Below are 45,270 nucleotides of genomic sequence, written 5' to 3' on the forward strand. Positions count from 1 at the left end.
CCTCAATGCAAAAGCACGCGATGCGCGCAACGAGTTCGCGAGTGCAACTTGACACCCCAGATAGTCGCTCTCCCCCCCTCCGGAGGGAAAGGAAAGGAGCCAAGGCAGGGCGATGAGGGGCAACGCTGAAGTTGCAAGTTGATTGAGCTTCTAGCCCGCCAGCGCCTGCTCCAGATCCGCAATCAGATCATCGCCATCCTCGATCCCCGCCGACAACCTGACCAGCGAATCCGAAATGCCGATCTCCGCCCGCTTCTCCGCCGGAATCGAGCCATGCGTCATCAGCGCCGGGTGCTCGATCAGGCTCTCCACACCGCCGAGGCTTTCGGCGAGCGTGAACAATTGCGTGCGTTCGAGGAACTTTTTGGTGCCGGCTAGGTCGCGGTCGAGCACGGCTGTGATCATGCCGCCGAAGGCATGCATCTGCTGGACGGCGACGGCGTGCTGCGGGTGGCTGGCGAGGCCGGGATAGATGACGCGGCGGACGTCGCGGCGCGCTTCCAGCCATTGCGCGATCTTCAGGCCGTTGGCGGAATGGCGCTCCATCCTGAGCGCCAAGGTCTTGAGGCCGCGCAGCGCCAGAAAACTGTCGAACGGGCCCGAAATGGCGCCGATGGCGTTCTGCAGGAATTTCAGCTGGGCGGCCAGATCCTTGTTGTCGCCGACCACGGCGACGCCGCCGACCATGTCGGAATGGCCGTTGAGATATTTGGTCGTCGAATGCACGACGATATCGATGCCAAGCTCCAGCGGCCGCTGGATATAGGGGCTGCAGAAGGTGTTGTCGGCGACCGTGAGAATCCCCTTGCGCCTGGCAAGTGCGGCGACGCCTTCGAGGTCGACGATGCGCAGCAGCGGGTTGGTGGGGGTTTCGACCCACAGCATTTTCGTCTCGGGCCGGATCGCGGCCTCGACGGCGGCGAGGTCGGTGAAGTCGACGAACGAGACCTGCAGATCGGCCGAGCGCTTGCGCACCCGCTCCATCAGCCGGAAGGAACCGCCATAGATGTCGTCGGTGGCGACGATATGCGCACCGGAATCGAGCAGCTCCAGCACGGTGGCGATCGCCGCCAGCCCGGACGCGAAGGCGAACGCAGCCGAGCCGCTTTCGAGATCGGCCACGGCGCGCTCGAAGGCAAAGCGCGTCGGGTTCTGGCTGCGGGCATATTCAAAGCCCTTGTGCACGCCGGGCGATTGCTGGCCATAGGTCGAGGTGGCGTAGATCGGCACCATCACCGCGCCGGTCAGCGGGTCGTGGCTCTGGCCGCCATGGATGGTGCGCGTCGAAAAAGCCAGTCGGTTCTTGCCGGCTGGCGGGGTGCTGCTGGTCATCGTGCGCGCCTCAGATGGTTGATCAGATCGATGCGGGTAATCAGGCCGACGAATTCGTCGCCGTCGAAGATGATGGCGACCTCGTTGCGGTCGAACACCGGCAGCAGCGCGTCCAGCGTCTGGCTGGCCTGCAGCGTGTGCAGGTTGGAGGTCATGGCCGTGCGCACTGGGCCGTTGAAGCGCTCCCAGCGGCCGTCATAAGGGCCGTCGACCTTGGCCAGTATGTCGCTTTCGTCAACGATGCCGACGAGCTTGCCATTGTCGAGCACCGGCAGCTGCGAGACATCGGAGCGGCGCATGCGGCCATAGGCATTGAGCAGGCTTTCGTCCGGGCCGACATAGACGGTGTCGCCGGTGCGGTGCGAGCGCATCACCAGGTCACGCAGATCGCCATGCTGCTCGTGCTCGGCCAGCCCCTGCTCGGCCAGCCAGAAATCGTCGAACACCTTCGACAGGTACTTGTTGCCGCTGTCGCAGACTAAGGTGACGACGCGTTTGGGCACCGTCTGCTCGCGGCAATAGCGCAGCGCCGCCGACAGCAGCGTGCCCGAGGATGAGCCGGCAAGGATACCTTCCTTGGACAAGAGGTCGCGCACCGCCAGCATGCTCTGCTTGTCGGGGATCGAATAGGCCTTCTTGACCAGCGACAGATCGGCATTGGGCGGCACGAAATCCTCGCCGATGCCTTCCACGGTCCAGCTGCCGGCCTCTTCCATCTTGCCAGTCTTGATCAGCGGCGCCAGCACCGAGCCGACCGGATCGGCCAGCACCATTTCGGTCTTCGGCGACACTTTTGCGAAGTAGCGGCCAAGCCCGGTCAGCGTGCCGCCCGAGCCGACGCCGACCACCACGGCATCCACGTTACCGTCGAGCTGCGAAAAGATCTCCGGGCCGGTGGTGGTTTCATGCGCCAGCGGATTGGCCGGGTTGGCGAACTGGTTGGCATAGAAGGCGCCGGGCGTTTCCGCCGCGATCTTCTCGGCCATGTCCTGGTAATATTCGGCATGGCCCTTGCCGACATCGGAGCGCGTCATGCGCACTTCGGCGCCGAGCGCGCGCAGGTGCTGGATCTTTTCGCGCGACATCTTGTCGGGCACCACCAGCACGATGCGATAGCCCTTGGGGATGCCGACCTGGGCAAGGCCGAGGCCAGTGTTGCCGGCGGTCGCTTCGACGATGGTGCCGCCGCGCTTGAGCTTGCCCTGCTTTTCAGCTGCGGCGATCATCGACAGCGCGATGCGGTCCTTGATCGAGCCGCCGGGGTTCTGGCTTTCGAGCTTGATGAACAACCGGCATTTGCCGGTGTCGAATTTGGTCAGCTCGACCACCGGCGTCTGGCCGATCAGGTCGAGCACCGACTTGTAGGGCGGACGCAGGCGGGACAATTCGGCTTCCGAGGGGGCACTGTCCAGTGCGGCGATCTCATGCTCGCTCATATCGATGCTCCATGACCAAGCGACCGCCTCTGGGCAGGGCGGCAGCGTAGCCTCTTTTCCAGCCCTTTGCAGTCGGAAAGAAGATAGATCGTGCCAATCAACCGGCCAGATGCGGAATGAAATTCCGGTTTGTGCCTCAAGGGCTTGGAGGGTGTGTTGGGATTCAGGTCAGGCCGCGCCGAAAATGGCAGATTCCGAGAACCGGAGCGGAGCGTACTTTTGGGTACGTGAGCACCGGAAGCACAGGAAGCCGCCATTTGCAGGCCGGCATCACCTGAATATCGACACAGCCTACCCCAGCAGCTGCTTGCTCAGCCTCGCACACTGCACGCGGATATCGGGGATGGCGTCGATCTCGAAGAAGGTGCCGCGCGTCAGCGGGCCGACGGCGAGGATCTTGGCCGAAACGGTTCCGTCGCCGGCGATGATCTCGCATTGGGTCGATACGTCGAGGCCGATGCGCAGCGGATCCGGCCTTGCCAGGCCGCGGTCGACCAGCGAGCGCACGACGCTGTTCGACGAGGTCGAGATGTCCCTGACGATGCCAGAGCAATCGTAGATGCGGGCGACCTCGAAGGTCTCGAGACGCTGCGTGTGACGCGACTGGACCTGGACGGTGAATTCGCCGTTGCGCGCAATGTCGACGACGCGGCCGGCGACCAGGCGGATGCGGCCGGATTGCACGGCCTCGGTGACACGGGCGTAGACCTCGGGCGCCATGCGATGGCGGTGGATGTCCCACCAGGCCTTGGTGTGCTCGACGAAGCGGCGCTTGGCGGAAGCCGGCCAGTTCTGCCAGATCTTCTGGTTGAACGGCCGCAGCCCGTCGACGACGTCACGCCAGTCGATGCCGGCCTTCTGGTTTTCCTTGATCAGGTCGCGGAACCAGCCGACGAAATAGGAGAGCTGCGTGCCGAGCGGAATGTCGGCGACGTCGAGCTTGATCGGATTGCCCTTGCGATGCGGCGAGGGCAGCAGGCCGCGCCTGGACACAGCTATGATGTCGCCGCGATGGCCGCGTTGCTCCAGCGCCAGGAAAGCATCGACCATGCTGAGGCCGGTGCCCAGCACCATGACGCCGGCGCCGGGCGGAAGTGCTGTGTCGGCTTCCGATCCCATCCTGATGGCATGGCCTTGCGCCGGCTCCTCGTCGTGGCCGGTGGCCAGCACGGCGAGATGCGCAACGACGCTGGTGCCGTTGGCCAGCGCCACTTCGACGCCGGAGGCGGTGGGCGTGATCGAGAGGCTTTCCTCGCGGATCAGCCGAAGCCGACCGCTCTGCTTTTCCCGCGCTTCCAGATCGACCAGCAACTCGCCGAGATAGCGGGCATAGATGCTGCGTGGCGCATAGAAGGGCGCCTCCTCAGCCGTTGCCAGGCCGCGTTCCTGAAGCCAGCGCCAGAAATTGCCGGGATCGTCGGCATAGGCGCTCATGCCGGCGGCGCTGACATTCAGTACATGCGCCGACAGCAGCGTCGAATAGGCGATGCCCTGACCGAAATGCGGGCGCCTTTCGATCAGCGTGACGCGCAGGTCGGGATTGGGCGACTTCAGGAGATGCGCGGCCAGCACGACGCCGCTGGCGCCGCCACCGACAATGATGATGGAGTTGGCGCGCCCGGTCATAGGCATGCCTTCGCTCTGCGCAGCGCCAGTGTCAGGCCTGGACCTTCACCGCGACCGGCAGATCGCCGATGCCGACCGACAGGTCGTCGAGAGAGATATCGCGCATTTCGGCGAGGCTGCGCTGATCGAGCACCTCGGCGATCGCCTGCCGGACCTCGAGCATCAGATGTCGGACTTGGCATGTCGCCTCGTTGCAATCTTCACAGCGCTGGTACTGGGTGCGGCTGGCGCAGGGGATCGGCGCCAGCGGACCGTCGAGGACGCGCACGACATGGCCGACCTTGATCTCGTCGGCGGGCCGCGCCAGGCGATAGCCGCCATCCTTGCCCTTGCGGCTCTGGACGAAGCCGGCATTGCGCAACTCGCCCAGGATGGCGTCGAGAAATTTCTTCGGGATGTTGTTGCCGGTGGCGACGTCGTTGACGAAGGCGAGCTGCCCGGCCGGCAATCGCGCGAGGTGGACAAGCGCCTTGAGGCCGTACTTACCTTTTTTGGTGAGCATGAGATCAAATTTTCTCTGGCATGCGACGGCATGGAACCATCGGTTGCAAAACGCCTGGCGTGCGTTGCCGCCGCGTCCAAGCCCGCATGACACATAAATTCTAGTGACATGATGTACAAGCCGAGAACTGCTGATTTTGCTTCGTTTTCAAGCCGCGCGGGCCATTTTGACCAGCCTTTGTGCCCACAGGGACACAAAAGCGCACGAGTTTGGGGGCGCGATCATCGCGATATGGTGACTGCTCATCGTCGCCTCCAGTCTCAATGTCGATAAGATTACTATACTTACCCTCGAACACGCGGAATGGGTTGTCAAATCGGCGGTTGTTTGAGGCATGAATTTGCCTGGAAGAGGCCGGAAGCGGGAATTCTAGTTCGCGGTGGGCGTAGGCGGAGCCATCACCGCAGTTCAGGAGGTTAAAGGTCGATGGGACAGAGGGGGGCGCTGGCCCGCCGGCGTCGAAAGGCCTGCCCTGTGGCGACACTCTGCCCCACCGCAACCACCCTATCCGCCTCACCACCTCACATCGACAGCTTTTTTCTAACAAGCCCGCTTTGGATGGAAGGATTTAACTCTACAAGAACCATAGAATTAGCTGACTATTATGAAGCATTCCGGTTTTTCTCTTTTCAGGAGCCCTTCATGTCCACCATTTCGCGACGCATTCTTCTGCTCTCGTCGGCGGCACTTGCCGGTGCGGCCTTCCTCGGCCCGGCTCTTGCCAACGACCTCAAGATCACCATCGGCTACCAGACGGTGGTCGAACCCTCGAAAGTGCCGCAGGCCGACGGCGCCTATGAAAAGGCGACGAAGGCCACCATTGATTGGCGCAAATTCGATTCCGGCGCCGATGTCATCGCCGCGGTCGCTTCCGGTTCGGTCGATATCGGCTATGTCGGCTCGAGTCCGCTGGCGGCGGCGGCGAGCCGCGAATTGCCGATCCAGACCATCTTCATCGTCGGCCTGATCGGCGAATCCGAGGCGCTGGTGGCACGCAACGGCGCCGGCATCGAGAAAATCGCCGACCTCGCCGGCAAGAAGGTCGCCGTGCCCTTCGTCTCGACGACGCATTACAGCCTGCTCGCGGCACTGAAGCATGAGGGCGTCGATCCGAAGTCGGTCGAGATCCTCAATCTCCGGCCTCCGGAAATCGCCGCCGCCTTCTCGCGCGGCGACATCGACGCCGCTTATGTCTGGGATCCGGCGCTCGGCCAGATCAAGACGACGGGCAAGGTGGTGGTGGATTCCTCGCAGGTCGCCGCCTGGGGCGCGCCGACCTTCGACGCCTGGATCGTGCGCACCGACTTCGCCGAAAAGAACCCGGAAGCGGTGCGCGACTTCGTCAAGGTGACGGGCGCGGCATATGCCGAGTTCCTCGCCAAGCCCGAAGCCTGGTCGGTATCGTCGCCGCAGGCGGCCGCGATCGCCAAACTCACCGGCGCCAAGCTGGAAGAAGTGCCGCAACTGCTCAAGGGCTATGTCTTCCCGACGCTGGAAGAGCAGGCCTCCGACAAATTCCTCGGCGGCGGCACGGTCAAGGCGGTCGAAGCGACATCCACCTTCCTCAAGGAGCAAGGCAAGATCGACGCCGTGCTTCCCGACTATTCGAAATACGTTTCGTCGAAATACGTCACCGAGGCGCTCGCCTCGAACTAGTACTCGCTTAACGCAATTCCGGACGGAAAACCGCTTCACACTTTTCCTGGAATTGCTCTGAACGCGCGCGGATCTTTTTCCCTAACGCCGCGTGCTGACTGCCCCGGAACCGCTGACGAGGGCCGGGGCAGTCGGATTTCAACGAACCGCGAGGCATCCATGCCGCATCTCGTGCTCGACCCCCATCTCGTACTGGACAAGGTCTCGATCCACTATGACGGCCAGGCAGCGCCTGCCGTCGAGCGGGTGTCGATCGATGTCGCCAAGGGCGATTTCGTCGTGCTGGTCGGCCGTTCCGGCTGCGGCAAGACCTCGCTGCTCAACGTCGCCGCCGGCCTTGTCGCGCCGGCGCGCGGTACGGCTTCAATCAACGGCAAGCCGATCACAGCACCTGGCTCGGACCGGGCGGTGGTGTTCCAGAACGATGCTTTGTTCCCATGGCTGACGGCGCGCGAAAACGTTGCCTTCGCGCTCAGGCTGCGCGGTGTCGCTCCGGCCGAGCGGGCGCGGCGCGCCGATGAGCTGCTGGCGCTGGTGAAGCTCGCCGACGCCGGCGACAAGTGCATCTGGGAGCTTTCCGGCGGTATGCGCCAGCGTGTCGGCCTGGCCCGGGCGCTCGCCGCCGAACCCGAATTCCTGCTGCTCGACGAACCGCTCGGCGCGCTCGATGCGCTGACGCGCGAGCGCATGCAGACGACGCTGCTCGATCTGTGGACGGCAAGCGATGTCGGCGTGCTGATGGTGACGCATGGCATCGAGGAGGCGCTGGTGCTGGCCACCCGCATCGTCGTGCTGGCGCCTGGCCCGGGCCGCGTGGTGCAAACTTTCGAACCGGGCTTCTCCAGGCGCTACGCATCGGGCGAGGCCATCCGCACCATCAAGGCCGACCCGGCCTTCGCCGCGGCGCGCGGCGAACTAACCGACGCGATCTTCGAAGGAGAGGCGGCATGACCGTTACCTCCTACACCGAGCGGCCGGGACACAAGGTCGACGAGGCCGACGGCCTGTCGGTGCCGTGGTCGCGGTCCAGCCCGAAACGCAAAGGCGTTTCCGCGCGCGCGGTCAGCGTGGTGACCATCCTGGTGGTGCTGGCGCTGTGGGCGCTGTCGGCCCGCCTGCAACTGGTGTCGCCAGTGTTCCTGCCCTCGCCGGTTGCGGTGTGGAACAAGTTCATCACCGTCGCCCGCGACGGCTTCGTCGATGCGACGCTGCTGCAGCATGCCGTCGCCAGCCTGGGCCGGGTTTTCGCCGCGCTGATCGCCGCCATCCTCGTCGGCGTGCCGGTTGGGCTCGCCATCGGCATCAGCACGATTGGGCGCGGCATCTTCGATCCGCTGCTGGAGTTCCTGCGGCCGATCCCGCCGCTCGCCTACCTGCCGCTGGTCATCATCTGGTTCGGCATCGGCGAACCGTCGAAGATCCTGGTGATCACTATTTCCATGCTGGCGCCGGTGGCATTGTCGACCGCGTCCGGCGTTCGCGGCGTTTCGCAGGAACGCATCAATGCGGCGCGCTCACTGGGCGCTACTCAGCGCCAAGTGGTCCGCCATGTGATCCTGCCCAGCGCGCTGCCGGCGATCCTGACCGGCCTGCGCATCGCGCTCGGCGCCGGCTGGTCGACGCTGGTCGCCGCCGAACTGGTGGCGGCGACGCGCGGGCTTGGTTTCATGATCCAGTCGGCCGCCCAGTTCCTCGTCACCGACGTGGTGGTGATGGGCATATTGGTGATCGCGGCCATTGCCTTCGTGCTGGAATTCACCCTCCGCAGGATCGAGCGCGTGCTCGTCCCGTGGGCGGGACGCGAATGATTGGGAACCAGAAGAGCAGGAGAGAATGCCGATGACCCATTCCACCGCCGTGCTGTTCGCCCAAGCCGGCAATTGGCTTCTCGCCTGGACCAGGGAAAGCCAGCCGCTTGAACAGCAACCGAAATCGCCAACGCCGGTCCGCTGGGACGCCGAGCGCGACCGCCTGCCGCCACGCGACGAGAGTTTTTACTGGGCCTGGCAGTACTGGTCGCAGTGAGGGGATTGGCGATTGGCACTAGCCCCCGCGTCTTCGTCATTCCTAGGGCGGGGCAAGGAGCGAAGCGACGCAGCGCAGACCCCAGGATGGCGAATTCCAGGTAGCCAAAGAAGATAATTCCCATTCTCCCCTCTAACTCGCAAAATCATTCCTCTACTAAATTTATAGAATTACCTAGCCTCATCCATCTTCCAACCGGCGAGGCCATTTCCGGCGCCGATCCGCAGCGAAGGAGAGGGATCAATGTTCAATCTAACGAGACGTGTTTTCGGCATCGGCCTGCTGGCGGCGACGGTTGCCGTGTCGTCCGGCGCCACGGCGCAGGAGCTGAAGCAGTTCAGCATCGGCTATCAGAAGACCGGCCTGCCGGTGATCGCCAGGCAGCAGCAGGTGATCGAGAAGGCACTTGAAGACAAGGGCGTGACGGTCAAATGGGTCGAGTTCACCGCCGGTCCGCCGCTGGTCGAGGCGCTCAATGTCGGCGCCATCGATGTCGGCTGGACCGGCGACGCGCCGCCGATCTTCGGCCAGTCGGCCGGTGCCAACATCGTCTATGCCGCAGCGCTGCCGTCGAATGGCGAGGGCGAGGCGATCTTCGTCAAGCCGGCGTCGCCGATCCAGTCGGTCGCCGATCTCAAGGGCAAGCGCGTCGGTGTCGGCAAGGGCACCAGCGCGCACAATCTGCTCGTCGCCGCGCTGGAGAAGGCCGGCATCCCGTTCGACCAGATCACGCCGGTCTATCTCAGCCCGGCGGATGCGGCCGCAGCCTTTGCCAGCGACCAGATCGATGCCTGGACCGTCTGGGATCCGTTCTTCGCCATCGCCGAAACCCGCTACCAGCCGCGTGTGCTGGCCCGCTCCAGCGAGGTGCTGAAGGTCAACACCTATTTCCTCGCCAACAAGGATTTCGCCAAGGCGCATCCCGAAACCGTCACCACGACGATATCAGCCTTGGGCGAGGCGGCGAAATGGGCCGACCAGAACCGCGACAAGGTGGCCGCGGCGCTGCATGAGGTGACCGGCGTGCCGCTCGACGCGCAGATCATCGCCGCCAACCGCACCAAATTCGGCATCTTCCCGATCACCGACGAGATCATCGCCGGCCAGCAGGCGACCGCAGACCGCTTCTTCAAGCTCGGGCTGATCCCGAACGCGGTCCGTATCTCCGACGCGGTGTGGACGGCACCCGGCAACTGACTTGTCCCCTGACGGCGCCGGGTGAGAACGCCCGGCGCCATTTGCGTTCGCACCCATATCTCCAGGAGATCCGCCCGTGACTGTGCCAGACATGACCGCGCCTGCCAGCACCGCACCGCTCGATTTCTTCTGGTTCATCCCGACGCATGGCGACGGCTCCTATCTCGGTTCCGAGGAGCAGCAGCGGCCGCCCGAATTCGGCTACTTCAAGGAGATCGCGCAGGCGGTCGACCGGCTCGGCTTTCCCGGCGTGCTGTTGCCGACCGGCCAGAATTGCGAGGATTCCTGGATCACCGCGACGGGCCTTGCGACACTCACCGAAAAACTGAAGTTCCTGGTCGCGCTGCGGCCGGGCGTGACGCTGCCGACTTTCGCCGCACGCCAGACCGCCGCCCTCGATCGCTTGAGCAATGGCCGCCTGCTGCTCAATGTCGTGGTCGGCGGCAACCCGACCGAGCTCGCCGGCGACGGCGTCTTCCTGCCGCATGACGAGCGCTATGCCCAGGCGCATGAATTCCTGACCATCTGGCGCGGCCTGGTGTCCGGCGAGCGGGTCAATTTCAACGGCAAATATTACCGCGTCGAAAATGGCCGCCTCGACCTTCTGCCGCACCAGGAACGGCCGCCGCTCTATTTCGGCGGATCGTCGGATGCCGGCCAGGATCTCGCCGCGGACCTCGTCGACATGTATCTGACCTGGGGCGAACCGCCGGCACAGGTGGCCGAGAAGCTGGCCGCGGCGCGCGCAAAGGCGGCGCGGCGCGGCAGAAAACTGCGCTTCGGCATCCGGCTGCATTTCATCGTGCGCGAGACCGAGGACGAAGCCTGGCGCGCCGCCGACCGGCTGATCAGCCATGTCACCGACGCCCAGATCGAGAACGCGCAGGCGCGCTTCCTCAACCAGATGGATTCGGTCGGCCAGCGCCGCATGGCGGAGCTGCATGGCGGCCGCCGTGACAGGCTGGTGGTGTCGCCCAATCTGTGGGCCGGCGTCGGGCTGGTGCGCGGCGGCGCCGGCACGGCGCTGGTCGGCACGCCGGAACAGATCGCCGGGCGCATCCGCGAATACCAGGCGATCGGCATCGATACCATCATCGGCTCGGGCTATCCGCATCTCGAGGAGGCCTACCGCGTCGCCGAGCTTCTGTTTCCGAAACTCGGGCTCGGCACCAGGCGGCAGCGGGCGCATGAGAACATCGCCAACGAATTCTCGGTCGGCTTCCATGGCGCCAACCGCCTGCAGGCTTCGTCATGAGCTTTTCCACGCGCCTGCATAGCAACGCCACCGGCTGGCTGCTGCCGGCGCTGGTGATTGCCGGCTGGGAGATTGCCAGCCGCGCCGGCGTCATGCCGGCCAACGTGCTGCCGGCGCCCAGCGCGGTCGCCGAGGCCTTCTGGCGGCTGACGCTGTCGGGCGAACTGATCCGCAACATCGGCGTCTCGACCGCGCGCGCCCTTGCCGGCTTTGCCGTCGGTGGCTCGATCGGTTTTGCGCTCGGCCTTGCCAACGGGCTATCGACGCTCAGCCGCGGCCTGACCGACACGACGCTGCAGATGATCCGCAACATTCCGCATCTGGCGCTGATCCCGCTGGTCATCCTGTGGTTCGGCATCGACGAGGAAGCCAAGCTGTTCCTGGTGGCGCTCGGCGTGTTCTTTCCGATCTACGTCAACACGCTGCTCGGCATCCAGAGCGTCGACCCACAGCTGGTCGAGATGGGCCGCGTCTACGGCATGGACCGTCGCACGCTATTCTTCCGCGTCATCCTGCCCGGCGCGCTGCCGGCGATCTTCGTCGGCCTGCGCTATGCCCTGGGCATCATGTGGCTGACGCTGATCGTCGCCGAAACCATCTCGGCCAGTTCGGGCCTCGGCTACATGGCCATGCAGGCGCGCGAATTCCTGCTGATCGATGTCGTCGTGCTGTCGATCCTGATCTATGCGCTGCTCGGCAAGCTCGCCGACAGCCTCGCCCGCCTGCTCGAGCGGCTGTCGCTCGGCTGGCATCCGGCCTTCCAGAACGGATGAGAGATTGCCCATGACCGCCGCCAGCCTGACCGCAGCCCGTTCCTTCGTCGCCACGCCGGTGCGGCCGATCGGCTCCGTCGAAGGACAGCGGGCCTTTGCCTTCAGGCATGCCGGCAAGCGCTTCGGCGACAAGACCGTGCTCGACGGCATCGACCTGGACGTGCCGGCCGGGCAGTTCCTTGCCGTCATCGGCAAGAGCGGCTGCGGCAAGAGCACGCTGTTGCGGCTTCTGGCCGGGCTCGACCGGCCGACATCGGGATCGCTGTCCTTCGGCGTCGAAGAGGAAGGACACAGCCGCACGCGCTTCATGTTCCAGGAGCCACGGCTCCTGCCCTGGGCCAGCGTGGTGGAAAACGTCGAGGTCGGGCTGACCGGCATCGCCACCGGTAGCGAAGCGAGGCACCGCGCGCTCGACATCCTCGGCGAGGTCGGGCTTGCCGACCGGGCCGACGAATGGCCTTCGGTGCTGTCCGGAGGTCAGAAGCAGCGCGTGGCGCTGGCCCGCGCGCTGGTCGGCCACCCGCAGATCCTGGCCCTCGACGAGCCGCTCGGCGCACTCGACGCCCTGACCCGCATCGAGATGCAGCAGCTTCTGGAACGCATCTGGATCGCGCAGAAGTTCACGGCCGTGCTGGTCACGCATGATGTCGCCGAAGCGGTCGCGCTCGCCGACCGGGTCGTGGTGATCAGCGAAGGCCGGATCGCGCTCGATCTGGATGTGCCCGTGGAACGGCCGCGCCGGCGCGGTTCGGTGGAGCTGGCCCGGCTGGAGGGCAAGATTCTGGATCGGCTGTTCGGGTAGGGCTGTCGGGGGCAGGGCCCTGGAGGACCGCCTTCCCCCACTCCGTCGCTGCTTCGCAGCGCCACCTCTCCCCCCGGAGGGAGAGGAAAGGAGCCAAGGTCGGCGAGCTCGCGCTTTTCCTCTCCCCCGTCGATCGGGGGAGAGGTGGCCCGAAGGGCCGGAGTGGGGGTCGACCTTTCATCAAGCTCACCCGCTTGACCGGTTCGCCCACACCAACCCGATCAGCCCGACCAGCATGGTGACGACGCCGATATAGAGCCATTGCGACTGGCCGGTCATGAAGCTGCCGCCGACAACGCCGATGCCTTGCAGCGACCACAGCGCGCCGACGGCAAGCACAATCAACGCCAGCAGATTTTTGGTCAGCCTCATTGCCGGATCTCCCTTTTGAAGTCGATTGGTTGCAGCATCGGGACCGCGATAAAAGAGCCAAAGGAAGTGGCCCGGCCGCGCCGAGCTCTACTTGGATATTAATGTTCGATCTTGTCAAACGGATGCCCGATAGCAACACAAAGATCATCGTTGATTGATCATCGCGTGCCGGAAAATCCCTGACAGACTGTTACCCAGCGACTCCAAACGTGTGCCATTGCCACGGAACCGCCAGATCACTGCCGCATTTCCCGCCTTATTTGGCACCTAACGGCTGGGGTCTGTCAAAAACGGAGCCATCCCCCAAATATGAAGAACCCAAAACAGACCGCGATTGTCGCGGTAACGATCGCTGCTGGCCTGATGGTCGGTGCTTCTTCGGCGACCGCCGCCGCCCAGTGCGGCCGCGCCTCGTGGTACGCCCTGCACTCCAGAACCGCCTCGGGCGAGCGCATGAACCCGTCGGCGATGACCGCCGCGCATCGCACCTTGCCTTTCGGCACCAAGCTCAGGGTTACCAACAAGAACAACGGCCGCAGCGTCGTCGTGCGCATCAACGATCGCGGTCCGTTCATCAAGGGACGCGTGCTCGACCTGTCGAAGGGCGCGGCCGGCCAACTCGGCTTCATCGGCTCCGGCCACACTTCCGTGTGCATGGCGCGCGTCTAGAGCTTCCTGTGTCCGGCAAGGGCCGGACACACTACCTACACATTTCGCAGCCGCACACTGAGCCGGCTGGCACCGTTCGGCCCCGATTTCCATGGCCTTGAACCAAAGAAGCATTGGTCACGCAGCGTGACGTATTGCATCGCAGCAATTAGTTGTTAACTTCCCCGCGAGACATTTAGGCTCGGCGCTGCTCGTCGTCCCTTCGGTCGCAGGCAGTAGCGGGGTTTCTCGATGTTCTACCAGCTCTATGAGATGAACCACGCCGCCCTGCAGCCGGCGCGCCTCTATGCCGACGCGGTGCGGATGTTCTACTCCAATCCGCTCAATCCGTTTTCCCACACGCAATGGGGCCGTTCGATCGCGGCGACGGCCGAACTGTTCGAGCGCACCACGCGCCGCTACGGCAAGCCGGCCTTCGGCCTGAGCAAGACCGTGGTCGACTGGAAGAGCGTCGAGGTCGCCGAGAAGACCGTCTGGTCGAAGCCGTTCTGCAATCTCGTGCGCTTCGAGCGCGCTGTCCCCGCCGGGCGTAAGCCCGATCCGAAGCTTCTGATCGTGGCGCCGATGTCTGGCCATTATGCGACGCTGCTGCGCGGCACGGTGGAAGCGATGCTGCCCTATGCCGACGTGCACATCACCGACTGGGTCGATGCCCGCATGGTGCCGCTTGCCGACGGCCAATTCGATCTCGACGACTACATCGACTATGTCATCGACATGCTGCACACGCTGGGGCCGGACACGCATGTGATGGCGGTGTGCCAGCCTTCCGTGCCGGTGCTGGCCGCCGTGGCGCTGATGGAATCCAAGGGCGACCCGTTCGTGCCCTCGACGATGACCTTGATGGGCGGGCCTATCGACACGCGCAGCAACCCGACCGCGGTCAATCTGCTGGCGCAGGAAAAGGGCATCGACTGGTTCCGCGACAATGTCGTGATGCATGCGCCGTGGCCGGTGCCAGGCTTCGGCCGCGAGGTCTATCCAGGCTTCCTGCAGCTGTCCGGCTTCATGAGCATGAACCTCGATCGCCATATCATCGCCCACAAAGACTTCTTCATGCATCTGGTGAAGCATGATGGCGACAATGCCGAGAAGCACCGCGATTTCTACGACGAGTATCTGGCGGTCATGGACCTGACGGCCGAATTCTACCTGCAGACCGTCGACACCGTGTTCGTGCGGCAGGCCTTGCCAAAGGGCGAGATGACGCATCGCGGCACCAGGATCGATCCGTCGGCGATCCGTAACGTCGCGCTGTTCACGGTCGAAGGCGAGAACGACGACATATCAGGCCTTGGCCAGACCAAGGCGGCGCATGATCTTTGCCCCAATATCCCGGCTGAGCGGCACGCCCACTACATGCAGCCGGCGGTCGGCCATTACGGCGTGTTCAACGGTTCTCGCTTCCGCTCCGAAATCGTCCCGCGCATCGTCGACTTCATCACCAGCTATGGCCGCCAGGAGCGTGTCGCGGCGAAGCCGAAGCTGGTCCGCGCCGCCAAGAGATAATGCACGTCGTCCAAAATTGCGGGTTTTGGGACGATGATTTGCATAAAACCAAGCTTAACGGCGACAAGCCATGCGATTGACCGGTAAAAGCCGGCCGGCTGGCTGATTCTGTTGCACAAGTGCCGCTGTCCAGCCCCTCGGGTAACCATGCCGACAATCCGACCGTCGTCGTAATTGACACGGACTGTAAATCCCCCTTAACCTTTCGTTAATAACAAAGGGTGAGCGGGGACAATGATTTCCTCATCGATGGCGCGACGGCTGCGCGTGTATGTGGCGGCCGGGCTGGCAATGACGGCGGGCTGGGTGGCACCGGCCTTGGCGGGTGGAGCGATGGCGACCGGGGGGCTCACCTCGCAGCCGATCGGCCACTATGATTTCTGCAAGCTGCATCCGGGCGAGTGCTCGATCCGCCCGGCCAATCTGGCGCCGGCTCCGATGACCGACGCGCTGATGCGCAAGCTTCTCAATGTCACCGCCAGGGTCAACGCCGCCGTCAAGCCGATGAGCGACATGGACATCTACGGCAAGGACGAGGTCTGGGCTTATCCCGACAAGGGCGTCGGCGATTGCGAGGACTATGTGCTGGAAAAGCGGCGCCAGCTTTCGCGCATGAGCATATCGCTTGCCGATCTTCTGATCACCGTCGTGCGCAAGCCCGACGGCGAGGGCCACGCCGTGCTGACGGTGCGCACCGACGAGGGCGACTATGTGCTCGACAATCTGACCGACAAGGTCAAGCCATGGGACGCGACCGGCTACCGCTTCCTCAAGCGGCAGGCGATCGACAACACCGGCCGCTGGGTCTCGATCCGCGGTGGCCAGCAAGTTCTGGTCGGCGCGGTTCAGTAGGCACCAGCAACGGCGGCTTCCCTAGGGGCGGCATCCAACGCTTCGTCATCCCAGGGCGGAGCAGGAGCGAAGCTCCGTCGCGAAGACCCGGGATCCATGCCGTGATGCCGATGAAGAACGCTGCGGCGCAGGAACAGGCGCCTGCAATCGTCATACCGTCATCACCAGATCTTTTGCCCCGTCGCGACGTTCGCAACTCGCGGCATGGATCCTCGGGTCTGCGCGCCCGCTCCGCCCGTGGATGACGAAATCGATGGGCCCTCCGCCAGAATTCGCATTTCTCCGTGAACCATTTCGCTCCGGCCAGCGACACACAGCCGTGAACCGAAACCAACCATGGAGACTTCAGATGACTGCTTTTCTGCGAAACACCCTTCTTGCCGCTATCGCGGTGTCGAGCATGGCCGGATCCGCCATGGCCGATCAGACGACCAGCTGTGCCAAAACCAACCTCAACGACCTCTGGGCCGGCCGCTGTTGCGGTGATGCCGGGGCGTCGGACTGCCTGGGCGGCGGAAACAATGGCCACGACCACGGCGATCATGGCCGGGGTGGAAATGGCGGCACCGCCGGCAAGAAATGATCTCACCACTTTGCCCGCCGGCGGGCCGCCGGCGGGCAGTGTCCTCGTGAGGCAGGCGAACTTGTACCGGCGCGGACCGTCAGGCTACGGCCGCTGGTTCAACGCCGCGCGGATCGATGCGGTGATGCGGCGAAGCTCGGTTTCGTCGAGTTTCTCGATGTTTTCCGCCAGCAGATTGGCGAGCTCGGTGGCGGCGGGGGAAAGACCCGACGTGTCGAGTTTTACACGCGGGTGCGAGGCCTCGGCCAGCCGCGCCAGTTCCTCGGCATCGTCCCAGATGATGTTGAAATAGCCGATGATCTTCTGGATCAGCGTCCAGGTCGGGGCGCCTCGCCTGCCATGTTCGAGCGCCGACAGATAGGCGGCGCTGACGCCGATCGCCGCCGCCATGTCCTTCTGGCGGACACCGCGTTCGCTTCTCAGCGTCCGCAGCTTCTCGCCGAACGGGGTCATGCGCCCGTCCTCATGAACGGACCCGCCGCAGGCGGATATAGAGCGCACCCGAACCGCCATGATTGCGGGCGGCATGGTCGTGGCTGGAGACGAGCGGCCGGAAGGCAGGCGTCGACAGCCAGGCCGGCACGGCGCGCCGCAACACGCCATCGCCGCCGGAGGACGAGCCCTTGCCGGTGATGACCAGGACATAGCGGACGCCGCCGGCATGCGCCCGGTGCAGGAACGAGAACAGCAGCGAGTAGGCCTCGTCCTGCGTCATGCCGTGCAGATCGACGCGGCCCTCGATCGGCAGCCGGCCCTTCGACAATTTGTCCAGCGTCGGTTCGTCGAGGCGGTGCGTGACATGCTGCGCCTTCGGCTTGGCGGTCCCTGCGACATTGGCGACGGGCTGGGCGGGCTGCGACTGGCTTGGCTTGGCCTCGGCAGGAATTTCGGGGTTGTCGACGGCAAATTTCCCCTTCAGCGGCTTGGCCGTGCGCGCCACCAGGTTCCACAGAACCCGGTCGTCCTCGCTGAGCTTGTCCGGGCGTCGGGTCATCGGACCGCACCCGCAATGAGCGCGCGCGGCACCAGCGCATAAAAATCCGCGGCATTGCGGACCACGCCGGCGATCTCGCCCGCGGCCCCGCCCGAACCGGCGAACAGGTCGCCCCGCGCCGGCCCGGTGATGGCGGAGCCAGTGTCCTGCGCGATCATCAGGCGGCGGAATGGTTTTGCGTCGAAGGCGGCGAGCGTCGGCGCGTCGATGTAAAAGGGCGTGCCGAATGTGTGCAGCAGGCGGTCGACGGCGATCGAGCGGCCCGGCGTCAGCGGCACCTTGGCGGCGGCGATCGGACCAAGGGCAACGTCCTCGACATCGGCCGGGCGGAAGAAAATGTAGGAGCGGTTCTGCCACAGGATCTCGTCGACGCGGTCCGGATGCGCCTTGAACCATGCGCGGATCGATTGCATCGTCACTTCCGCCAGCGGGATCTCGCCAATCTCGCTCAGGACCTTGCCTGGTCCGGTGAAGCGCTGGCCGGATTTGGCGGCATAGGTGACGCGGGCAAGCCGGCCGTCGGTCATGGCGAGGCGTGCGGCACCTTGCACGTGAATGAAGAAGGCATCGACCTTGTCGGCCAACCAGGCGATTTCCAGGCCCTTGCCATCAAGCGCGCCGCGCTCGATCTCGCCACGGTCATGATATTCGACCGGCCCGTTCGGCGTCTGGCGCGCGAAAGCGAGATAGGGGTCCAGGCCCGGCGGCCGGTTTGCGTCATCGATATCGACGAGATCGGCCGGGCGCGACAGCAGCGGCACCGAAAACCGGTCCGTGCGCACCGGTGACGCCTCGACCTGCGGTTCATAGAAACCGGTGACGAGCCCATTTTCGGCAGGGATAAGCGCCGGCACAAAATGGCGCTCGAAGAAGGCGCGGGCCTCCCCGCGGGTCAAAACCGGCGACCGATTCGCCGGCGAAACGGTCCGGGCCTCGGCGTAGGCATCCGCAAAGGCGTCGAAGTCGACGCCGAGCACGCCGCTGCGATAGGGTTTGGTCAGGACATGGAAGGCCGAGCGGCGAAAGGCGGCGAAGGCCGCCGAATGGTCGTCATCGTTCCAGCCGGGCAGATCGCCGAAGGCTTTCTCGACAAAAAGAGGCGATAGCGACACCGGAGCCTCGCCGCGTATTCCCTAGTCTTCTTCCTCGGTGGCGACGAGCTTCCAGTTCGGATCGCGCGAGCGCGTGTCGCGGGCGAAGGTCCAGACATCCTTGACCTCGGCGACGGTTTCCGGGTCGCCGTCGATGACGGCGCCGGCCTTATCGCGGGTCGCCGAAATCAGCTCGCTGATGATGCGCAGCGTGACATGCGCCTCGCCGCCCTTCATCTCGGCCGAGACGATATCGGCCTTGTCGATGCCGACGAAGGAGGACTGGATCTTTTCCGCCTTGGCCTCGCGCTCGCCGATGGCGGCGACAAAACCGTCATAGACCTCGCGCGACAACAGGTTCTTCAGCGTTTTGCGATCGCCGTCGGCATAGGCCATGACGATCATCTCGTAAGCCATCTTGGCGCCGTCGACGAAACCCTTCGGCTCGAAGGACGGATCATTGTCCTTGATCGTGCGCAGGCCCTTGTTGAGGTCGGTATCGGGCTTGGCGAAAGCGTCGATCGCGGCATAGGCGTCGGGAGCCGGCTCGCCTGGCGGACGCTTGCGCGGCAGCGAGACGACGTTTTCGGATTTCTGGGCGGCATCCTTGTCGCCGGTGCGAGCCGCCGAATAGGGATCGAAGGGCGGCCGTTCGCTGCCGGTGCGGCGGCCCAGCACATTGCGCAGCTGGAAAAAGATGACCACCGCCGCAATCAGGAAGAAAATCGTGCCGAAGTCGAAGAATCCCATATCTTCCGCCAATCAATCCCTGCCCTGTGGCCGGACCGTCAGGCCCAACGGCCGCGGTCGCATAGCGTTCAACATTCAAAGCATATAGAACGCAAGGCGCAATCATTCAAATCAAAGGCAGGCATACCTATCTAACAGCCTCAGTGCCAGCGGCGATTGCCAGCTGGCGGCCAAAACAATCAAAACGGTCATAACGATCGAAAAAGGTTGGCAAGACTTGCGCATTTCGCTGCTTCCCTTCTTTCTCCTTGCACTGCCGCTGCTGGAAATTGCCGGTTTCGTCATCGTCGGCCGCGAGGTCGGCGCGTTGGCGACGGTCGGCCTCGTGCTGGCCTCGAGCATCGCCGGCGTGCTTTTGCTCCGATACCAGGGTTTTGGTGTCATGGCCCGCATCCGCACCGAGATGGCCGCCGGCCAGAACCCCAGCCGCCACCTTGCGCACGGCGCCATGATCGTGGTTGCGGCGATCCTCCTGATCATCCCCGGCTTCATCACCGACATCATCGGCCTGCTGCTGTTCCTGCCGCCGTTGCGCGACTTTGCCTGGAGCCGGTTCAAGGGCCGCATTGTCGTCGCCACCGATTTCTCGACCGGCGGTTTTCGTGGCCGCCAGCGCGACAGGGTCATCGACCTCGAAGACGGCGACTATTCGCGCGAGGACGATCTGAAGCGCGGCCCGGATCACAACTCGCCGTGGCGCCGCCTGAAGGACGATTAACGCGCCGTCCCATCTCCATGCCGCAGCCGGGAAGCAAGGCGGCAAACCTTGTCTTGTCATCCCCGCCATGGTAGCGAACGCCCGATTTCAATTCGGTCAGCGACGCTGCCCAGGCAAGAGGACAAGGCTTATGGCCAGCAAAGATGACGCGCCGGTCGGCGCAGCCAACGGAAACGGCAATGCGGCGCAGCCGTCGCTCAACGTTCTGGCGCAATATGTGAAGGACCTGTCCTTCGAAAGCCCCGGCGCGCCGAATTCGCTGCGCGGCCGCGACAAGGCGCCGGGCATCGCCATCAATGTCAACGTCAACGCCAACCCGCTCTCCGACAAGCAGTTCGACGTCAATCTGACGCTCAACGCCAAGGCGTCCTTCGACCAGGAAGTGCTGTTCAATGTCGAGCTGGTCTATGGCGGCGTGTTCGCCATCGCAGGCTTTCCGCAGGAACACATGCTGCCGATCCTGTTCATCGAATGCCCGCGTCTTTTGTTCCCGTTCGCCCGCCAGATCATCGCCGAGGCAACCCGCAATGGCGGCTTCCCGCCGCTGATGCTCGACCCGATCGACTTCGCGCAGATGTTCCAGCAGAAGCTGGCGGAGGACCAGGCGTCATCGAAGGTCCAGGTGAGCTGAGGGCTGCCTGCCACGGATTGTGAAAAGCCCGGCCTTGCGCCGGGTTTTTTGTTTTGGGCGGGACGATTGAGGCGCCGGCAGGGCAGAGGGGGGCGCCAAGGATCGCCAACGGGACGATTTTAGTTCCCGAGAACCTTCAGCCACAGTGCCTTTTCACCCAATGTCCCGACCATGCCGGCGTGCGCGGCGCGTTCGGCTTCTGTCACGCGCGGCGGCAGTGGCGCCGGGCGCGGGGCGACGACGATTTCGATCTGGCGGACATTCTCGCCCTGGGCCGGCGCGGTGGCGCTGTCGAGGATGAGGGCCGCCTGCTTGCCGCCGATCAGCTCGATATAGACCTCGGCCAGCAATTCGGAATCGAGCAGGGCGCCGTGCTTGGTGCGCTTGGTGTTGTCGATGCCGTAGCGCCGGCAGAGTGCATCGAGCGAATTAGGACCCATCGGGTGCTTGCGGCGCGCCAGCGCCAGCGTGTCGACGACGACGCCGTTGTCGATGACAGGGTGACCCAGCCGGCCGAATTCGACGTTGAGGAAGCCGACATCGAAAGTGGCGTTGTGGGCGACCAGCTTGGCGCCGTCGGTAAAGTCCAGCCACTCCTGCACGATCTCGGCAAAGGTCGGCTTGCCCGCGAGGTCCGCCGCGCTGATGCCGTGCACCGCCTGTGCCTCGACATGGATCGCTCGGCCTTGCGGGTTGATGTAGTGGTGGAAGGTCCTGCCGGTCGGGAAACGGTTGACCAGTTCGACGCCGCCCAGCTCGATCACGCGGTCGTCGCGCGAATCGAGGCCGGTGGTTTCCGTGTCGAAGATGATCTCACGCATCGAATCAGTCGCTCCAAAGGAGCAGAATCGTGAGAGCGGAACAAAATGGCAATGAGAAACTATGATGGCCAGGGCAATCGCACAGGTTTGCGCCGCCCCTCATCGCCCTGCACCTTTCCTCTCCCCCGTCGATCGGGGGAGAGGTGTCGAGCGAAGCCGGCAGGCAGATAAGCGGCCCTCACATCGACAGCTGGCGGTCGAGCGGTGGGCTCAACCACCTGGCTTGCCAACCCCTATCAGCTGGCTGATGATTGCAGCGACCTCCGCCCGCGCGGCGTCCATCCCCTGGCCGGTGTCGACGATGAAATCGGCCTGACGGCGCTTTTCCGCGTCCGGCACCTGCTTGGCCAGGATCGACGCCAGCTTTTCCTCCGTCATGCCGGGCCGTGCCAGCACGCGTTCGCGCTGGGTCTCGGCCGGGGCGGTGACGACGACGACCTTGTCGACGCGGTTGCGGCCGCCGGTTTCGAACAGCAGGGGGATATCGAGGACGGCGATCGGCGCGCCTGATCCACGATGCCTGGCCAGAAAGGCATCGGCATCGGCGCGCACCAGCGGGTGGATGATGGTCTCCAGCCGCTTCAGCGCCGCGGCATCGCCGAGCACGCGCGCGCCAAGTTTGGCACGATCGACCACGCCGGCGGATGTGGTGCCGGGAAAGGCGGCCTCGACCAGGGGGGCTGCCTTGCCGGCATAGAGGCGATGCACCGTCTCGTCGGAATCATGGACCGGCACGCCGGCCTCGGCAAACATTTTTGCCGTGGTCGACTTGCCCATGCCGATCGAGCCGGTGAGGCCGAGCACGATCATGGCTTCGGCACCAGATCGGCGACGATCAGGGCCCGGAGTTCGGCCGTCACCCGCGGCCTGATGCCGAACCAGCGCTCGAAGCCAGGCACGGCCTGATGCAGCAGCATGCCAAGACCGTCGACCGTCTTCAGATTTCGCGCGCGGGCGGCCGCGAGCAGCGGCGTCTCCAGCGGCACATAGACGATGTCGGTGACGATGGCATGGTCGGGCAGCCGGGCGGGATCCGCCGACAGGCCTTCATTGCCATGCATGCCGAGCGCGGTGGTGTTGACCAGCAGGCCGGCATCGCCGAGCAGTTCGTTGGTCGCCGCCATGCCATGCGCCGAGACACCGGCGCCGAAACGATCGCGCAATTCCTGCGCTCGGGCCAGAGTGCGGTTGACGATGCGGATGTCGGCAACGCCGCGCTCCTTCAGCGCATGGATGACGGCGCGCGACGCGCCGCCGGCGCCGAGTACCACCGCCGGACCCTTGCTTGCCCAGCCCGGTGCATGATCGTCGAGGTTGGCGGCAAAGCCGTGACCGTCAGTGTTGCCGCCCCACAGGACGCGGTCCTCGAACCACAGCGTGTTGACGGCGCCGATTTCTTGCGCCGCCTGGTCGCGGCGTTCGGCCAATGCGAAGGCCGCTTCCTTGTGCGGGATGGTGATGTTGCCACCGCGGTAATTGTTTGCCTGCAATGTTTCCACGAACACGGCAAAGTCTTGCGGCGCGACATCGATGGCCTGGTAGCTTCCGTCGATGCCATGTTTGGCCAGCCAGTGACCATGGATCTTCGGCGAGCGCGAATGCTTGACCGGATGGCCCGACACGAAGGCTTTTTTCGACGCCTCAGCCATCGATCGCCCCCAGGTCTCGCAGTTCGGCGAGCAGCGGCAACAGCGGCAGGCCGACAATGGTGAAATGATCGCCCTCGATTTTCTCGAACAATTGAATGCCTTCGCCTTCGATCTGATAGGCGCCGACGCTTCCCAGCGCCTTGGCGCCGACGCGGGCGAGGTGGCGGCCGATGAAGGCGGGGTCGAGCTTGCGCATGGTCATCGAGGCGATGCCGACATGCCGCCACAAAACCTTGCCGTCGCGAACCAGCACCGCGGCGCTGTTGAGCTGATGGGTTCTCCCCGACAGCGCCAGCAAATGACGGCGGGCACCCTCCATGTCAGCCGGCTTGTGGAACACCTCGTCGCCGAGCGACAGCGTCTGGTCGCATCCCAGCACCAGGGCGCCCGGCCTGCGCTCGCTGACTTCGGTCGCCTTAGCCTCGGCCAGCACCAGGGCGACGTCCTCGGGCGAGACGCCGCTATCCTGCAAAGGCGACTCGAGCGCGCGCTCGTCGACATCGGCCGGCACCGCCTCGACATCGACGCCGGCATTGACCAGCATCGCCTTGCGGAACGGACTGCCGGAAGCGAGGATGAGTTTTTCGGTCATGCTGATTCACCCATGTTGGCGCTCCGTCACGCACCCCTCATCCGACCGAGCTTCGCTCGGCCACCTTCTCCCACAAGGGGAGAAGGGAAGTCCCGCGCGTACGCCGCTGCAAATCGCCAACTGGCGGTATCTTGCGGAGACGACGGTGCCACGTTCTTCCTTCTCCCCTTGTGGGAGAAGGTGGCCTCGCGAAGCGAGGTCGGATGAGGGGTGCTGGTGCTCACTTATCTTACCTGCCCTATCTATTCTTCCCCCGCAGGGCAACGATGGCCGCCGCCGTTTCCTCGATCGAGCGGCGGCTGACGTCGATCATCGGCCAGCCATGGCGCGTGCAGATCTTGCGGGCGTAGGCGAGCTCTTCGCTGATCGCCGCGCGGTCGACATAGTCTGATGCCTCATACGAGCTGCTGTTGCCGAGGATGCGGTTTTGCCGGACGTGCGAGATGCGCTCGGCGGTGGCGATCAGCCCGACGATCAGCGGCTTGCTGGCGGCAACCAGGCTTTCCGGCACCGGCACGCCGAGCACGATCGGGATGTTGGCGGTCTTGATGCCGCGGTTGGCGAGATAGATGCTGGTCGGCGTCTTCGACGTGCGAGAAATGCCGATCAGCACGACATCGGCATCGTCCATGTTGAGCGGCAGCTGGCCGTCATCATGGTCCATGGTGAAATTGAGCGCGTCGATGCGGCGGAAATATTCGGCGTCGAGAACATGCTGGGCGCCGACGCGGCGGCCGGCCGGGGTGCCGAGATAGGACTGGAACACGGTCAGCACCGGCTCCAGCACCGACACACAGGGCAGGCCCATGGCCGCGCAGCGCTCGTCGATGCCGCGCGCCAGCTTCTGGTCGACGACCGTATAGAGGATGATGCCCGGCTCTTCCTCTATGTCCTCGAACACCTTCGCCACCTGCTTTTCGGTGCGGATAAGCGGATAGATATGCTCGATGGCGCGCGCATCCTTGTATTGTGCCGAAGCCGCCCGGCCGGCGGCGAGCAGCGTTTCGCCGGTCGCGTCGGAAATCAGGTGCAGGTGGAAGAAGCTCTGGGGTTTGTTCACAGGGGGTCACCTGGGGCTGTGGGCTTCTGTGGATAAAGCGGGATGAAAAGAGGGGTCGGTCGGAGGCGACTGTATCAGATGGCAGTTTGTCCACAATTCGATGCGCTGTCAGCTTCGTCGGGCGACTGGGGACAAGTTTGGGGACGGCTTTTTTCGCCTACAGTCCGTCCACAGGACCTGCCTTTCACCGCTCCGCCTAACGCTTTGACTCGATTGATCGATTCCGACCTATCCCCAGAACCCTACATCTGGGAAAAAGAAGCACGCGACAATATGTTGGCTGGTGTTTTCCGGGGCAAAGCGGGACAGGTGGCAATCACCAGAACCAACAGACTCTTAGAATCAGAAGAATCTTAGATATAAGAATCTTTGATTATAGAAGAGGCCGGGAGAAGCGAGCGCTCGATGCCCCAGAACCGGATCATGCTGGATGTCCTGAAGGGCAAGGCTCATTTTCCGCCTCCGCTCTGGATGATGCGTCAGGCAGGGCGTTATCTGCCGGAGTATCGGGAGACACGCAGGCGAGCAGGCTCGTTCCTCGATCTCTGCTATGATCCAGACCTTGCCGTCGAAGTGACCTTGCAACCGATCGAGCGCTTCGGCTTCGATGCTTCGATCCTATTTTCCGATATCCTTGTCGTTCCGCATGCGCTTGGCCGTGACGTCCGCTTCGAAGAGGGCAGAGGGCCGCTGCTGACGCCGATCACCGCGCCGGAGATTCTGGCTCTGGAGGGCAAGGTGTTTCACGTGAATCTCGAACCGGTCTACGAGACGGTTCGCCGGTTGCGGGCCAAATTGCCCGACGAGACAACCCTGATCGGCTTCTGCGGCGCGCCGTGGACGGTGGCGACCTACATGATTGCCGGCCATGGCACGCCCGACCAGGCGCCGGCGCGGCTTTTTGCCTATCGCGAGCCGGTGGCCTTTCAACGATTGCTGAAGGTGCTTGCCGAACATTCGGCCGCCTATCTCATCCGCCAGATCGAGGCGGGCGCGGATGTGGTGCAGATTTTCGATTCCTGGTCCGGCGTGCTGGACGATGAAACTTTCGATTTGTTCTGCGTTCAGCCGATGGCCGAGATCGTTGGCCGGGTGCGGGCGGTTTATCCCGATGTCCCGATCATCGGTTTTCCCAAGGGCGCCGGTGCGCGTTACCGGACCTATCGACAGAAGACCGGCGTAACGGCGCTGGGCATCGACTGGACGGTGCCCCTGATCGCGGCGAAAGAATTGCAGCGCTCGGGTGCGGTTCAGGGCAATCTCGATCCCTTGCGGCTCGTGGCTGGCGGCAAGGCGCTGTCGGATGGCGTCGAGGCGATCCTGGGAGCGCTGGGAGACGGGCCGCTGATCTTCAACCTCGGTCACGGCATCACGCCGGAGACGCCGATCGCCCATGTCGAGGCGATGGTGAAACAGGTGCGGAGCGCGACACGCTGATGGCTCAGATGAACAACACGAACAGCGGCGGCCAGGCGATGATGCGCATGATATCAGGTATCGCCGTGCTGATCGTTTTCACCGCGCTTTTGTATTTCGCGGCACCCGACGGTTTCTACCCCTGGGCCAAGGCGATCCATATCCTCGCCGTCATCTCGTGGATGGCGGGCATGCTCTATCTGCCGCGGCTGCTGGTCTACCACGCCGATGCCGAGAAGGGCTCGGTGCAGTCGGAAACCTTCAAGGTGATGGAGCGGCGCCTGTTGCGCGGCATCATCAACCCGGCGATGATCGTCACCTGGGTGTTCGGCCTGTGGCTTGCCTGGAAGGGTTTCGGTTTCCAGGGCGGCTGGCTTCACGCCAAGATCGGAGCGGTGCTTTTGCTGTCGGCCATGCATGGCTATCTGGCCGGCGCGGTGCGCAAATTCGCCGAGGACCGTAATGAAAAACCGGTCAGGCACTGGCGGATGGTCAACGAGATCCCCACATTGCTGATGATCGCAATCGTCATCCTGGTGGTGGTCAAGCCGTTCTGATGCATGTTGCTCAAAAACGGCCAGGAGACTGCGACAGGCATTGATGCGTTTAGGCCTTCATAGGCCATGCAAAACGCAGCTTGCTCTTTCACCCGACCGACGATAAAAGACGGGTCTTCCTTCCCGTCATGCGCCGCCCCTCGTTGTTTTCGGCCGCGCCCGGCATTTGTCGCATCCCGCCGATATTTTCCCAAAGCCTACCCAGACTCCATCTATTCAAGGTCCGTCTATGCAAGAAATGAAACTCGCCGAGTTCAAGAACAAGAAACCGCCAGAGCTGATCGCTTATGCCGAATCGCTCGAGGTCGAAAACGCCAGCGTCATGCGCAAGCAGGAGCTGATGTTTGCGATCCTGAAGAAGCTGGCCGCCCAGGAGATCGAGATCATCGGTGATGGCGTGGTCGAGGTGCTGCAGGACGGTTTCGGCTTCCTGCGCTCCGCCAACGCCAATTACCTGCCAGGTCCCGACGACATCTATATTTCACCGTCGCAGATCCGGCGCTTTTCGCTGAAGACCGGCGATACGGTCGAAGGGCCGATCCGCAGCCCGAAAGAGGGCGAGCGCTATTTCGCGCTGCTCAAGGTCAACACCATCAATTTCGACGATCCCGAGAAGATCCGTCACAAGATCCACTTCGACAATCTGACGCCGCTCTATCCGACCAAGCGGCTGAAGATGGAGATCGAGAATGTCACCACCAAGGACATATCGGCCCGTGTGATCGACCTGGTGGCGCCGATCGGCAAGGGACAGCGCGCCTTGATCAACGCGCAGCCGCGTACCGGCAAGACGGTTCTGATGCAGAACATCGCCCACTCGATCACCGCCAACCACCCGGAATGCTATCTGATCGTGCTGCTGATCGACGAGCGGCCGGAAGAAGTGACCGACATGCAGCGCTCGGTGAAGGGAGAGGTGATCTCATCGACCTTCGACGAGCCGGCGGTGCGCCACGTGCAGGTCGCCGAAATGGTCATCGAGAAGGCCAAGCGCCTGGTCGAACATGGCCGCGACGTCGTCATCCTGCTCGATTCGATCACCCGTCTCGGCCGCGCCTACAACACCGTCGTGCCGTCATCCGGCAAGGTGCTGACCGGTGGTGTCGACGCCAACGCGCTGCAGCGGCCGAAGCGCTTCTTCGGCGCCGCCCGCAACATCGAGGAAGGCGGTTCGCTGACCATTATCGCCACCGCGCTGATCGATACCGGCAGCCGCATGGACGAAGTCATCTTCGAAGAGTTCAAGGGCACCGGCAACTGCGAAATCCAGCTCGACCGTAAGGTGGCCGACAAGCGCATCTATCCGGCCATGGACATCCTGAAGTCCGGCACCCGCAAGGAAGACCTGCTGGTTTCCAAGCAGGACCTGCAGAAGATCTTCGTGCTGCGCCGCATCCTGGCGCCGATGGGAACCACCGACGCGATCGAGTTCCTGATCGACAAGCTGAAGCAGACCAAGACCAATGCGGATTTCTTCGATTCGATGAACACGTAAGGAGATGGGGTAGCGATCCTTCGCGCCCCCCTCTGCCCTGCCGGGCATCTCCCCCCCTAGGGGGAGATTACGCCCTTGGTCGCTTTCGGCAATTATCAATGCCGTAAGGTGAGCGGAACAGCGAAGCTGCCGATCTCCCCACTTGAGGGGGAGATGGCCGGTAGGCCAGAGGGGGCGTCTCTCGCCGGCGGTTAGCAAAACTATCGCCGTCGCAACAATCGCTCGAGCTCTTCAGCATCCGTCACCGCCGGCAAACAAATCTGCCCTGTACACAACCATGCACCTGCCTTGTCGGTCGGCGGCAGGATTCCACCGGGTAGCAACGGTCGATTCGCTGCCGTACCGATTGGCACGACGATGTCGACGCGGCGCGGGTCCGGGTTTCGATTCGCAACCGGAACGAGCTTTGGATCTGTGAGCTCATCCACCAACACCAGCTTGAGCGGCTCGATTGCCAGCGCGCAGGCATTGACGATGCCGGCCTGGCCATAGGTCTGGTGCGCCGCGCGGCCGGCGGCATGCTCGGCGACGTGCCAGGCTCTTTCCTGCAGCTCGAGATCGCCGGTGACGGAGGCCAGCCGGACCAGCGCCTCGATGATCTGGCCGGTAGCGGAGGGAATAGCTTCGTCGACATCGCCGCGGATGCGGATCGGCACGTCGGTGCTGTCGGAAGCAGTCAGGTAGTAACCTGTCTTCTCGGCGTCGGCGTGCCAATGCTCGAGCTGCCCGACAAACTGGCCAGCCTGGTCGACATAGCTCCAATCCCCGGTGGCCTCGAACAGCGAGATCGCGGCGTTGGTCATAGCGGCATAGTCGCTGGACAAAGCCGGGAACAGTTTTCTGGCGCCGAGCATCGAATGCGGCAGACGGCCGTCGCGGCTGCCAGAGCTGATATAGGCAAAGGCCTTTGCCGCCGCATCGATCCAGTCAGGCCGCGCCAGCGCCCGGCCGGCCTCGGCAAGCGCTGCGATTATCTGGCCGTTCCAGTCGATGAGGGTCTTTGCGTCAAGACCGGGCCTGACCCGCTTTTCCCGGACAGCACGAAGTTTCGCCTTGAGCGCGCTGATCTCTTCGCGGTGGATCACATATTGCGATTGCTGAGACAGCGTTTGGTGGACGACCGGCTTGCCTTCCCAGCCATGCGGGCTGGAGAGCGTGAAGTGATTGAAAAACAATGCGGAATCGTCGCCAAGGGCGGCTTCGATCTCGTCGCGGCTCCAGGTGTAGAACAGACCTTCCTCGCCGTCGCTGTCGGCATCGAGACTGGCGGCAAAAGCGCCGCCGTCGACGCGCATTTCGCGCAGCAGCCAGTTGATCGTCTCTTCGATTCGTACCCGGAACAATTCATTGCCGCTTGCGGCATAGGCCCAGTTGCAGAAGCGGAGGAGCTGGGCATTGTCGTAGAGCATCTTTTCGAAATGCGGCACCAGCCATTCGGCGTCGGTGGAGTAACGGCTGAGGCCGCCGCCGATGTGGTCGTAGATGCCGCCGCTCAGCATCTGCTCGAGGCTGTTGAGGACGTCGTCGCGATGGGCGGCATTGCCGTCGCGAAGCCAGGACAGCCACAGCGTTTGCATGAACGGCGCGTTGGGAAATTTAGGCGCGCCGCGCAATCCGCCGAGATCACGGTCGATCATGCCGTCGATGCCCTTGGCCAATTCCGCCAGCGTGGCGCGGTCGAGCACGGTTCTGGCATGCGAACCGGCGAGCCGCGTCTCGACATGCGTCGTCAGCCCGTCGGCGCTCTGGTTGAGGCTCGCCCGCTTCTCCCGCCACGCCTTGTCCACCGCCTCCATCACCTGGATGAAGCCGGGGCGGCCGTAGCGCGGCTCGCGCGGAAAATAGGTGCCGCCCCAGAACGGCTTGCCGTCCGGGGTCAGGAACATGGTCAGCGGCCAGCCGCCCTGCTCGCCCATCGAGGACAGCGCCGCCATATAGATCTGGTCGATGTCCGGGCGCTCCTCGCGGTCGACCTTGATATTGACGAACAGACGGTTCATGACGGCGGCGACGCCATCGTTTTCGAAGCTTTCATGCGCCATGACATGGCACCAATGGCAGGCGGCATAGCCGACCGAGAGCAGGATCGGCCTATCCAGCGCCTTTGCCTCTTCGAGCGAAGCCGGCGACCAGGCCCGCCAGTGGACGGGATTGCCGCTGTGCTGCTGCAGATAGGGGCTGGCTTCTTCGGCAAGCAGGTTTTGCGCGGGCAGCGTCACTGGGCAAACTCGGGTGCGATTGGCTGATAGGTGTGAAGCTAGGGCGGTTCAGTAGAGCGGGCAAATGATTTCAGGCGATTCCATCGTAGCGCTGTCGAGCGGCCGGCTGCCTGCCGGCGTCGCCGTCATCCGAATTTCCGGCCCGCAGACTCGATTCGTCGTCGAAACGATTGCTGGGACTATGGTTAAGGACCGCGCGGCGGCTCTGCGCCGATTCAGGGCGTCTGACGGGACATTGCTCGATACCGGCCTGGTTGTGTTCTTTCCCGGTCCGGCCAGTTTCACCGGCGAGGATGTCGCGGAATTCCACGTTCATGGCGGCCGTGCCGTTGTGGCAAAAATGCTGGAGACGATGACCGGTTTTGACGGCGTCAGGCACGCGGAACCGGGCGAATTCACGCGTCGCGCCTTTCTGAACGGCAAGGTCGACCTGGTCGAGACCGAGGCGCTGGCGGATCTCGTCAATGCCGAGACGGAGGCGCAGCGGCGCTTCGCGGTGCAGAATGCCGACGGCGTACAGAGCGAACTCTATCTCGGCTGGCGCCGCAGGCTGATCCATGCCCGCGCCATGATCGAGGCCGAGATCGATTTCGCCGACGAGGACGATGTTCCCGGTTCCGTTTCGGATACGGTTTGGTCTGATGTCAGAACGATGATCGACGAGATCGACCGGCACATCGCCGGATTTCGCGCCGCCGAGATCATTCGCGATGGATTCGAGGTCGTCATCCTCGGTGCGCCCAACGCCGGTAAGTCGAGTCTGTTCAACGCCCTGGCGCGGCGCGATGCCGCTATAGTAACGGATGAACCAGGCACGACCCGCGACCTGCTTGAAGTGACACTTGATCTTCAGGGGCTGCGTGTCCGGCTTACGGATACGGCCGGGTTGCGCGATGCGCCGGGGAAGGTCGAGGCGATCGGCATCGACAAGGCGAGGGCCAAGGCGCATGGCGCCGATCTCTTGCTGTTGCTTAGGGATGTCGCCGATCCCAGGGAGATTGGACTGCTGCCGACCGAAGCGCCGATCTTACGTGTCGGCACCAAGCTCGATCTGCTGGAAAGCCGCGCGGCGAGCGACGCGACGGAGGATTATGACCTTGTCATTTCAGTGAAGAACGGGACGGGCGTGGAGGAACTGCTGGCGGAAATCGGCCAGCGGGCGGCGGAGGCAGCCGGCAGCGTCGGCGATGTCCTGCCGTCGCGCCTTCGCCACGTCGAATTGCTGGGCGAAACCAACCGCCATCTGCTCCGCGCCACCGATGGCCGTTCTGTCGGGCAGGAGTTGCGCGCGGAGGAGTTGCGGCTTGCCGCCGACCGCTTGGGCCGAATCGTCGGCGCCATCGACGTCGAGGACATGCTGGACGTGATCTTCTCGCAGTTCTGCATCGGGAAATGACTCACGTGAAACAGGGTCGCTGCGGCGTGAGCTCCCTTTAGATCGTATGTTGCTTTGCTGCATGGCTTCGTGATTTTCGACGAACCCCGAAGGCGGGGAGGCTTCATCTGAGCCACCACCGCGCTGCGCCGCCTGCATGACTCACGTGAAACGTAGCAGGCGGCCCCGATGACTCACGTGAAACACTGAGCTAACTGGCGGCTCGGCTGTTTCACGTGAAACTTGTCGCGGAGTTTTCTTGACAGCGTCGCTCCGCAGGGACATGTGTCCCTCATTCTTCTGAGTCCAGGACGTTTGGAAATGACCAATCGCTATGATGTGGTTGTGGTGGGCGGCGGCCACGCGGGTTGCGAGGCGGCCAGTGCTGCCGCGCGCGCCGGTGCCAGGACCGCGCTGGTGACGCTGCGTTTCGAGACGATCGGGGTGATGTCGTGCAACCCCGCGATCGGCGGGCTCGGCAAGGGCCATCTGGTGCGCGAGATCGATGCCATGGACGGCCTCATGGGCCGCGTGGCGGATGCGGCCGGCATACAGTTCCGCCTGCTCAACCGCCGCAAAGGCCCCGCGGTGCGCGGCCCGCGTACGCAGGCCGACAGAAAGCTCTATCGCCTTGCCATGCAGGAAGCGATTCGGCAGCAGAACGATCTCGACGTGGTCGAAGGCGAGGTTCTGGACTTCGAAATCGCCGATGGGCAGATCAGGGCTGTTCTCCTGGCTGATGGGCGGCGCCTGGCCTGTGGCGCGGTCGTCCTGACGACCGGGACTTTTCTGCGCGGGCTTATCCATATCGGCGAGAAGAAGATCGTCGCCGGCCGCATGAACGAGCAGGCGAGCCTCGGCCTGTCGGCAACGATGGACCGCGCCGGCTTCAAGCTTGGACGGCTGAAGACCGGGACGCCGCCGCGGCTCGATGGCCGGACCATCGGCTGGGCGTCGCTGGAAAGCCAGGCGGCGGATGCGGATCCGGTGCCGTTCTCGCTGATGACCGACCGTATCACCACGCCGCAGATCGATTGCGGCATTACGCGGACGACGACCGCGACGCATGAGCTGATACGCGCCAATCTCGGTCGCTCGGCCATGTATTCCGGATCGATCGAAGGCGTTGGGCCGCGCTATTGCCCGTCGATCGAGGACAAGATCGTCAAGTTCGGGGACAGGGACGGGCACCAGATTTTTCTGGAGCCGGAAGGCCTGGACGACGACACAGTCTATCCCAATGGCATCTCGACCTCGCTGCCCGAAGATGTGCAGCTCGACATCTTGAAAACCATTCCGGGGCTGGAGCGAGCCGTTATGCTGCAGCCCGGCTATGCCATCGAATATGATCATGTCGATCCGCGCGAGCTGCATCAGACGCTGGAGACGAAGCGCGTTAGTGGCCTGTTCCTCGCCGGGCAAATCAACGGCACGACCGGCTATGAAGAAGCGGCCGGGCAAGGCTTGCTTGCCGGCCTCAATGCGGCGCGGCGGGCATCGGGCAGCGCGCAGATCGTGCTCAGCCGCACCGAGGCCTATATCGGCGTCATGGTCGATGATTTGACCAGCCGGGGCATTGCGGAGCCCTACCGCATGTTCACCTCGCGGGCCGAATTCAGGCTGTCGTTGCGTGCCGACAATGCCGATGAGCGGTTGACGCCGCTGGCGGCCAGGCTGGGCATCGCCTCGGCGCAGCGGATGCAGCGCTACGGGGATGTCATGCAAAGTCTGGATGAGGCTCGGGAGCTGGCGAAGTTGCTCACAATGACGCCCAACGAGGCGGCGCGTCATGGGCTGGAAATCAACCGGGACGGCGTGCGCCGGTCCGGTTATGAATTGCTGTCCTATCCCGACGTCGACGTGGCCTGGCTGGGACGTATCGATTCGCGATTCGCGGCAATCGACGGCAAGACGGCGGAGCGCCTCGAAACAGAGGCGAAATATTCGGTCTATCTCGATCGCCAGAAGACGGATGTCGCGCAGATCCGGCATGAAGAGAGCCGGCTGATCCCCGAGACGGTCGATTTCGCCGGAGTGCCGGGTCTGTCGAACGAGTTGAAGCAGAAGATGCAGGCGCGGCGGCCGCGCTCCATCGCCGATGCCCAGCGCATGGAAGGCATGACGCCGGCGGCGCTGGCGATCATTGTCGCGCATGTCCGTCACGCGGAGAGCGCCCAGCGCCTACAAAAGGATGTTGCGTGAGTTCTATGACCCTGGCGAGCCTGCAGGACACGGCAGGCCCGGTTTCACGTGAAACATTCGATCGGCTGGTGGCGTTCGAGCAGATGTTCCAGAAGTGGAATCGCAGCATCAATCTGGTGGCGCAATCGACCTCGGGCGACGTCTGGCAGCGTCATATATTGGACAGCGCGCAGCTCGCGCGCATAGAGCCGGCCGCCACACGCTGGGTGGATATCGGCTCAGGCGGCGGATTTCCGGGCCTTGTCATGGCTTTCCTGCTGGCCGAGCGCGACAGCGCCAGCATCGATCTGGTTGAAAGCAATCGCAAAAAAGCATCCTTCCTGCAGACCGTCATTGGGCAGTTCAGCCTGCCGGCGCGGGTGGTGGCGCGCCGCATCGACGACAGTCATGCGCTTGTTTCGACGCCGCAGATCGTCACGGCGCGGGCGCTGGCTCCGCTTTCGACCTTGCTGGACCTGTCGGCGCCCTGGCTGATTTCAGGCGCGCGCGGCCTGTTCCACAAAGGCCGGGATTACCGCACCGAAGTGCAAGAAAGCGTTCACCGATGGTCCTTCGATCTGGTAGAACATCCCAGTGTGACCGACGCTGGCGGCGTCATCCTGGAATTGTCCAACCTGCGATCTGTCTGATCCGTCACTGACAGGCGATTTGGCGCCCAAAATGAATTTCTGGCATAAACCCATGATGAAGAATGGCCCCCGAATCATCACCGTAGCCAACCAGAAAGGCGGCGTCGGCAAGACAACCACCGCCATCAATCTGGCGACCGCGCTGGCCGCGATCGGCGAAAAGGTGCTGATCGTCGATCTCGATCCGCAGGGGAATGCCAGCACCGGCCTCGGCATCGACCGCAAGGATCGGACGGTCTCGTCCTATGACGTGCTGACCGGCGAGCTGGAGCTGGAGGCCGCGGCCATCCCGACGGCGGTGCCCGGCCTGTCTATCGTGCCGTCGACGCTCGACCTGCTCGGCATTGAAATGGAGATCGCCTCCGCGCCCGACCGCGTGCTGAAGCTGCGCAATGCGCTGCGCGCCGCGACCGAGCGCGGCGCACCTTTCGGCTATGTGCTGATCGACTGCCCGCCCTCGCTCAACCTTTTGACTTTGAATTCAATGGCTGCGGCTGATTCTGTTCTTGTGCCGCTGCAATGCGAGTTCTTCGCGCTCGAAGGTCTCAGCCAGTTGCTGGAGACGGTCGAGCAGGTGCGCCGCTCGATCAATCCGGATCTCACCATCCAGGGCATCGTGCTGACCATGTATGACGGCCGCAACAATCTCGCCAACCAGGTGGTGCAGGATGTGCGGGCGCATATGGGCGACAAGGTCTACGAGACCGTCATCCCGCGCAATGTGCGGGTGTCCGAGGCGCCGTCCTACGGCAAGCCGGCGATCCTTTACGATCTGAAATGCTCGGGCAGCCAGGCCTATCTGCAACTGGCGTCGGAAGTGATCCGCCGCGAGCGCAAGTTACGCGCCGCTTGATTAGACTGCCTGCAATCTAAAGAGCCGATTCGATACCGAAACGATCCGGAACCTGGAATAAAGATGAGCGAAGACCTTTCGAGAAAGAGACTGGGGCGTGGGCTGGCGGCGCTGATCGGCGAGATCGACCGCCCAGCTGCGCCTGAAAAACCAGGCATGAGCGCCGACGGCAAGGTGCCGATCGAGTTCCTGACCCCCAATCCGAAGAATCCGCGGCGGCATTTCGGCGACGCCGAGCTGACCGACCTTGCCCAGTCGATCCGCGAACACGGCGTCGTCCAGCCGGTGGTGGCGCGTCCTTCGCCGGCACAGGCCGGCCGTTACGAGATCATCGCCGGCGAGCGGCGCTGGCGGGCGGCGCAGCGCGCCGGGCTTTCCGAGATCCCGGTCATCATCCGCGAGGTCAACGACCGCACCGCGCTCGAGCTGGCGATCATCGAAAACGTCCAGCGCACCGACCTCAATGCGGTCGAGGAAGCACTTGGCTATCAGCAGCTGATCGACGAGCACGGCTACACCCAGGCCGATCTCGGCCAGGTGATCGGCAAGAGCCGCAGCCATGTCGCCAATACGCTCAGGCTCCTGAAGCTGCCGGACGTGATCCGCGACATGCTGGTCGACGGCGCGCTGTCGGCGGGCCATGCCCGTACGCTGGTGACGGCGGAAGATCCGGCCGGCCTTGCCAAGCGTATCGTCGAAGAGGGCCTTTCGGTGCGCCAGGCCGAAGCGCTGGCCCAGATACCGGCCGGCACCAGCAGCACCAAGGAAGCCAAGCCGGCGCCAAGTCCGGAGCAAAAGGACGCCGATACGCTGGCGCTGGAAAAGCTGTTGACCGATACGATCGGCATGATTGTGTCAGTGGATCACAAGGGCAAGGGCGGCACTTTGCGGGTTTCATACCGGTCGCTGGAGCAGCTTGATGAGCTGTGCAGAAGGCTGAAGCAGGAGCGCTAGTTAGCCGGCGAAGTATATTGAGGCCGGAGATTGCGCATGTGGAAAGGGGCTGGCCGTTTGGCCGGCCTTTTCCTTTTGGGGCGCTGGTGATTGGCGAAATCGGTGACGCCGCGAATCTCCCTCCTTGAGGGGGGATGGCCGGCAGGCCAGAGGGGGTCGCCCCACATCAAGCGCCGGGCCCCTGCGGGAACGAAGAAGAGGTCAGCGCCCCACGCGCGGCGGCCCCCTCTGTCGCCTTCGGCGACATCTCCCCCTCGAGGGGAGATCAGGCTCGCTCCCCAGCCTCGCGCTCTCAACCGCGATCCCAAGCAGCGCCTGCCGCCAGCCCTGCCGCTCGCGGCTTGACAGTGCCAGGCAACGGCGTAACCTATATTAGATATGGCTTAAATTATGTACCCTAGCGTGCCGGTCGGTCGAGGCGGGGGCTATTTGCCGTTCCTACAACAGTCGTGAAATGGCACCGCCCCGCCAATGCGATATGCCGACGCGCCTGACGCAAGTGGGAGGTGCAAATGGCAGTCCGTTGGCAATTGTCCGGAAGTTACTTCGAAAATTGTAGCTGCGATGTCGTATGTCCTTGTCTGCTGTCCACCAACGCGCAGCTGACATCGAAGCCGACGAAAGGTGTTTGCGACGTCGGTTTGGTCTTTCATATCAATACGGGCAACTACGGCGACGTTCGATTGGATGGGCTCAGTGTCGCGATGGTCGCTCACACGCCGGGTCCTATGGCAAACGGCAATTGGACGGCCGCCGCCTATATCGACGAACGGGCCGATGACAGGCAAACAGAGGCGCTAGGTGCCATCTTCACCGGCGCTGCGGGCGGCCCTATGGCGGTGCTGGCACCCATGATTGGCACGAATCTTGGCGCCAAGAAGGTGCCGATAAGCTACCGGATAGACGGCAAGAAGCGGTCGGCGGAGATTGCGGGCGTCATGCAGATGGCGGTCGAGCCGCTGCCGACAATGCGCGAGGACGGGCAGATGTGGGCGGCTACCGGCCATCCTGTCAATCCCGATTGGCTCGCCCTGGCGATGGGGGCGGAAGGCAGTACATTCAGCGATCATGGCATGAGCTGGGACAATTCCCGCCGAAACGGACATTACGCCCCGATCAATTGGTCTGGGCAGCAGTAGCCGTTGGCAGCGTAGCACGGAACGACCTCGTCCATGGCCCCGACGTTGCAGCGATACATCATTCTCGCGCTGCTGATCGCTATCGCTGCGGCGGCGTGGACCCTGCTTGTCTGGCAGCAGATGGGCATGGACGCGGACATGCGCATGGAAATGTACGCACTCACCATGGGTATGAAGGCGCCGCTGTTTCTTGCCATCTGGATGATCATGATGATTGCCATGATGTTTCCGACGGCCGCGCCCATGATCCTGACGTTTCACCAGGTCCAGGCCGGCAAACAGAGCCGGGGCGAGACCTTTGTCTCGAGCTGGGTGTTCGTGGCCGGGTATATGCTGGTTTGGGGCGTGATGGGCGTTATCGCCTTTGTCGGTGCGGCGGGTGCGGAGATGCTTGCCGGGCATGTGGGATTGTCCGCTGCGACGGCCGCGCGTATCGGCGGCGCGCTGCTGATGATTGGGGGCGCCTATCAACTCTCCCCACTGAAAGATCTTTGTCTGGCCAAATGCCGCACGCCGATTGGCTTCATCCTGACCTCATGGCGCGATGGTTATTGGGGTGCGGTTCGCATGGGCCTGGAGCATGGACTTTTTTGCCTGGGCTGCTGCTGGCTTTTGTTTCTCGCCCTCTTTCCTCTCGGGATCATGAACGTCGCCGCAATGGCCGTGGTCACCTTGCTGATCTTTGCGGAAAAGACCCTCCCGTCAGGAGGTGGGATCGCAAAGGTGTCGGGTATCGCTCTGCTTCTTTACGGCGCGGCGGTGCTGGTCTTTCCACAGGCGCTGCCAACCTTCCAGCAGGTGGGCGCCATGACAATGAATTGACCGATGGAGGCAGCGCTCGGTGCCGAGAAGAGGAGGATCGCTCTCCTACCTCTGCGCCAACCTGCTGCTCTCCACCGCAATGCCAAGCAGCGCCTGTCTTGCCAGCGCCACGGAAAGATCCGGCCGCCGCCTGGTCTGCAGCACCGCCGTCTGCAGCCGGGTCAGTGCGCGGCCGAGCGCTTCGGTGCTCCAGCGCTCCAGCGCTTTCTCCACCAGCTTGCGCCGCGAGAAAAACACCGGCGGGCGGGCGGCGGCAACGACCGTGGCGGCGTTGCGGTTGCCGGACTCCATCTGGCCGCGCATGATCTGGATCTGCTGCAACTGCCGCATTGCCGAGGACAGCACCAGGAAGGGCTGGCCGCCGGACTGGCAATGGCGGGTGAAGGCGGTGTCGAAGTCGCCGATCTTGCCTTCGAGAAGCGCGTCGACCGCGTCGTCGAAAGACGCGCCGGAGACATCACCTGACATCGCTTTGACCTCCTCCAGGCCGATCTCGGTCTGGCCATGGGCGTAGAGCACAAGCTTCTCGATCTCACCGCGCGAGGCCAGCCGGTCGCCGCCGAGATTGCGGCGCAGCGCCTGTCTCGCTTCCATGGTCATCGACATGCCGGCCCTGCCCAGTTCGCCGTCGATGACGGTGTCGATGTCGCGGGCTTCATCGGCATAGCAAGGCAGGGCCATGGCGTTGTCGGCCGCCTCGACGATGGCGCGCAGGCCGACACCTTTCTTGAGGTCGCCGGCCTCGATGAGAATGATCGCATCGCGCGCGGGCTCCGCCGTCAGCGCCTTGACGTCGTCGGCCAATGCTTTCTGGCCGCTGGCATTGCGCACCCACAGCAGGCGCCGGTCGGAAAACATCGGCACGGTGCGGGCCTCGTCGAGCAGCCGGCCCTCGTCTCGGTCGACCTCCGAACCTTCCAGCCTGACCACCGAGAAGGGATCGTCGAGCGGCAGGCCGGTCTTGCCGGCAAAGGCCTTTGCTCGCTCGGAGACAAGGCCGCGATCGGGGCCGTAAAGCAGGACAATGGAGATCCGCTGGTCCGGCTTCGCGAGCCAGCCATCGACCTCATATGCTTTCTTCTGTGCCATGGCGGGCTGGTTAGCATGATGTGGGGGCGGCATCCAGCTTGGGCGAACCGTCGACCCCCACTCCCTCGAGCTTCGCTCGACACCTCTCCCCCGATCGACGGGGGAGAGGAAGGGCGCGAGTTCGTCGACCAATCACCTTATCTGCCGGCAAACCTCGCCCAACCTTCTCTCTAATTGCGCGCCACCGCCCAACATCGACAAGAAATTTCGCGGACATATCTTCATCTTGGGTGCGGGAGGCTGGATCGGCCGGCGCGGCCGGGACCGACGTCCGCAGGCTACCCGACAAATTCGCACTGGCGGCGCAGATATGCAAATATCTGTTCCAGGCAACATTGGAGGACAAAGGTCATGGCCGATGCTGGGATGTTGCGGTTTCATGTTCCGGAACCGGAAGTGCGGCCGGGCGGAACGCCTGACTTTTCCAATGTGCCGATCCCCAAGGCCGGCTCGGTGCCGCGCCCGGAGATCGATGTCGATCCGCGCACCATCCGCGATCATGCCTTCTCGATCATCCGCGTGCTGAACCGCACGGGCGAGGCCGTCGGCCCGTGGGCCGGCCTGCTGTCCAGCGACGAGCTTCTCACCGGCCTGCGCCACATGATGACGCTGCGGACCTTCGATGCGCGCATGCAGATGGCGCAGCGGCAGGGCAAGACCTCGTTCTACATGCAGCATCTGGGCGAAGAGGCTGTGGCTTGCGCCTTCCGCAAGGCACTGGCGCCGGGCGACATGAACTTTCCGACCTATCGCCAGGCAGGGCTGCTGATTGCCGCTGGCTACCCGATGGTCACGATGATGAACCAGATCTATTCCAACGAAGCCGACCCGCTGAAGGGCCGGCAATTGCCGGTCATGTATTCGTCGAAGGAGCACGGCTTCTTCTCGATCTCCGGCAATCTGGCGACGCAGTACATCCAGGCGGTCGGCTGGGCGATGGCCTCGGCGATATCGAACGATTCGCGCATCGCAGCCGCGTGGATCGGCGACGGCTCGACGGCCGAGTCCGATTTCCATTCGGCGCTGGTGTTCGCCTCCACCTACAAGGCGCCGGTCGTGCTCAATGTCGTCAACAACCAGTGGGCGATCTCGACCTTTCAAGGCATCGCGCGCGGCGGTTCGGGCACGTTCGCGGCGAGGGGCCTCGGCTTCGGCATCCCGTCATTGCGCGTCGACGGCAACGACTATCTCGCCGTCCACGCCGTGGCCAAATGGGCGGCGGAGCGGGCGCGCAGCAATCTCGGGCCGACGCTGGTCGAATATGTCACCTACCGTGCCGGCGCACATTCGAGCTCGGACGACCCGTCCGCCTACCGGCCGAAGACCGAATCCGACGCTTGGCCGCTCGGCGACCCGATCGTGCGGCTGAAGAACCATCTCATCGCGCTCGGCGTCTGGTCGGACGAGCGTCACGCGCAGGCCGAGGCGGAAATCCTCGACACGGTTATCGCGGCGCAGAAGGAAGCCGAAGGCCACGGCACGCTGCATGCCGGCGGCAAGCCGTCGACGCGCGACATGTTCGAAGGGCTCTACGCCGAAATGCCGCCGCATCTCAGACGCCAGCGCCAACAGGCGGGAGTCTGAAGCCATGCCGCGACGGACCATGATCGAGGCCATTCGCGATGCCATGGATGTGTCGATGGGGCGCGACGAGAAAGTCGTCGTGTTCGGCGAGGACGTCGGCTTCTTCGGTGGCGTCTTCCGCTGCACGCAGGGCTTGCAGGCCAAATACGGCAAGAGCCGCTGCTTCGATGCGCCGATCAACGAATCCGGCATTGTCGGCTCGGCCATCGGCATGGCCGCCTATGGGTTGAAGCCGTGCGTGGAAATTCAGTTTGCCGACTACATGTACCCGGCCTACGACCAGCTGACCCAGGAAGCGGCACGGCTGCGCTACCGCTCCAACGGCGATTTCACCTGCCCGATCGTGGTGCGCATGCCGACCGGCGGCGGCATTTTTGGCGGCCAGACGCACAGCCAGAGCCCTGAGGCGCTGTTCACCCATGTGTCGGGGCTGAAGACGGTGGTGCCGTCCAACCCGCATGACGCCAAGGGGCTTTTGATCGCGGCGATCGAGGATCCGGATCCGGTGATCTTCCTCGAGCCGAAGCGGCTCTACAACGGTCCGTTCGATGGTCATCACGACCGGCCGGTGACGCCCTGGTCGAAGCATGAGCTGGGCGAGGTGGCCGACGGCCACTACACGGTGCCGCTCGGCAAGGCGGCGATCCGCAGGGCAGGCTCGGCCCTCACCGTGCTCGCCTACGGCACCATGGTCTATGTCGCGCAGGCGGCTGTCGAAGAAACCGGCATCGATGCCGAGATCATCGACCTCAGGACCCTGCTGCCGCTTGATCTCGATACGATCGTCGCCTCGGTGAAAAAGACCGGGCGCTGCGTCATCGTGCATGAGGCGACGCTGACCTCGGGCTTCGGCGCCGAGCTGTCGGCGCTGGTGCAGGAAAACTGTTTCTATCACCTCGAAGCGCCGGTTGCTCGCGTTGCCGGCTGGGACACGCCCTATCCGCATGCGCAGGAGTGGGATTATTTTCCCGGTCCCGCCCGCGTTGGCCGTGCCTTGCTTGAAACCATGGGAGCCTGAGATGGGCGAACACATCATCAAGCTGCCCGATGTCGGCGAAGGCGTCGCCGAGGCCGAGCTGGTCGAATGGCACGTCAAGGTCGGCGATATCGTCCGCGAGGACACTGTGCTCGCCGCCGTCATGACCGATAAGGCGACGGTTGAAATCCCGTCGCCGGTTGATGGCGAGATCCTGTGGCTGGGCGCCGAGATCGGCGACACGGTGGCCATCGGCTCGCCCATCGTGCGGCTGAAGGTGGCGGGCGAGGGCAACGCCAAGCCGCAAGGCGCCGAAGCGGAAGCGGTGTCCGCTGAGCCTCCGGCAAAACTTCCGACGCCGAAGCCCGAGGCTGCTGCGCCGGTCGTGAAGGCATCACCAAAGAGCGACGAGCCCAAGGCGAAACCGGCAGCCTCACAGAAAAGCACGGCGCAGCCTTCCGTCCCCGGCGCGCCGCGGCCTGAAGGCGAAAGACCGCTGGCGTCGCCGGCCGTTCGTCTGCGGGCAAAAGAAGCCGGCATCGATCTCAGGCAGGTTGCCGGATCCGGTCCGGCCGGTCGCATCGGCCATGAGGACATCGAAGCGTTCCTGGCGCGCGGGCCGCGGGTCGCAAAGGCATCCGGCCTCGCCCGCAACGATGCTGTGCAGGATATCAAGGTGGTCGGCTTGCGGCGCAAGATCGCCGAGAAGATGTCGCTGTCCAAATCGCGCATTCCGCACATCACCTATGTCGAGGAGATCGACGTCACCGCACTGGAGGAATTGCGCGCGGCGCTCAACAAGGAGAAGCGTCCTGGCGTGGAGCGGCCGAAACTGACGCTGCTGCCGTTCCTGATGCGGGCGATGGTCAAGGCGATCGCGGACCAGCCCAATCTCAACTCCCTGTTCGACGACGAGGCCGGCATCGTCCATCAGCATGGCGGTATCCATATCGGCATCGCCGCACAGACGCCGTCGGGGCTGGTGGTTCCGGTGGTCAGGCACGCCGAGGCGCGCGACATCTGGGATTGCGGCGCCGAGGTCATCAGGCTGGCCGAGGCGGCCAAGTCCGGCACGGCAACACGCGACGAGCTGTCCGGCTCGACCATCACCATCACCTCGCTCGGCGCCATGGGCGGCGTGGCGACGACGCCGGTCATCAACCATCCGGGAGTGGCGATCGTCGGCGTCAACAAGATGATGGTGCGGCCGGTGTGGGACGGCACCCAGTTCATGCCGCGCAAGATGATGAACCTGTCGTCGAGCTTCGACCATCGGGTGATCGATGGGTGGGATGCGGCGGTGTTCATCCAGCGGATCAAGACGCTGCTGGAAACGCCGGCGCTGATTTTCGTGGATTGAGGGGATGAGAACGGTCGCAAGGGCCCCCTCACCCGGATTGCCAAAACCGAATTGCGAAGGGCAATTCGGGGCAATCCGACCTCTCCCCGAGGGGAGAGGAGGTCGCCGGCGTCTGTGCTCGCCTCTTCTCCGCACCGGGGAGAAGGTGGCCGCGAGGCGGCCGGATGAGGGGGCCTTCGCCACCAGAAAGAGCGTGCCATCATGAAAGAAATCTCCTGCAAGCTGCTCGTCATCGGCGCCGGGCCGGGCGGCTATGTCTGCGCCATCCGGGCCGGACAGCTCGGCGTCGATACGGTGATCATCGAGGCGGGCAAGCCGGGCGGCACCTGCCTCAATGTCGGCTGCATCCCGTCCAAGGCGCTGATCCATGCGGCGGAGGAGTTCGAGAAGGTGTCGCACATGGCGGGCGGCAAGAGCCCGCTCGGCATTTCGGTCACCGCGCCGACGCTCGATCTTGCCCGGACCGTCGCCTGGAAGGACGGCATCGTCAGCCGGCTCAACAGTGGCGTCGCCGGCCTGCTCAAGAAGGCAGGCGTGAAAACCGTGCATGGCTGGGCGAGCTTTCGCGACGGCAAGACGGTCGCGGTCGAGACCGAGACGGGTAGCCAAGTGATCCGTGCTGAAACCATCGTGATCGCCACCGGCTCGGCGCCGGTCGAGTTGCCGTTCTTGCCCTTTGGCGGGTCGGTGATTTCGTCAACCGAGGCACTGGCGCTCAGCGAAGTGCCGAAAAAGCTCGCGGTCGTCGGGGGCGGCTATATTGGGCTGGAACTCGGCATGGCATTTGCCAAGATGGGCGCTGAGGCGACCGTGATCGAGGCCTTGCCGCGCGTGCTGGCGCAGTATGATGCGGAGCTGACCCGGCCGGTGGTCAAGCGGCTCACCGCGCTCGGCGTCGAGGTGATGCTGGGCGCCAAGGCCAAGGGGCTTTCAACCAAGGGTGACGCGTTGCTGGTCGAGACCTCGGACGGCAAAAGCGCCAAGGTCGCCGCCGAAAAAATCCTGGTCACGGTCGGGCGCAAGCCGGTGACCGAAGGCTGGGGGCTCGAGCAGATCGACCTCGACATGGCCGGCAAATTCATCCGCATCGACGACCAGTGCCGCACCTCGATGCGCGGCATCTTCGCCATTGGCGACGTCACCGGCGAGCCGATGCTGGCGCACCGGGCGATGGCGCAGGGCGAGATGGTCGCCGAGATCGTTGCCGGCCACAAGCGCAGCTGGGACAAGCGTTCGATACCCGCCGTTTGCTTCACCGATCCCGAACTGGTGACCGCTGGTCTTTCGCCGGAAGAAGCCAAGGCGCTCGGCGGCGAGATCAAGATCGGCATGTTCCCGTTCGCGGCCAACGGCCGGGCGATGACGAAGCTGGGCGAGGACGGCTTTGTCCGCGTCTTGGCCCGCGCCGACAACCATCTGGTGCTCGGCATCCAGGCGGTCGGGCAGGGTGTGTCGGAACTGGCGGCGGCGTTCGGGCTGGCGCTGGAGATGGGCGCGCGGCTGGAGGACATCGCCGGCACCATCCATGCCCATCCGACGCAGGGCGAGGGATTCCAGGAAGCGGCGCTGAAGGCGCTGGGACACGCGCTGCATATTTAGAGGGAGGCTCCTTTTCCTCTCCCTCCGGCGGGGGGAGAGCGACTATCTGGGGTGTCAAGTTGCACTCGCGAACTCGTTGCGCGCATCGCGTGCTTTTGCATTGAGG

At 64.0% G+C, this 45,270-nt stretch carries 44 protein-coding genes; 28 read left to right on the forward strand and 16 right to left on the reverse strand.

What is annotated here, in order from left to right; translation table 11 throughout:
* Positions 1 to 150: 150 nt before the first annotated feature.
* The 4 genes from LB559_RS31615 to LB559_RS31630 all read right to left on the reverse strand — a co-directional run bounded on the left by LB559_RS31615 (position 151) and on the right by LB559_RS31630 (position 4,896).
* Positions 151 to 1,332, reverse strand: coding sequence for a trans-sulfuration enzyme family protein (locus tag LB559_RS31615; RefSeq protein ID WP_224675813.1), 1,182 nt, complete (start codon positions 1,330 to 1,332; stop codon positions 151 to 153).
* Complete coding sequence (locus LB559_RS31620) at positions 1,329 to 2,768, reverse strand: pyridoxal-phosphate dependent enzyme (RefSeq protein ID WP_224675814.1); 1,440 nt, start codon at positions 2,766 to 2,768, stop codon at positions 1,329 to 1,331. Before LB559_RS31620 ends, LB559_RS31615 begins: the two co-directional genes overlap by 4 nt.
* Positions 2,769 to 3,059: 291 nt before the next feature.
* The gene (locus LB559_RS31625; protein ID WP_224675829.1) at positions 3,060 to 4,394 is read right to left on the reverse strand and encodes an FAD/NAD(P)-binding protein; all 1,335 of its coding nucleotides are present in this window, start codon (positions 4,392 to 4,394) and stop codon (positions 3,060 to 3,062) included.
* 31 nt (positions 4,395 to 4,425) lie between these two features.
* Positions 4,426 to 4,896: an RrF2 family transcriptional regulator gene (locus LB559_RS31630; RefSeq protein ID WP_013528705.1), complete on the reverse strand. Its 471-nt coding sequence runs from the start codon at positions 4,894 to 4,896 to the stop codon at positions 4,426 to 4,428.
* 642 nt (positions 4,897 to 5,538) lie between these two features.
* On the opposite strand from LB559_RS31630, the gene tauA reads away from it, so the two are divergent.
* From tauA to LB559_RS31670, 8 genes are all read left to right on the forward strand, one after another.
* Complete coding sequence (gene tauA / locus LB559_RS31635) at positions 5,539 to 6,552, forward strand: taurine ABC transporter substrate-binding protein (RefSeq protein WP_024502228.1); 1,014 nt, start codon at positions 5,539 to 5,541, stop codon at positions 6,550 to 6,552.
* Between the two features lie 159 nt (positions 6,553 to 6,711).
* The gene (locus LB559_RS31640; protein WP_013528707.1) at positions 6,712 to 7,503 is read left to right on the forward strand and encodes a taurine ABC transporter ATP-binding protein; all 792 of its coding nucleotides are present in this window, start codon (positions 6,712 to 6,714) and stop codon (positions 7,501 to 7,503) included.
* A complete protein-coding gene (locus LB559_RS31645) occupies positions 7,500 to 8,360 on the forward strand; it encodes an ABC transporter permease subunit (RefSeq protein WP_224675815.1) in 861 nt (286 codons plus the stop codon). The genes LB559_RS31640 and LB559_RS31645 overlap by 4 nt, the downstream gene beginning before the upstream one ends.
* A 31-nt stretch (positions 8,361 to 8,391) precedes the next feature.
* Positions 8,392 to 8,577, forward strand: coding sequence for a hypothetical protein (locus LB559_RS31650; RefSeq protein ID WP_013528709.1), 186 nt, complete (start codon positions 8,392 to 8,394; stop codon positions 8,575 to 8,577).
* 243 nt (positions 8,578 to 8,820) lie between these two features.
* The gene (locus LB559_RS31655) at positions 8,821 to 9,774 is read left to right on the forward strand and encodes a sulfonate ABC transporter substrate-binding protein (protein WP_024502225.1); all 954 of its coding nucleotides are present in this window, start codon (positions 8,821 to 8,823) and stop codon (positions 9,772 to 9,774) included.
* Positions 9,775 to 9,865: 91 nt separating this feature from the next.
* Positions 9,866 to 11,029 carry an FMNH2-dependent alkanesulfonate monooxygenase gene (gene ssuD / locus LB559_RS31660; RefSeq protein WP_024502224.1) on the forward strand — a complete coding sequence of 388 codons (1,164 nt, stop codon included), beginning with the start codon at positions 9,866 to 9,868 and terminating at the stop codon, positions 11,027 to 11,029.
* Entirely contained in the window at positions 11,026 to 11,802 is a 777-nt protein-coding gene (locus LB559_RS31665) for an ABC transporter permease subunit (RefSeq protein ID WP_024502223.1), read from the forward strand. Before ssuD ends, LB559_RS31665 begins: the two co-directional genes overlap by 4 nt.
* Before the next feature lie 10 nt (positions 11,803 to 11,812).
* Positions 11,813 to 12,604 carry an ATP-binding cassette domain-containing protein gene (locus LB559_RS31670; protein WP_013528712.1) on the forward strand — a complete coding sequence of 264 codons (792 nt, stop codon included), beginning with the start codon at positions 11,813 to 11,815 and terminating at the stop codon, positions 12,602 to 12,604.
* A 186-nt stretch (positions 12,605 to 12,790) separates the two neighbouring features.
* On the opposite strand, the gene LB559_RS31675 is transcribed toward LB559_RS31670, so the two are convergent.
* Entirely contained in the window at positions 12,791 to 12,976 is a 186-nt protein-coding gene (locus LB559_RS31675; protein WP_024502222.1) for a hypothetical protein, read from the reverse strand.
* 309 nt (positions 12,977 to 13,285) lie between these two features.
* On the opposite strand from LB559_RS31675, the gene LB559_RS31680 reads away from it, so the two are divergent.
* The 4 genes from LB559_RS31680 to LB559_RS31695 all read left to right on the forward strand — a co-directional run bounded on the left by LB559_RS31680 (position 13,286) and on the right by LB559_RS31695 (position 16,589).
* Positions 13,286 to 13,645: a septal ring lytic transglycosylase RlpA family protein gene (locus LB559_RS31680; RefSeq protein ID WP_013528714.1), complete on the forward strand. Its 360-nt coding sequence runs from the start codon at positions 13,286 to 13,288 to the stop codon at positions 13,643 to 13,645.
* A gap of 231 nt (positions 13,646 to 13,876) precedes the next feature.
* A complete protein-coding gene (locus LB559_RS31685) occupies positions 13,877 to 15,154 on the forward strand; it encodes a polyhydroxyalkanoate depolymerase (protein ID WP_063169608.1) in 1,278 nt (425 codons plus the stop codon).
* Positions 15,155 to 15,388: 234 nt separating this feature from the next.
* Entirely contained in the window at positions 15,389 to 16,006 is a 618-nt protein-coding gene (locus LB559_RS31690; protein WP_013528717.1) for a transglutaminase-like cysteine peptidase, read from the forward strand.
* 349 nt (positions 16,007 to 16,355) lie between these two features.
* Positions 16,356 to 16,589 carry a hypothetical protein gene (locus LB559_RS31695; protein ID WP_013528718.1) on the forward strand — a complete coding sequence of 78 codons (234 nt, stop codon included), beginning with the start codon at positions 16,356 to 16,358 and terminating at the stop codon, positions 16,587 to 16,589.
* Positions 16,590 to 16,673: 84 nt separating this feature from the next.
* On the opposite strand, the gene LB559_RS31700 is transcribed toward LB559_RS31695, so the two are convergent.
* From LB559_RS31700 to LB559_RS31715, 4 genes are read right to left on the reverse strand one after another with little or no spacing between them, the layout of a single operon-like run.
* On the reverse strand, positions 16,674 to 17,042 hold the full coding sequence (locus LB559_RS31700; protein WP_013528719.1) for a helix-turn-helix domain-containing protein: 369 nt from the start codon (positions 17,040 to 17,042) through the stop codon (positions 16,674 to 16,676).
* Positions 17,043 to 17,052: 10 nt separating this feature from the next.
* Positions 17,053 to 17,583: a Smr/MutS family protein gene (locus tag LB559_RS31705; protein WP_224675816.1), complete on the reverse strand. Its 531-nt coding sequence runs from the start codon at positions 17,581 to 17,583 to the stop codon at positions 17,053 to 17,055.
* Positions 17,580 to 18,695 (reverse strand): murein transglycosylase A, encoded by a 1,116-nt coding sequence (locus tag LB559_RS31710; protein WP_224675817.1) that lies wholly within the window; start codon positions 18,693 to 18,695, stop codon positions 17,580 to 17,582. Before LB559_RS31710 ends, LB559_RS31705 begins: the two co-directional genes overlap by 4 nt.
* A 21-nt stretch (positions 18,696 to 18,716) precedes the next feature.
* Complete coding sequence (locus LB559_RS31715) at positions 18,717 to 19,424, reverse strand: Tim44/TimA family putative adaptor protein (protein WP_013528722.1); 708 nt, start codon at positions 19,422 to 19,424, stop codon at positions 18,717 to 18,719.
* Positions 19,425 to 19,641: 217 nt separating this feature from the next.
* On the opposite strand from LB559_RS31715, the gene LB559_RS31720 reads away from it, so the two are divergent.
* Both LB559_RS31720 and secB read left to right on the forward strand, forming a co-directional pair.
* Positions 19,642 to 20,142 (forward strand): FxsA family protein, encoded by a 501-nt coding sequence (locus tag LB559_RS31720; protein WP_024502218.1) that lies wholly within the window; start codon positions 19,642 to 19,644, stop codon positions 20,140 to 20,142.
* A gap of 130 nt (positions 20,143 to 20,272) precedes the next feature.
* Positions 20,273 to 20,773, forward strand: a complete 501-nt coding sequence (gene secB / locus LB559_RS31725) for a protein-export chaperone SecB (protein ID WP_013528724.1) — start codon at positions 20,273 to 20,275, stop codon at positions 20,771 to 20,773.
* Between the two features lie 119 nt (positions 20,774 to 20,892).
* Here the strand turns inward: secB and dnaQ are convergent, their stop codons facing one another.
* The 5 genes from dnaQ to LB559_RS31750 all read right to left on the reverse strand — a co-directional run bounded on the left by dnaQ (position 20,893) and on the right by LB559_RS31750 (position 24,895).
* Entirely contained in the window at positions 20,893 to 21,594 is a 702-nt protein-coding gene (gene dnaQ / locus LB559_RS31730; RefSeq protein WP_063173422.1) for a DNA polymerase III subunit epsilon, read from the reverse strand.
* A 210-nt stretch (positions 21,595 to 21,804) separates the two neighbouring features.
* Positions 21,805 to 22,404: a dephospho-CoA kinase gene (gene coaE, locus LB559_RS31735; protein ID WP_013528726.1), complete on the reverse strand. Its 600-nt coding sequence runs from the start codon at positions 22,402 to 22,404 to the stop codon at positions 21,805 to 21,807.
* The gene (locus LB559_RS31740) at positions 22,401 to 23,243 is read right to left on the reverse strand and encodes a shikimate dehydrogenase (RefSeq protein WP_224675818.1); all 843 of its coding nucleotides are present in this window, start codon (positions 23,241 to 23,243) and stop codon (positions 22,401 to 22,403) included. The genes coaE and LB559_RS31740 overlap by 4 nt, the downstream gene beginning before the upstream one ends.
* Complete coding sequence (locus LB559_RS31745) at positions 23,236 to 23,835, reverse strand: Maf-like protein (RefSeq protein WP_064992672.1); 600 nt, start codon at positions 23,833 to 23,835, stop codon at positions 23,236 to 23,238. The genes LB559_RS31740 and LB559_RS31745 overlap by 8 nt, the downstream gene beginning before the upstream one ends.
* Before the next feature lie 238 nt (positions 23,836 to 24,073).
* Positions 24,074 to 24,895 (reverse strand): pyruvate, water dikinase regulatory protein, encoded by an 822-nt coding sequence (locus LB559_RS31750; RefSeq protein ID WP_013528729.1) that lies wholly within the window; start codon positions 24,893 to 24,895, stop codon positions 24,074 to 24,076.
* A gap of 405 nt (positions 24,896 to 25,300) precedes the next feature.
* Here LB559_RS31750 and hemE point away from each other — a divergent pair, with 405 nt between their 5' ends.
* The 3 genes from hemE (at position 25,301) to rho (ending at position 28,363) form a co-directional block, all read left to right on the forward strand.
* Positions 25,301 to 26,332: a uroporphyrinogen decarboxylase gene (gene hemE / locus LB559_RS31755; RefSeq protein WP_224675819.1), complete on the forward strand. Its 1,032-nt coding sequence runs from the start codon at positions 25,301 to 25,303 to the stop codon at positions 26,330 to 26,332.
* On the forward strand, positions 26,332 to 26,868 hold the full coding sequence (gene hemJ / locus LB559_RS31760) for a protoporphyrinogen oxidase HemJ (protein WP_224675820.1): 537 nt from the start codon (positions 26,332 to 26,334) through the stop codon (positions 26,866 to 26,868). The genes hemE and hemJ overlap by 1 nt, the downstream gene beginning before the upstream one ends.
* Before the next feature lie 229 nt (positions 26,869 to 27,097).
* Entirely contained in the window at positions 27,098 to 28,363 is a 1,266-nt protein-coding gene (gene rho, locus LB559_RS31765; RefSeq protein ID WP_013528732.1) for a transcription termination factor Rho, read from the forward strand.
* A gap of 200 nt (positions 28,364 to 28,563) precedes the next feature.
* Here the strand turns inward: rho and LB559_RS31770 are convergent, their stop codons facing one another.
* Positions 28,564 to 30,582: a thioredoxin domain-containing protein gene (locus tag LB559_RS31770; protein ID WP_224675821.1), complete on the reverse strand. Its 2,019-nt coding sequence runs from the start codon at positions 30,580 to 30,582 to the stop codon at positions 28,564 to 28,566.
* 64 nt (positions 30,583 to 30,646) lie between these two features.
* Here LB559_RS31770 and mnmE point away from each other — a divergent pair, with 64 nt between their 5' ends.
* The 7 genes from mnmE to LB559_RS31805 all read left to right on the forward strand — a co-directional run bounded on the left by mnmE (position 30,647) and on the right by LB559_RS31805 (position 38,556).
* Positions 30,647 to 31,978 carry a tRNA uridine-5-carboxymethylaminomethyl(34) synthesis GTPase MnmE gene (gene mnmE / locus LB559_RS31775; protein ID WP_224675822.1) on the forward strand — a complete coding sequence of 444 codons (1,332 nt, stop codon included), beginning with the start codon at positions 30,647 to 30,649 and terminating at the stop codon, positions 31,976 to 31,978.
* 300 nt (positions 31,979 to 32,278) lie between these two features.
* Entirely contained in the window at positions 32,279 to 34,159 is a 1,881-nt protein-coding gene (gene mnmG, locus LB559_RS31780) for a tRNA uridine-5-carboxymethylaminomethyl(34) synthesis enzyme MnmG (protein ID WP_224675823.1), read from the forward strand.
* Positions 34,156 to 34,788 (forward strand): 16S rRNA (guanine(527)-N(7))-methyltransferase RsmG, encoded by a 633-nt coding sequence (rsmG, locus tag LB559_RS31785; RefSeq protein WP_224675824.1) that lies wholly within the window; start codon positions 34,156 to 34,158, stop codon positions 34,786 to 34,788. The genes mnmG and rsmG overlap by 4 nt, the downstream gene beginning before the upstream one ends.
* Before the next feature lie 52 nt (positions 34,789 to 34,840).
* The gene (locus LB559_RS31790) at positions 34,841 to 35,641 is read left to right on the forward strand and encodes a ParA family protein (protein WP_013528736.1); all 801 of its coding nucleotides are present in this window, start codon (positions 34,841 to 34,843) and stop codon (positions 35,639 to 35,641) included.
* A gap of 63 nt (positions 35,642 to 35,704) precedes the next feature.
* Entirely contained in the window at positions 35,705 to 36,595 is an 891-nt protein-coding gene (locus LB559_RS31795; RefSeq protein ID WP_013528737.1) for a ParB/RepB/Spo0J family partition protein, read from the forward strand.
* A gap of 512 nt (positions 36,596 to 37,107) precedes the next feature.
* On the forward strand, positions 37,108 to 37,734 hold the full coding sequence (locus tag LB559_RS31800; RefSeq protein ID WP_024504084.1) for a DUF1326 domain-containing protein: 627 nt from the start codon (positions 37,108 to 37,110) through the stop codon (positions 37,732 to 37,734).
* A gap of 33 nt (positions 37,735 to 37,767) precedes the next feature.
* Complete coding sequence (locus tag LB559_RS31805; protein WP_224675825.1) at positions 37,768 to 38,556, forward strand: DUF2182 domain-containing protein; 789 nt, start codon at positions 37,768 to 37,770, stop codon at positions 38,554 to 38,556.
* A 45-nt stretch (positions 38,557 to 38,601) separates the two neighbouring features.
* On the opposite strand, the gene holA is transcribed toward LB559_RS31805, so the two are convergent.
* Positions 38,602 to 39,645 (reverse strand): DNA polymerase III subunit delta, encoded by a 1,044-nt coding sequence (gene holA, locus LB559_RS31810; protein WP_024504082.1) that lies wholly within the window; start codon positions 39,643 to 39,645, stop codon positions 38,602 to 38,604.
* 351 nt (positions 39,646 to 39,996) lie between these two features.
* Here holA and LB559_RS31815 point away from each other — a divergent pair, with 351 nt between their 5' ends.
* The 4 genes from LB559_RS31815 (at position 39,997) to lpdA (ending at position 45,164) form a co-directional block, all read left to right on the forward strand.
* The gene (locus LB559_RS31815; protein ID WP_224675826.1) at positions 39,997 to 41,229 is read left to right on the forward strand and encodes a 3-methyl-2-oxobutanoate dehydrogenase (2-methylpropanoyl-transferring) subunit alpha; all 1,233 of its coding nucleotides are present in this window, start codon (positions 39,997 to 39,999) and stop codon (positions 41,227 to 41,229) included.
* Positions 41,230 to 41,233: 4 nt separating this feature from the next.
* Complete coding sequence (locus LB559_RS31820; RefSeq protein ID WP_013528742.1) at positions 41,234 to 42,247, forward strand: alpha-ketoacid dehydrogenase subunit beta; 1,014 nt, start codon at positions 41,234 to 41,236, stop codon at positions 42,245 to 42,247.
* A 1-nt stretch (position 42,248) separates the two neighbouring features.
* Positions 42,249 to 43,565, forward strand: a complete 1,317-nt coding sequence (locus LB559_RS31825) for a dihydrolipoamide acetyltransferase family protein (protein ID WP_224675827.1) — start codon at positions 42,249 to 42,251, stop codon at positions 43,563 to 43,565.
* A gap of 201 nt (positions 43,566 to 43,766) precedes the next feature.
* Positions 43,767 to 45,164 carry a dihydrolipoyl dehydrogenase gene (gene lpdA, locus LB559_RS31830; RefSeq protein WP_224675828.1) on the forward strand — a complete coding sequence of 466 codons (1,398 nt, stop codon included), beginning with the start codon at positions 43,767 to 43,769 and terminating at the stop codon, positions 45,162 to 45,164.
* Positions 45,165 to 45,270: the final 106 nt, after the last annotated feature.

It is taken from the genome of Mesorhizobium sp. BR1-1-3, from assembly GCF_020165455.1.
In the GTDB taxonomy this organism is placed as follows: domain Bacteria; phylum Pseudomonadota; class Alphaproteobacteria; order Rhizobiales; family Rhizobiaceae; genus Mesorhizobium; species Mesorhizobium ciceri.

What these genes read in the sequence shown, in the direction of transcription:
- LB559_RS31630 (WP_013528705.1), bottom strand. Translation starts at nt 4,896, where the DNA reads ATGCTCACCAAAAAAGGTAAGTACGGCCTCAAGGCGCTTGTCCACCTC.
- LB559_RS31715 (WP_013528722.1), bottom strand. Translation starts at nt 19,424, where the DNA reads ATGGGATTCTTCGACTTCGGCACGATTTTCTTCCTGATTGCGGCGGTG.
- LB559_RS31740 (WP_224675818.1), bottom strand. Translation starts at nt 23,243, where the DNA reads ATGGCTGAGGCGTCGAAAAAAGCCTTCGTGTCGGGCCATCCGGTCAAG.
- LB559_RS31675 (WP_024502222.1), bottom strand. Translation starts at nt 12,976, where the DNA reads ATGAGGCTGACCAAAAATCTGCTGGCGTTGATTGTGCTTGCCGTCGGC.
- LB559_RS31795 (WP_013528737.1), top strand. Translation starts at nt 35,705, where the DNA reads ATGAGCGAAGACCTTTCGAGAAAGAGACTGGGGCGTGGGCTGGCGGCG.
- LB559_RS31690 (WP_013528717.1), top strand. Translation starts at nt 15,389, where the DNA reads ATGATTTCCTCATCGATGGCGCGACGGCTGCGCGTGTATGTGGCGGCC.
- LB559_RS31655 (WP_024502225.1), top strand. Translation starts at nt 8,821, where the DNA reads ATGTTCAATCTAACGAGACGTGTTTTCGGCATCGGCCTGCTGGCGGCG.
- LB559_RS31695 (WP_013528718.1), top strand. Translation starts at nt 16,356, where the DNA reads ATGACTGCTTTTCTGCGAAACACCCTTCTTGCCGCTATCGCGGTGTCG.
- rho (WP_013528732.1), top strand. Translation starts at nt 27,098, where the DNA reads ATGCAAGAAATGAAACTCGCCGAGTTCAAGAACAAGAAACCGCCAGAG.
- LB559_RS31800 (WP_024504084.1), top strand. Translation starts at nt 37,108, where the DNA reads ATGGCAGTCCGTTGGCAATTGTCCGGAAGTTACTTCGAAAATTGTAGC.
- LB559_RS31680 (WP_013528714.1), top strand. Translation starts at nt 13,286, where the DNA reads ATGAAGAACCCAAAACAGACCGCGATTGTCGCGGTAACGATCGCTGCT.
- LB559_RS31615 (WP_224675813.1), bottom strand. Translation starts at nt 1,332, where the DNA reads ATGACCAGCAGCACCCCGCCAGCCGGCAAGAACCGACTGGCTTTTTCG.
- hemE (WP_224675819.1), top strand. Translation starts at nt 25,301, where the DNA reads ATGCCCCAGAACCGGATCATGCTGGATGTCCTGAAGGGCAAGGCTCAT.
- LB559_RS31790 (WP_013528736.1), top strand. Translation starts at nt 34,841, where the DNA reads ATGATGAAGAATGGCCCCCGAATCATCACCGTAGCCAACCAGAAAGGC.
- holA (WP_024504082.1), bottom strand. Translation starts at nt 39,645, where the DNA reads ATGGCACAGAAGAAAGCATATGAGGTCGATGGCTGGCTCGCGAAGCCG.
- LB559_RS31640 (WP_013528707.1), top strand. Translation starts at nt 6,712, where the DNA reads ATGCCGCATCTCGTGCTCGACCCCCATCTCGTACTGGACAAGGTCTCG.
- lpdA (WP_224675828.1), top strand. Translation starts at nt 43,767, where the DNA reads ATGAAAGAAATCTCCTGCAAGCTGCTCGTCATCGGCGCCGGGCCGGGC.
- LB559_RS31705 (WP_224675816.1), bottom strand. Translation starts at nt 17,583, where the DNA reads ATGACCCGACGCCCGGACAAGCTCAGCGAGGACGACCGGGTTCTGTGG.
- LB559_RS31650 (WP_013528709.1), top strand. Translation starts at nt 8,392, where the DNA reads ATGACCCATTCCACCGCCGTGCTGTTCGCCCAAGCCGGCAATTGGCTT.
- mnmG (WP_224675823.1), top strand. Translation starts at nt 32,279, where the DNA reads ATGACCAATCGCTATGATGTGGTTGTGGTGGGCGGCGGCCACGCGGGT.
- mnmE (WP_224675822.1), top strand. Translation starts at nt 30,647, where the DNA reads ATGATTTCAGGCGATTCCATCGTAGCGCTGTCGAGCGGCCGGCTGCCT.
- coaE (WP_013528726.1), bottom strand. Translation starts at nt 22,404, where the DNA reads ATGATCGTGCTCGGCCTCACCGGCTCGATCGGCATGGGCAAGTCGACC.
- LB559_RS31700 (WP_013528719.1), bottom strand. Translation starts at nt 17,042, where the DNA reads ATGACCCCGTTCGGCGAGAAGCTGCGGACGCTGAGAAGCGAACGCGGT.
- LB559_RS31665 (WP_024502223.1), top strand. Translation starts at nt 11,026, where the DNA reads ATGAGCTTTTCCACGCGCCTGCATAGCAACGCCACCGGCTGGCTGCTG.
- LB559_RS31825 (WP_224675827.1), top strand. Translation starts at nt 42,249, where the DNA reads ATGGGCGAACACATCATCAAGCTGCCCGATGTCGGCGAAGGCGTCGCC.
- LB559_RS31670 (WP_013528712.1), top strand. Translation starts at nt 11,813, where the DNA reads ATGACCGCCGCCAGCCTGACCGCAGCCCGTTCCTTCGTCGCCACGCCG.
- LB559_RS31805 (WP_224675825.1), top strand. Translation starts at nt 37,768, where the DNA reads ATGGCCCCGACGTTGCAGCGATACATCATTCTCGCGCTGCTGATCGCT.
- hemJ (WP_224675820.1), top strand. Translation starts at nt 26,332, where the DNA reads ATGGCTCAGATGAACAACACGAACAGCGGCGGCCAGGCGATGATGCGC.
- secB (WP_013528724.1), top strand. Translation starts at nt 20,273, where the DNA reads ATGGCCAGCAAAGATGACGCGCCGGTCGGCGCAGCCAACGGAAACGGC.
- LB559_RS31745 (WP_064992672.1), bottom strand. Translation starts at nt 23,835, where the DNA reads ATGACCGAAAAACTCATCCTCGCTTCCGGCAGTCCGTTCCGCAAGGCG.
- dnaQ (WP_063173422.1), bottom strand. Translation starts at nt 21,594, where the DNA reads ATGCGTGAGATCATCTTCGACACGGAAACCACCGGCCTCGATTCGCGC.
- LB559_RS31820 (WP_013528742.1), top strand. Translation starts at nt 41,234, where the DNA reads ATGCCGCGACGGACCATGATCGAGGCCATTCGCGATGCCATGGATGTG.
- LB559_RS31620 (WP_224675814.1), bottom strand. Translation starts at nt 2,768, where the DNA reads ATGAGCGAGCATGAGATCGCCGCACTGGACAGTGCCCCCTCGGAAGCC.
- LB559_RS31625 (WP_224675829.1), bottom strand. Translation starts at nt 4,394, where the DNA reads ATGACCGGGCGCGCCAACTCCATCATCATTGTCGGTGGCGGCGCCAGC.
- LB559_RS31685 (WP_063169608.1), top strand. Translation starts at nt 13,877, where the DNA reads ATGTTCTACCAGCTCTATGAGATGAACCACGCCGCCCTGCAGCCGGCG.
- tauA (WP_024502228.1), top strand. Translation starts at nt 5,539, where the DNA reads ATGTCCACCATTTCGCGACGCATTCTTCTGCTCTCGTCGGCGGCACTT.
- LB559_RS31815 (WP_224675826.1), top strand. Translation starts at nt 39,997, where the DNA reads ATGGCCGATGCTGGGATGTTGCGGTTTCATGTTCCGGAACCGGAAGTG.
- ssuD (WP_024502224.1), top strand. Translation starts at nt 9,866, where the DNA reads ATGACCGCGCCTGCCAGCACCGCACCGCTCGATTTCTTCTGGTTCATC.
- LB559_RS31645 (WP_224675815.1), top strand. Translation starts at nt 7,500, where the DNA reads ATGACCGTTACCTCCTACACCGAGCGGCCGGGACACAAGGTCGACGAG.